At 68.8% G+C, this 55,971-nt stretch carries 52 protein-coding genes and 1 pseudogene (1 of these 53 only partly in view); 19 read left to right on the top strand and 34 right to left on the bottom strand.

From position 1 onward, the window contains the following. Positions 1–27 precede the first annotated feature (27 nt). The 8 genes from AC07XP_RS17985 to AC07XP_RS18020 all read right to left on the bottom strand — a co-directional run bounded on the left by AC07XP_RS17985 (position 28) and on the right by AC07XP_RS18020 (position 9,571). On the bottom strand, positions 28–1,611 hold the full coding sequence (locus AC07XP_RS17985; RefSeq protein WP_495265435.1) for an aromatic/alkene/methane monooxygenase hydroxylase/oxygenase subunit alpha: 1,584 nt from the start codon (positions 1,609–1,611) through the stop codon (positions 28–30). A 37-nt stretch (positions 1,612–1,648) separates the two neighbouring features. After that, the gene (locus AC07XP_RS17990; protein ID WP_174250302.1) at positions 1,649–1,945 is read right to left on the bottom strand and encodes an MmoB/DmpM family protein; all 297 of its coding nucleotides are present in this window, start codon (positions 1,943–1,945) and stop codon (positions 1,649–1,651) included. Positions 1,946–1,977: 32 nt separating this feature from the next. Then, a complete protein-coding gene (locus AC07XP_RS17995; protein ID WP_095746811.1) occupies positions 1,978–2,982 on the bottom strand; it encodes an aromatic/alkene monooxygenase hydroxylase subunit beta in 1,005 nt (334 codons plus the stop codon). A 43-nt stretch (positions 2,983–3,025) separates the two neighbouring features. Continuing rightward, on the bottom strand, positions 3,026–3,295 hold the full coding sequence (locus AC07XP_RS18000; protein ID WP_495262382.1) for a phenol hydroxylase subunit: 270 nt from the start codon (positions 3,293–3,295) through the stop codon (positions 3,026–3,028). A 222-nt stretch (positions 3,296–3,517) separates the two neighbouring features. After that, the gene (locus tag AC07XP_RS18005; RefSeq protein WP_062475161.1) at positions 3,518–5,191 is read right to left on the bottom strand and encodes a sigma-54-dependent Fis family transcriptional regulator; all 1,674 of its coding nucleotides are present in this window, start codon (positions 5,189–5,191) and stop codon (positions 3,518–3,520) included. A gap of 172 nt (positions 5,192–5,363) precedes the next feature. Continuing rightward, complete coding sequence (locus AC07XP_RS18010; RefSeq protein ID WP_495265436.1) at positions 5,364–7,004, bottom strand: 3-(methylthio)propionyl-CoA ligase; 1,641 nt, start codon at positions 7,002–7,004, stop codon at positions 5,364–5,366. 44 nt (positions 7,005–7,048) lie between these two features. Next, positions 7,049–8,263, bottom strand: a complete 1,215-nt coding sequence (locus tag AC07XP_RS18015) for an ABC transporter substrate-binding protein (RefSeq protein ID WP_495265437.1) — start codon at positions 8,261–8,263, stop codon at positions 7,049–7,051. Positions 8,264–8,332: 69 nt separating this feature from the next. Continuing rightward, a complete protein-coding gene (locus AC07XP_RS18020) occupies positions 8,333–9,571 on the bottom strand; it encodes an ABC transporter substrate-binding protein (RefSeq protein ID WP_095746814.1) in 1,239 nt (412 codons plus the stop codon). Positions 9,572–9,812: 241 nt separating this feature from the next. Between AC07XP_RS18020 and AC07XP_RS18025 the strand changes: the two genes are divergently transcribed. The 9 genes from AC07XP_RS18025 to AC07XP_RS18065 all read left to right on the top strand — a co-directional run bounded on the left by AC07XP_RS18025 (position 9,813) and on the right by AC07XP_RS18065 (position 18,412). Beyond that, a complete protein-coding gene (locus AC07XP_RS18025) occupies positions 9,813–11,000 on the top strand; it encodes an acyl-CoA dehydrogenase family protein (protein WP_495265438.1) in 1,188 nt (395 codons plus the stop codon). A gap of 21 nt (positions 11,001–11,021) precedes the next feature. Beyond that, positions 11,022–12,116 (top strand): acyl-CoA dehydrogenase family protein, encoded by a 1,095-nt coding sequence (locus tag AC07XP_RS18030; protein WP_495265439.1) that lies wholly within the window; start codon positions 11,022–11,024, stop codon positions 12,114–12,116. 11 nt (positions 12,117–12,127) lie between these two features. Further along, positions 12,128–13,327: a CaiB/BaiF CoA transferase family protein gene (locus AC07XP_RS18035; RefSeq protein ID WP_495265440.1), complete on the top strand. Its 1,200-nt coding sequence runs from the start codon at positions 12,128–12,130 to the stop codon at positions 13,325–13,327. A 2-nt stretch (positions 13,328–13,329) separates the two neighbouring features. Continuing rightward, a complete protein-coding gene (locus AC07XP_RS18040; protein ID WP_354344798.1) occupies positions 13,330–14,001 on the top strand; it encodes a nitroreductase in 672 nt (223 codons plus the stop codon). Positions 14,002–14,015: 14 nt separating this feature from the next. Beyond that, a complete protein-coding gene (locus AC07XP_RS18045) occupies positions 14,016–14,546 on the top strand; it encodes a hotdog family protein (RefSeq protein ID WP_095948015.1) in 531 nt (176 codons plus the stop codon). Between the two features lie 178 nt (positions 14,547–14,724). Then, complete coding sequence (locus tag AC07XP_RS18050; protein WP_487850204.1) at positions 14,725–15,174, top strand: hotdog family protein; 450 nt, start codon at positions 14,725–14,727, stop codon at positions 15,172–15,174. Between the two features lie 41 nt (positions 15,175–15,215). After that, entirely contained in the window at positions 15,216–16,202 is a 987-nt protein-coding gene (locus AC07XP_RS18055) for a Bug family tripartite tricarboxylate transporter substrate binding protein (protein WP_495265441.1), read from the top strand. Between the two features lie 11 nt (positions 16,203–16,213). Beyond that, on the top strand, positions 16,214–17,197 hold the full coding sequence (locus AC07XP_RS18060; RefSeq protein WP_354344647.1) for a Bug family tripartite tricarboxylate transporter substrate binding protein: 984 nt from the start codon (positions 16,214–16,216) through the stop codon (positions 17,195–17,197). 3 nt (positions 17,198–17,200) lie between these two features. After that, positions 17,201–18,412, top strand: a complete 1,212-nt coding sequence (locus AC07XP_RS18065) for a CaiB/BaiF CoA transferase family protein (protein WP_070062798.1) — start codon at positions 17,201–17,203, stop codon at positions 18,410–18,412. A gap of 3 nt (positions 18,413–18,415) precedes the next feature. On the opposite strand, the gene AC07XP_RS18070 is transcribed toward AC07XP_RS18065, so the two are convergent. The 3 genes from AC07XP_RS18070 to AC07XP_RS18080 are packed head-to-tail and all read right to left on the bottom strand — an operon-like array spanning position 18,416 to position 22,583. Continuing rightward, the gene (locus AC07XP_RS18070; protein ID WP_495265442.1) at positions 18,416–19,402 is read right to left on the bottom strand and encodes a Bug family tripartite tricarboxylate transporter substrate binding protein; all 987 of its coding nucleotides are present in this window, start codon (positions 19,400–19,402) and stop codon (positions 18,416–18,418) included. A gap of 41 nt (positions 19,403–19,443) precedes the next feature. Beyond that, on the bottom strand, positions 19,444–21,567 hold the full coding sequence (locus tag AC07XP_RS18075; protein WP_495265443.1) for an acetate--CoA ligase family protein: 2,124 nt from the start codon (positions 21,565–21,567) through the stop codon (positions 19,444–19,446). Positions 21,568–21,590: 23 nt separating this feature from the next. Further along, positions 21,591–22,583, bottom strand: a complete 993-nt coding sequence (locus tag AC07XP_RS18080; RefSeq protein WP_062475192.1) for a tripartite tricarboxylate transporter substrate binding protein — start codon at positions 22,581–22,583, stop codon at positions 21,591–21,593. A gap of 201 nt (positions 22,584–22,784) precedes the next feature. Between AC07XP_RS18080 and AC07XP_RS18085 the strand changes: the two genes are divergently transcribed. From AC07XP_RS18085 to AC07XP_RS18105, 5 genes are all read left to right on the top strand, one after another. After that, entirely contained in the window at positions 22,785–24,338 is a 1,554-nt protein-coding gene (locus AC07XP_RS18085; RefSeq protein WP_495265444.1) for a long-chain-fatty-acid--CoA ligase, read from the top strand. 87 nt (positions 24,339–24,425) lie between these two features. Continuing rightward, positions 24,426–24,791 carry a hypothetical protein gene (locus tag AC07XP_RS18090; protein ID WP_495265445.1) on the top strand — a complete coding sequence of 122 codons (366 nt, stop codon included), beginning with the start codon at positions 24,426–24,428 and terminating at the stop codon, positions 24,789–24,791. A 19-nt stretch (positions 24,792–24,810) separates the two neighbouring features. Further along, positions 24,811–25,632 carry a helix-turn-helix transcriptional regulator gene (locus AC07XP_RS18095; RefSeq protein WP_495265446.1) on the top strand — a complete coding sequence of 274 codons (822 nt, stop codon included), beginning with the start codon at positions 24,811–24,813 and terminating at the stop codon, positions 25,630–25,632. A gap of 35 nt (positions 25,633–25,667) precedes the next feature. Continuing rightward, the gene (locus AC07XP_RS18100; RefSeq protein ID WP_495265447.1) at positions 25,668–26,648 is read left to right on the top strand and encodes a DMT family transporter; all 981 of its coding nucleotides are present in this window, start codon (positions 25,668–25,670) and stop codon (positions 26,646–26,648) included. 8 nt (positions 26,649–26,656) lie between these two features. After that, a complete protein-coding gene (locus tag AC07XP_RS18105) occupies positions 26,657–27,571 on the top strand; it encodes an alpha/beta hydrolase family protein (RefSeq protein WP_495265448.1) in 915 nt (304 codons plus the stop codon). Positions 27,572–27,593: 22 nt separating this feature from the next. Here AC07XP_RS18105 and AC07XP_RS18110 read toward each other — a convergent pair whose 3' ends face one another. Continuing rightward, on the bottom strand, positions 27,594–27,821 hold the full coding sequence (locus AC07XP_RS18110; protein ID WP_495265449.1) for a hypothetical protein: 228 nt from the start codon (positions 27,819–27,821) through the stop codon (positions 27,594–27,596). A gap of 380 nt (positions 27,822–28,201) precedes the next feature. On the opposite strand from AC07XP_RS18110, the gene AC07XP_RS18115 reads away from it, so the two are divergent. Beyond that, the gene (locus tag AC07XP_RS18115; RefSeq protein ID WP_495265450.1) at positions 28,202–28,525 is read left to right on the top strand and encodes a hypothetical protein; all 324 of its coding nucleotides are present in this window, start codon (positions 28,202–28,204) and stop codon (positions 28,523–28,525) included. Positions 28,526–28,585: 60 nt separating this feature from the next. Here the strand turns inward: AC07XP_RS18115 and AC07XP_RS18120 are convergent, their stop codons facing one another. The 4 genes and pseudogenes from AC07XP_RS18120 to AC07XP_RS18135 all read right to left on the bottom strand — a co-directional run. Next, a complete protein-coding gene (locus AC07XP_RS18120; RefSeq protein ID WP_495265478.1) occupies positions 28,586–29,302 on the bottom strand; it encodes an immunity protein TriTu family protein in 717 nt (238 codons plus the stop codon). Between the two features lie 146 nt (positions 29,303–29,448). Further along, positions 29,449–29,838 (bottom strand): hypothetical protein, encoded by a 390-nt coding sequence (locus tag AC07XP_RS18125; protein ID WP_495265451.1) that lies wholly within the window; start codon positions 29,836–29,838, stop codon positions 29,449–29,451. Continuing rightward, on the bottom strand, positions 29,823–33,641 hold the full coding sequence (locus tag AC07XP_RS18130; protein ID WP_495265479.1) for an RHS repeat-associated core domain-containing protein: 3,819 nt from the start codon (positions 33,639–33,641) through the stop codon (positions 29,823–29,825). The genes AC07XP_RS18125 and AC07XP_RS18130 overlap by 16 nt, the downstream gene beginning before the upstream one ends. Positions 33,642–33,731: 90 nt before the next feature. Then, positions 33,732–34,571: pseudogene (locus tag AC07XP_RS18135) on the bottom strand (DUF6531 domain-containing protein); the annotation flags it as partial. 304 nt (positions 34,572–34,875) lie between these two features. On the opposite strand from AC07XP_RS18135, the gene AC07XP_RS18140 reads away from it, so the two are divergent. Next, entirely contained in the window at positions 34,876–35,325 is a 450-nt protein-coding gene (locus tag AC07XP_RS18140; protein ID WP_495265452.1) for a helix-turn-helix domain-containing protein, read from the top strand. A 21-nt stretch (positions 35,326–35,346) separates the two neighbouring features. After that, complete coding sequence (locus AC07XP_RS18145; protein WP_495265453.1) at positions 35,347–35,739, top strand: VOC family protein; 393 nt, start codon at positions 35,347–35,349, stop codon at positions 35,737–35,739. 37 nt (positions 35,740–35,776) lie between these two features. On the opposite strand, the gene AC07XP_RS18150 is transcribed toward AC07XP_RS18145, so the two are convergent. The 12 genes from AC07XP_RS18150 to AC07XP_RS18205 all read right to left on the bottom strand — a co-directional run bounded on the left by AC07XP_RS18150 (position 35,777) and on the right by AC07XP_RS18205 (position 47,660). Further along, a complete protein-coding gene (locus tag AC07XP_RS18150; protein ID WP_495265454.1) occupies positions 35,777–36,808 on the bottom strand; it encodes a phosphotransferase in 1,032 nt (343 codons plus the stop codon). Next, the gene (locus AC07XP_RS18155) at positions 36,805–37,614 is read right to left on the bottom strand and encodes an enoyl-CoA hydratase-related protein (RefSeq protein WP_495265455.1); all 810 of its coding nucleotides are present in this window, start codon (positions 37,612–37,614) and stop codon (positions 36,805–36,807) included. Before AC07XP_RS18155 ends, AC07XP_RS18150 begins: the two co-directional genes overlap by 4 nt. Before the next feature lie 37 nt (positions 37,615–37,651). After that, positions 37,652–38,869 carry an ABC transporter substrate-binding protein gene (locus AC07XP_RS18160; protein WP_495265456.1) on the bottom strand — a complete coding sequence of 406 codons (1,218 nt, stop codon included), beginning with the start codon at positions 38,867–38,869 and terminating at the stop codon, positions 37,652–37,654. Positions 38,870–38,929: 60 nt separating this feature from the next. Further along, positions 38,930–40,216, bottom strand: coding sequence for an acyl-CoA dehydrogenase family protein (locus AC07XP_RS18165; protein WP_495265457.1), 1,287 nt, complete (start codon positions 40,214–40,216; stop codon positions 38,930–38,932). 3 nt (positions 40,217–40,219) lie between these two features. Then, positions 40,220–40,594, bottom strand: a complete 375-nt coding sequence (locus AC07XP_RS18170; RefSeq protein WP_495265458.1) for a DUF6285 domain-containing protein — start codon at positions 40,592–40,594, stop codon at positions 40,220–40,222. After that, positions 40,594–41,610 carry a phosphotransferase family protein gene (locus AC07XP_RS18175; RefSeq protein WP_495265459.1) on the bottom strand — a complete coding sequence of 339 codons (1,017 nt, stop codon included), beginning with the start codon at positions 41,608–41,610 and terminating at the stop codon, positions 40,594–40,596. Before AC07XP_RS18175 ends, AC07XP_RS18170 begins: the two co-directional genes overlap by 1 nt. Further along, positions 41,600–42,592: a branched-chain amino acid ABC transporter permease gene (locus AC07XP_RS18180; protein WP_495265480.1), complete on the bottom strand. Its 993-nt coding sequence runs from the start codon at positions 42,590–42,592 to the stop codon at positions 41,600–41,602. The genes AC07XP_RS18175 and AC07XP_RS18180 overlap by 11 nt, the downstream gene beginning before the upstream one ends. 40 nt (positions 42,593–42,632) lie before the next feature. Beyond that, positions 42,633–43,505 (bottom strand): branched-chain amino acid ABC transporter permease, encoded by an 873-nt coding sequence (locus tag AC07XP_RS18185; protein ID WP_056577629.1) that lies wholly within the window; start codon positions 43,503–43,505, stop codon positions 42,633–42,635. A 13-nt stretch (positions 43,506–43,518) separates the two neighbouring features. Beyond that, positions 43,519–44,238 carry an ABC transporter ATP-binding protein gene (locus AC07XP_RS18190; protein ID WP_492698702.1) on the bottom strand — a complete coding sequence of 240 codons (720 nt, stop codon included), beginning with the start codon at positions 44,236–44,238 and terminating at the stop codon, positions 43,519–43,521. Further along, positions 44,235–45,053: an ABC transporter ATP-binding protein gene (locus AC07XP_RS18195; protein ID WP_307584363.1), complete on the bottom strand. Its 819-nt coding sequence runs from the start codon at positions 45,051–45,053 to the stop codon at positions 44,235–44,237. Before AC07XP_RS18195 ends, AC07XP_RS18190 begins: the two co-directional genes overlap by 4 nt. Before the next feature lie 152 nt (positions 45,054–45,205). Further along, positions 45,206–46,384: an acetyl-CoA C-acetyltransferase gene (locus AC07XP_RS18200; protein ID WP_095746834.1), complete on the bottom strand. Its 1,179-nt coding sequence runs from the start codon at positions 46,382–46,384 to the stop codon at positions 45,206–45,208. 118 nt (positions 46,385–46,502) lie between these two features. Then, positions 46,503–47,660: an acyl-CoA dehydrogenase family protein gene (locus AC07XP_RS18205; protein ID WP_062478158.1), complete on the bottom strand. Its 1,158-nt coding sequence runs from the start codon at positions 47,658–47,660 to the stop codon at positions 46,503–46,505. Positions 47,661–47,828: 168 nt separating this feature from the next. On the opposite strand from AC07XP_RS18205, the gene AC07XP_RS18210 reads away from it, so the two are divergent. Further along, positions 47,829–48,623 carry an enoyl-CoA hydratase gene (locus tag AC07XP_RS18210; RefSeq protein WP_495265460.1) on the top strand — a complete coding sequence of 265 codons (795 nt, stop codon included), beginning with the start codon at positions 47,829–47,831 and terminating at the stop codon, positions 48,621–48,623. A 21-nt stretch (positions 48,624–48,644) separates the two neighbouring features. Here the strand turns inward: AC07XP_RS18210 and AC07XP_RS18215 are convergent, their stop codons facing one another. From AC07XP_RS18215 to AC07XP_RS18240, 6 genes are all read right to left on the bottom strand, one after another. Further along, positions 48,645–49,427 (bottom strand): SDR family NAD(P)-dependent oxidoreductase, encoded by a 783-nt coding sequence (locus AC07XP_RS18215; protein WP_062478161.1) that lies wholly within the window; start codon positions 49,425–49,427, stop codon positions 48,645–48,647. 65 nt (positions 49,428–49,492) lie between these two features. Continuing rightward, positions 49,493–51,643, bottom strand: a complete 2,151-nt coding sequence (gene fadB / locus AC07XP_RS18220; protein ID WP_495265461.1) for a fatty acid oxidation complex subunit alpha FadB — start codon at positions 51,641–51,643, stop codon at positions 49,493–49,495. Positions 51,644–51,732: 89 nt separating this feature from the next. Beyond that, complete coding sequence (locus tag AC07XP_RS18225; RefSeq protein ID WP_159272837.1) at positions 51,733–52,149, bottom strand: EthD domain-containing protein; 417 nt, start codon at positions 52,147–52,149, stop codon at positions 51,733–51,735. Further along, a complete protein-coding gene (locus AC07XP_RS18230) occupies positions 52,146–52,973 on the bottom strand; it encodes an acyl-CoA thioesterase (protein WP_495265462.1) in 828 nt (275 codons plus the stop codon). Before AC07XP_RS18230 ends, AC07XP_RS18225 begins: the two co-directional genes overlap by 4 nt. After that, positions 52,970–54,382, bottom strand: coding sequence for an enoyl-CoA hydratase-related protein (locus tag AC07XP_RS18235; RefSeq protein WP_495265463.1), 1,413 nt, complete (start codon positions 54,380–54,382; stop codon positions 52,970–52,972). Before AC07XP_RS18235 ends, AC07XP_RS18230 begins: the two co-directional genes overlap by 4 nt. A gap of 29 nt (positions 54,383–54,411) precedes the next feature. Continuing rightward, on the bottom strand, positions 54,412–55,620 hold the full coding sequence (locus AC07XP_RS18240) for an acetyl-CoA C-acetyltransferase (protein WP_495265464.1): 1,209 nt from the start codon (positions 55,618–55,620) through the stop codon (positions 54,412–54,414). Between the two features lie 138 nt (positions 55,621–55,758). Here AC07XP_RS18240 and AC07XP_RS18245 point away from each other — a divergent pair, with 138 nt between their 5' ends. Continuing rightward, on the top strand, positions 55,759–55,971 hold the start of the coding sequence (locus AC07XP_RS18245; protein ID WP_062478179.1) for a winged helix-turn-helix domain-containing protein. It continues 2,526 nt past the right edge of the window; 213 of the gene's 2,739 nt are visible here — the first part of the coding sequence; the start codon lies at positions 55,759–55,761; the stop codon falls past the right edge of the window.

Genomic DNA, 55,971 nt, shown 5'->3' on the forward strand with positions numbered 1-55,971 from the left:
CGATGAGGGGTGGTGGGGCCTGGGTGCTCAGGCCACCTTGGGCTCGGCCGTCGACAGGTCCTGCCCGGTCCAGCGTTCCCAGTTGGCCTTGTCGGGCGAGGTGTTGAACTCGCCGTTGTCGGCGCCGACGTTGATGTGGTAGTAGTCCAGCACGGCCGCCAGCGGGTTGAAGCCTTCCACCGTCGGGTCGGTGCCTTCGGGGAAGCAGTTGCCCTGGTAGATCTGGTGCACCGGCAGCCAGGCCTGCACGTACTTCTCGGGCTCGCCGTCGAACACGTCCTTGCAGCCGTCGGAGCAGAAGTGGTACTTCATGCCGTGGTAGCTGCTCTCGCGGTAGCAGATCTTGGTGGGGTCGTCGGGCTCGGTGAAGGCCATCGGGATCTGGCAGGTCTGGCACAGCATGGGCAGCGTGTTGTTGAACCAGCGCTTGCCCTGCTTCTCCTGCTCGGCCAGCCACTCGAAGCGCGGGCGGTACAGGCTGTCGAAGGTCTCGGGGTACTTCTCGGCCAGCCAGGTCATCTCGTCTTGCTTGGGCACCCAGACGTTGAAGTTGGCAGCGTGGCCGTAGTTGTTGAAGATGGCCCAGGCCTCGTGCGAGATGCGGCTCTTTTCCTTCGACGCGACCTCGTGGTACTTGGGCATGCGGATGCCGTAGCGCGCCAGGTCCTCGAACAGCGCGCCGCCGTTCTTCTCGAAGTACATCTCCCAGGCCTCGGACCAGCTCATGACGCGCTTGGGCAGCATGTAGTCCATCATCATCGCGACCAGCGTGAGCAGGCGGTAGCCGCGCCAGAACCACTTGTCGACCCACTTCTGCACGATGGGCACGTTGTCCGGGTCCTGCTCGAGGATGAACTTCACCACCTCCAGGCCCAGCGTCATGTGGCGCGACTCGTCGCTCTGCGCCGAGAAGCCGAAGGTGACGGTGGCCATGTCGCCGTTGTAGGCGGCGCCGCTCATGAAGGGCATGAACAGCAGGTTGGTCAGCACGTACTCGAAGGAGAACGAGATGGCGGTGATGAACTCGAAGGGCCCCGCGCTCATGGCGTCCTCGAAGTAGCTCTTGGGCACCGACAGGTACCACACGCGGTCGTGCATGTGCTGCGGGTCGTGCAGGCCATGGAAGTACTTGTTGAAGTGGCTGATGGTGTGGAACTGCGTCTGCGCATGGCGCAGCTCGTCGATCGACTGCATCTGGCAGGCCACGCGCGCGCCCACGCCGCGCAGCGAGCGCCCGGCCATGGCATAGCCGCGGTGCGCCGCGTACTCCAGCGGCGAGACGCCGGTGAGGAACAGCTTGAGCGTGTTCAGGTAGCGCGGATCGCTGATGTTGAACTGGCCGTTGTTCTGCTGGAACGCATCGATGATGGCGTAGAGTTTTTTCTCCTTCTCGCCCTGGAACTTCCAGTAGGCGTCCATCGTGAGGCGGAACGGGTCTTCCCACTTATCCCAGTCGTGGATCTTGATGCCCTCGAACTTGTCGAAGGGAAACACGTCGTCCATCGACTGGTAGGTGGTCTCCCAGCCGAGGCCGCGGGTCATCATGGCGTAGCGTTCCTTCAGGCCGAGGCGCGGGGTCGTGGGGGTCTTTGCTGCTGCTTGGGTGGTCATGGCGTGGTCCTTGGTCGTGGTCCGGTGAGGCCTGGGCTCAGGCGCCCCAGTGGAGGGTGAATTCGTCGTCGGTCTCTTCGATGCTTCCGGACAGCGAGATCAGGCTCAGGTGCAGTTCCTGCAGGTCCCAGCGGCGCCCGACCAGGGCTTCGACGCTCTCGCGACGGATCACGAGGCGGCCGGGCGCGTCGATCTTCACCATCGCGGGGTACTCGGTGACGGTGGCCCCGGGGTTGTCGGCCACGATGGCCTCGACGATGGCGCGCGCGGCCTCGCCGGTCTGCAGGGCAATGAAGACGGGCGGGCGGGACACTTCGGCGGTGGCGGTGGTCATGGGTGGTCTCCTTGGTTCGATCGGTTCGGTCGTCAGGCGGCAGCGCCCGTGCGCACCAGCCGGGCCACGCGCGCGTCGAGCGCGGCATGCAGCGTCTTGAGCACCTCGGCGCCCTGCGCACCGAGCGCCAGCGCGGCCAGCGGCGCCAGCGCCTGCACGGCCTGGTCGCGCCAGCTGGCATACCACTGCGCGAGCAGCTCGGCGTTGGCGGGCGACTCGTCGGCGGCGGTCTTCAGCGTGGCGTCGACCCAGCGCACGTTCTCGTCGAACCACTCGTTCATGAACTCGGTCAGCATCGCCAGCGCGTTGCCGGTGGCGGCGCTGTGCGCGTTCACGTAGTGGCGGTAGACCAGCGGGTACAGCAGGCCGTCGAGCACGAGGTTCTGGGCCACGAACACCTCGAACCAGTCCTTGGTGACGAAGAGGTTCTCCATCAGGCGGCGCACGCCCTGCCAGGCCGGGTGCGCGAGCCAGGCTTCCTTTCCGGCGTCCAGCGCGCGACCCGAGTTGGCGTCGATCTGCAGGCCGACGCGCGAGAGGTACTGCGCGATGCCCAGGCGGTCCATGGCCGCGTAGATGAAGGGCTGCGTGATGGCCGTGCCGTAGCCGTAGCCGCAGCAGTAGCTGTGGTTCATGTTGGCGCCCCACTCGTAGTGGCGCAGCGGCACCAGCACCTGCTGCAGCGACTCGCGCACGCCCGCATCGGCCTGGGCCAGCAGCTGGCGCTTCTCGGCGAACTCGAACTGGCGGTCGGCGCCTTCCCCCTGGCGCGCGCGGGTCATGGTGTACACGCCGTAGTAGTAGTGGCGCGGGTCCTTGAAGCTGTACCAGTCGGCCATCACGAGCGCCGTGCGGCGCTTGTCGTACAGCGCGTGCTGCGGGTCCCACAGCGGCCGGTAGTGGAAGTTGGCGGTGGGCTGCATGTCCAGCGTGGCCTCCTGGTAGCGCGAGGCCGGCTTGTCGCCGAGCCGCCGCGCCACATGCGAGAAGGTCTGCCGGATCGGCCGGATGTCCGAGGTCTTGATGTCGACTTGCACGGGGTGTCTCCTTGGTTGTCGCGGGAAAAAAATGCGGGGGTCGTCAGTGGTCGATGCCGGGCGCGCCGAAGCGCCACTTCATGCGCTCGAAGTCCAGCCGCGCACCCTCTTCGGTGCTCAGGTGGCGCACCGTGTGGCGCGCGCAGAACTCGCGGAACTGGTCGAACTGCAGCACCAGCTCCACGGCCAGCTCGGGGTCGCCGATGGCGAACTCGAACTCCACGAAGCGCGTGCCGCGCGTGCCGGTGACGCGCACGAAGCACGGCTGGCCGGTCATCTGTGCGGCGCTGCCGCTGCGGGGGTCGGGCTGCATCGAGGGCATCACTTGTTCAATCCATCAACAGGTGGACGGCACCAGCGCCGCCCGGCCTGATAAGGGCAACGGGCGTGCCAGCGTGGCTAAGTGATTGATTTGCATGGGCCCGCTGCGCCTGCGGGCCCGAAGCACCGGGAAGTCCCGGATGCTGGTTTGATCATTTGCTGCGGTGCAGCTTGATCAAATGGTGAAAACCGGAAAACGCCGGCCGGCGTCCGCTCAGGACGTCGGCAGGCCTTCCTTTTTCAGCCGGTAGGCCAGCTGCGGGCGCGTGATGCCCAGCAACCGCGCGGCCTGCGACAGGTTGCCCTTGGCGCGCTGCATCGCGGTCTGCATGAGGCGCTGCTCGAGCGAGGCGATGTCGATGTTCTGCTCGAGCACGCGCTGGCACAGCGCGTCGAGCTCGCTCGCGTCGGCGCCCGAAGCCGACGCGCCTGTGGCGACCTTGCCGCTGGCGTCGAGCTGGTTGTCGGGCGGCGCGCCCGGCGGCTGCATCCACAGGTGGCAGGCCTCGATGTCGCCGTGGTCGGGCGCCAGCAGCACGGCGCGCTCGATCACGTTCTCGAGCTCTCGGATGTTGCCGGGCCAGGCGTGCTTGTGCACGTCGAGCGCGGCCTTGTCGGTGAGGCCGCGCAGCTTCTTGCCGTACAGCGCGCTGTACTTCTCGACGAAGCGTGCCACCAGCGCCGGGATGTCGGCGGTGCGCTCGCGCAGCGGCGGAATCTGGATCGGGAAGGTGTTGAGCCGGTAGAACAGGTCGGTGCGGAACTTGCCCGCCTGCATGGCCTGCTGCAGGTTGACGTTGGTGGCAGCCACGATGCGCACGTCGACCTTGGTCGGCTGCTCGGCACCCAGGCGCTCGACCTCGCCGGTCTGCAGCACGCGCAGCAGCTTGACCTGCGCGGCCAGCGGCAGGTCGCCCACCTCGTCCAGGAACAGGGTGCCGCCGTGGGCGCGCTCGAAGCGCCCGGCGCGCGCATGGTGGGCGCCGGTGTAGGCGCCCTTTTCCACGCCGAACAGCTCGGCCTCGATCAGGTCGGCCGGGATCGCCGCGCAGTTGACGGCAATGAAGGGCTGCTTGCCGCGCGGCCCGTTGTCGTGCAGCCAGCGAGCGAACACTTCCTTGCCGACGCCGGTCTCGCCGAGCAGCAGCACGGTGATGGCGCTGTCGACCGCGCTGCGCATGAGTTCGAAGGCGGCACGGAAACCCGGCGACACGCCGACCAGCTTCTGGTCGTACTCGCGGCGCGGTTGCAGGCGGCGCAGGTGCTGCAGGCCGAGGTTGAAGTCGATGAGCTTCTCGGCCACGTGGTGCTGGCGGAAGTACTCGAGGTAGTGCTCGTCGTTCCACGCCTCGGCGGCCTGGCCGACGATGCGGCAGCGGCTGTCGCCCATGCTGGTGCATTCGACTTCCTTGAACACCACGAGCCGCCCCATGAAGGCGGTGGTGTAGCCCGAGGCGTAGCCGATCTGCGACCAGCACTGCGGGTCTTCCCCGTAGCCGAAGTCGGCCACGTGGGCTTCGCATTCCCAGGAGTTCTCCCAGAGGAACTCGCCGTAGAAATGCTTGGTGGCCACGTCGAGGTCGACCTGCACCTTCTGCACCGAGACGATGCCCTCGATGGAATGCAGGCGCGGCCCGAGCATGAAGGCGTCTTCGGCCCGCATGCCGGCAAGGCGCTCGCGCACGGCCACCTCGCCGTCGCGCAGGCCGGAAGCAAAACCCATGCGCACCAGCAGGCCGCGCGCGCGCTCGATGCCCAGCGAGTCGAGCAGTTCGCGGCGCAGTTCGGCGAAGGCCCGGGCATGCATGAGCAGCATGCGCTGCTCGTCCAGCCAGATATGGCCCGAGCCGGCGCTGAAGCGCAGGAGAGAAAGAAGTTCTCCCACCATGTCCCCTTTACTTGTCTGGAATCCGTTCCTCCTACATTCTCCTGCAAGGACGGACGACAAGGCTGCTCAATCAACAGGCAACGTGGTGCGAAGCCGCGCCAATGCTCGCTTTGCCTTCCGACTTCCTCAGACAACCCACAGAGTTATGCACAGAAAGCCGGAACAACTGTCATCAAGTTGACTTGGCTGCGACGTAGCCCTTGAACTGCTCGCGCAGCTTGGTCTTCAGCAGCTTGCCGGTGGCTGTATGCGGCAGGCTGTCGACGAAAGCCACTTCGTCGGGCAGCCACCACTTGGCCACGCGCTGCGAAAGAAAAGTGAGCAGTTCCTCGCCCGTGACCTCTGCGCCTGCACGCTTCACGACGATCAGCAGGGGCCGCTCCTGCCACTTCGGATGCGCGATGCCGATCACCGCGGCCTCGGCCACGGCCGGGTGCGCGCTGGCGGCGTTCTCCAGGTCGATCGACGAGATCCACTCGCCGCCCGACTTGATGACGTCCTTGGCGCGGTCGACCAGCTGCACATAACCGTCGGCGTCGATGTTGGCCACGTCGCCGGTCGGGAAGAAGCCCTCGGCATCGAGCACGTCGCCGCCTTCGCTGCGGAAGTAACCGCTCGCAATCCACGGGCCGCGCACATGCAGGTGGCCGAAGGCCACGCCGTCGTGCGGCAGGCGCTGGCCGTTCTCGTCGACGATCTTGAGCTCCACGCCCCACACGCCGCGGCCCTGGCGCATCTTGACCGTGGTCTGCTCCTCTTTCGGGAGCGCGAGGTGCTTGGGCAGCAGGTTGCCGATCACGCCGATGGGGCTGGTCTCGGTCATGCCCCAGCCTTGCACGAAGTCGGCGCCGAAGTCGCGCTCGAAGCGTTCGATCATGGCGCGCGGTGTGGCGGCGCCGCCCACGCCGATGCGCTTGAGGCCGATGGCGCGGGTGTCGATCTCGGGGTGGGCGTCGAAGTACTGGAACAGCATCAGCCACACAGTGGGCACCGCCTGCGAGAAGCTCACCTTCTCGTCGCGCATGAGCTCGTACAGGCTCTGGCCATCGAGGTGCGGGCCGGGCATGACGAGCTTGGCGCCCACCATCGGCGCCGAGTACGGCATGCCCCAGGCGTTGGCGTGGAACATGGGCACGGCCAGCAGCAGCGTCATCTGCGAGCACACGCCGAAGGTGTCGGGCGCGCATTCCATCAGCGAATGCAGCACGGTGGAGCGATGGCTGTACAGCACGCCCTTGGGATTGCCCGTGGTGCCCGAGGTGTAGCACAGCGACGAGGCGGTGCGCTCGTCGAACTCGGGCCAGGTGTAGTCCTCGCTCTGCGCGCCGATGAGCTCGTCGTAGCACAGCAGGTTGGGCACGTCGATGGCCGGCATGTGGGCGCGGTCGGTCATGGCGACGAAGGCGCGCACGCTCTTGAGCTTGGGCGCGAGCTTCTCGACCAGCGGCGCGAAGCTGGTGTCGAAGAACAGCACCTTGTCTTCGGCGTGGTTGACGATGTAGTCGATCTGCTCCGGAAAAAGCCGCGGGTTCACCGTGTGCAGCACCGCGCCCGAGCCCGACACGCCGTAGTACAGCGCCAGGTGCCGGTAGGTGTTCCACGCCAGCGTGCCCACGCGGTCGCCGGGCGCCACGCCCAGCGCCTTCATCGCGTTGGCCACCTGCTTGGAACGCCGCTGCACCTCGCGGTAGTTGGTGCGGTGCACCGGGCCTTCGACGGTGCGACCGACGATCTCGACGTGGGGGTGGAAGGTGGCCGCGTGATCGATCAGCGACGAGATCAGCAGCGGGCGGTCCTGCATCAGTCCGAGCATGGTGTGTGTCTCCTGTGGTTCTTTTGAGCGTGCGTCTGCGAAGGCTACTTCACGGCAATCGAATCGCCCATGGGCTCGAACTCCTTGCCGTTGAACTGCACCAGCTGCAGCGTGTTGAACGGGAAGTAGTCGGTGACCGAGGTGTTCAGCGCAATGCCCGGCAGCAGCATGCCGGTGCGCATGTTCTTGAGCGTGGTGGCCTGCTTGAGCACGTTCTCGCGCGTGAGGTTGTCGCCCGAGGCCTTGAGCACGGTCTCCATGGCCTGCGCCACGCCGTAGCCGTACACGCCGGCGGCGTTGTTCACGTCTTCGTTCGGCGCGTACTTCTTCATGAAGGCCAGGAACTCCTGCGTGGCCGGGTCGTTGGCCCAGCGCGGCTGCGCGGCGTCCTTGAAGAAGGCCATGGCCATGATGCCCTTCGACTTTTCGAGGCCCGCGGGCTCCAGCGTCATCTTCACGTAGGCGGACACGTAGGTGAGGTACTGCTGCTTGGGCTTCCAGCCGATGTCCCACGCTTTGCGAATGGCCTGCGCGGCGAAGCGCGCGGTGGCGAAGTTGACGAACACGTCGGCGCCCGACGACTGCAGCTTGATGATCTGCGAATCGACCGTCGGGTCGGCCACCTCGAACGAGGCCTCGGCCACCACCATCGAGGCCTTGTCGCCCAGACCCTTCTTCAGGCCCTTGAGCAGGTCCTTGCCGAAGTCGTCGTTCTGGTAGAGCACGGCGATCTTCGCGTTGGGCATCGTCTTGAGGATGTTCTTCGCGTAGAGGCTGCCCTCGCCCTCGTAGCTGGGCATGTAGGGCGTGGTCCAGGGGTAGGCCTTGGGGTCGTTGAAGCGGTCGGCGCCCACGCCCAGGAACAGGTGCGGCACCTTCTTGGCGTTCATGTAGCGCTGGATCGCGGCATTCGATGCCGAGCCCAGGTTGCCGTACACGGCGAGCACTTCGTCCTGCTCGACCAGCTTGCGCACCACCTCGGTGGTGCGCGGCGGCGTGTACTGGTCGTCGTAGCTGATGAGCGTGACCTTGCGGCCGTTGATCCCGCCCTTGTCGTTCACCATCTTGAAGTAGGCCTCGTTGACCTTGCCGACGATGCCGTACGACGACACCGGGCCGCTGTAGGGCATGGCCATGCCGAGCTTGATCTCGGTGTCGGAGGCGCCGGTGTCGTACTTCTTCTGCGCGAGGGCCGCGCCGGCGGTGAACAGGAGGGCCGCGCCGCCCAGGGCGGCGGCCAGTCGAACGATGGAGGTCATGGAAGCTTCAGTGGAAAACAAAAAGGGGAAATGAATGGCGGACCGACAGCGCGGCCCGTGTGGCATTGATCAATCGCCGAGCACCTTGCCGAACGGCTCGTAGCGCGTGCCGTTGAAACGCACCAGCTGCATGCGCTCGATCGGGTAGAAGTCCGTCGGCGAGGTCTTCACCTCGATGCCCGGGTAGAGCATCGGCGGGCTGTACTGCAGGTTGGCCGCCACCTTCATGATGTTGGCGCGCGTGAGGTCGTCGCCCGCCTTGCGCAGCACCTGCTCCAGCGTCTGCGCCGACGAGTAGCCCAGCACGTTGAGCGAATCGCTCAGGTCGCCCGAGGGGTAGTACTTGCTGAACCAGGTCTTGTAGTCCTCGTACTCCTTGGCGCCCTTCCACATGTCGTCGGCCGGGTCGCGCAGGTAGGTGGCCGAGATCACGCCCACCGCGTTCTCGGGGCCCGCCGGCTTGATCACCGCCGACACCGACACCGACACGCTCGACAAATACTGCGTGGGCTTCCAGCCGATGTCGGCCGCCTTGCGGATCGCCTGCGCCGCGAACTTGGGCGTGGTGATGCTGAAGAAGGTGTCGGCGCCCGAGGCCTTCAGGTTGACCATCTGGCTGTCGATGGTCGGGTCGGTCACCTCGTAGGTCGACTGCGCCACGATCATCGTCTTGGCCTTGTCGCCCAGCGCCTCCAGGAAGCCCTTCAGGAAGTCCTTGCCGAAGTCGTCGTTCTGCATGAGCACGGCGATCTTCGCGTTGGGCTTGGTCGAGAGGATGTGCTGCGCGTAGATCTTGCCTTCGGTCTGGTACGTGGGCTGCCAGCCCATGGTCCAGGGGAAGGCCTTCGGGTCGCCGAAGCGCGTGGCGCCCGTGGCCACGAACAGCTGCGGCACCTTCTTGGCGTTCATGTAGCGCTGGATGGCCAGGTTGTGCGCCGTGCCCAGCGGGCCGAAGAGCACCAGCACCTCGTCTTGCTCCACCAGCTTGCGCGCCTGCTCCACCGTCTTGGAGGGGTTGTAGGCATCGTCCAGCGAGATGAACGTGACCTTGCGGCCGTTGATGCCGCCCTCGGCATTGAGCTTGGCGAAGTAGCCCGCCGCCGCCTTGCCGATGGTGCCGTAGGCCGACACCGGGCCCGAGTACGGGACGATGTGGCCGATCTTGATCTCGGTGTCGCTCGCGCCCGGGTCATAGCGCTTCTGGGCCTGCGCCGTGAAAGCGGTGGCGAGGCCGAGCGTGGCGGCTAGGCCTGCGCCCAGCAGGCGGCGGCGCGTGCCGGGGCGGGCGGAAATGAGGGAACGTGTCATGGTGTTGTCTCCGTCGTTCTCGTGAAAAAGAAGCTGCGGCCGCGGGCCTCTTGCCGGCCTTGCATGGGTCTCTTGCGGACCTCGTGCGGCATTCGGGCTGGATGGTAGGCAGCGCCTCCTGCGCGTCACATCGTCGGAACGGACGATTGAGAGCGGCCGAGGGTTGCCCCTAGCATGGGCCTCGACACGGAGACAACACTCACCGCCGCGCAACGCGGCGCGCACCGAAGGCAAGCACCGCATGGACCTCACGCTCAATCCCCGCTACGAAGCCTTTCGCGACGAGCTGCGCGCATTCCTCGCCACGCACGGCCACCGCTCGGCCTTCGCGCGCACCGCCGAACGCCCCGACGCCGACGCCCTTGCCTGGCAGCGCCTGCTGCTGGACCACGGCTACGCGGGCCGCACCGTGCCGCGTGAGTACGGGGGCCACGGCGCGGTAGCCGACGTGATGGCGTCGCACCTCATCACCGAGGAGTTCGCGCGCGCCGGCGTGGCGCCGCCGCTGGGCAACCAGGGCATCTCGATGCTGGTGCCCACCCTGCTCGAGCTGGGCACCGAGGCGCAGCGGCGCGAATGGATCGGCCCCACCTTGCGCGGCGAGGTGGTCTGGTGCCAGGGCTACTCCGAGCCCGGCGCGGGCTCCGACCTGGCCTCGCTGCAGACGCGCGCCACCGAAGACGGCGGCGACTTCGTCATCAACGGCCAGAAGATCTGGACCTCGACCGCGCACGTGGCCGACATGATCTTCTGCCTCGTGCGCACCGAGCCCGGCGCCGCGAAGCACGCCGGCATCAGCTACCTGCTGTTCTCCATGAAGACGCCCGGCATCGAGGTGCGCCCGCTCAAGACCATGACGGGCCATGCCGAGTTCAACGAGGTCTTCTTCACCGACGTGCGCGTGCCGCAGCACCAGATCGTGGGCCAGCGCGGCGACGGCTGGAAGGTGGCCAACGCCACGCTCAAGCACGAGCGCGGCTCGCTCGGCAACCCCAACCTCACGACCCAGCGCTACCAGGAGCTCGCGACGCTGATGCAGGCCGAGACGGTGGGCGGCACGCGCCTCATCGACCAACCCGTGCTGCGCGACCGCCTGATGCGGCTGCAGGGCCAGGTGCTGGCGCAGAAGTGCCACGGCCTGCGGCTGCTCACGGCCGCGGCCAAGGGCGAAGACCCGGGCCTGGCCGCGCTGGTCGTGAAGCTGCAGGGCTGCGAGCTGCGCCACCAGCTGGCCGCGCTCGCCATCGACGCGCTGGGCGAACTGGGGCTGTTGATGCCGGGCAGCGCGCACCTGCGCGCGCAGGCGCTCTGGCAGGAGCGCTACATGTTCGACCTGGGTCTGATCATCGGCGGCGGCACCGCGCAGATCCAGAAAAACATCATCGCGGAACGCGGGCTCGACATGCCGCGCGAGCCGCGTCTTGCCTGATCGGTTGAAAGAAAGCACGCCATGGAATTCGCCCTCTCCACCGACCAGAAGCTGCTGCAGGACAGCCTGCGCCGCGCGCTCGAACGCGCCTGTCCGCTCGACCGCGTGCGCCGCGTCGCAGCCGACGACCTGCCGCTGGACCGCGAGGTCTGGCGCACGCTGTGCGAGGTCGGCGTGCCGGCCCTGCTCGTGCCCGAGGCCTTCGGCGGGCTCGGCCTGTCGCTGCTCGACGCCGCGCTGGCCGCCGAAGAGCTGGGTCGCCATGTCGCGCCCACGCCGTTTCTGGGCACCGCCGTGCTCGCACCGCTCGCGCTGCGCGAAGCCGGCAGCGCGGCGCAACAGGATGAATGGCTGCCGCGCCTGGCCGCAGGCGAGTGCATCGCCGGCGTGGCCATCGCCGAGGCCGTGGCCGGCGCACGCGATGGCGCCGGCGTGACGGCGGTGGCCGACGGCACGCTCGACGGCAGCGCGCTCTTCGTGCTCGACGCGGGCGCGGCCGATGTGTTCATCGTGGCCGACCGCGCGGGTGGCCTGCACCTCGTGCGCGCCGATGCACAGGGCCTCACGCGCGGCGCGCTGCGCAGCATCGACGCCACGCGCCCGCTCGGCGAGCTGCACTTCGCGCAGGTGAAGGCCGAGCGACTGCCCAACAGCAGCTCCGCCACGCTCGCGCGCCTGCGCAGTGCGGGCTGGGCCCTGCTCGCCGCCGACACGCTCGGCGCGGGCGAAGCCATGATCGGCCAGGCCGTGGCCTACGCCAAGGAGCGCCGCCAGTTCGGCCGCGTGATCGGTTCCTTCCAGGCCGTGAAGCACCTGTGCGCCGAAATGGCCGCCGCGCTGGAGCCCGGCCGCGCACTCGTCTGGTATGCGGCCCACGCCTTCGACGCACTGCCCGACGAAGCCGCGCTGCTCGCCGCGCACGCCAAGTCGCACCTGAGCGAGACCGGCACCTTCGTCGCCCGCACCGCCACCGAGGTGCATGGCGGCATGGGCATCACCGACCTGCTGGGCCTGCACTACTGGTTCAAGCGCATCGGCTTCAACCGCCAGTTGCTCGGCGGGCCGGAGCGCGTGCGCCACCTCGCCGCCGAAATGCAGGGCCTCGTCGCCGCATGACCTCCCATCCCATGACCACACCATCCACCGCCCCCCGCATGCTCGAAGGCCTGCGCATCGTCGACCTCACCACGGTGATCTTCGGCCCCTACTGCACGCAGATCCTTGCGGACCTCGGCGCCGAGGTGGTCAAGGTCGAGCCGCCCGAGGGCGACAGCATCCGCATCATCGGCACGCCGCCCGTCACGCCGCTGATGAGCCCCGTGCACCTGCGGCTGAACCGCGGCAAGCGCTCGGTCGACTGGGACCTGAAGCGCGAGGACGGCCGCGCCGCGATGCGCCGCCTCATCGAGACCAGCGACATCTTCATCCACAACGTGCGCAGCGACGCCATCGCGCGCGCCGGCCTGTCGTACGACGACGTGCGCGCCATCCGCCCCGACATCGTCTACGTGCACTGCACCGGCTTCGACCAGCGCGGGCCGTATGCCGCGCTGCAGGCCTACGACGACATCATCCAGGCCGCCTCGGGCATTGCCTCGTTGCCGCCCAAGGTCGACGGCAACCCGCAGCCGCGCTACGTGCCGATGACCATGGCCGACAAGGTCTCGGGCCTGCATGCGGCGTATGCCGTGCTCGCCGCCGTGGTGCACCGGCTGCGCACCGGCGAGGGCCAGCAGGTGGAGGTGCCGATGTTCGAATCACTCGCCAGCTTCAACCTCGTGGAGCACCTGTGCGACAAGACCTTCGTGCCGCCCACCGGCCCCGCGCTGTACCCGCGCCAGATCGACCCCATGCGCCAGCCCATGCGCACGCGCGACGGCTACATCGCCATTGCGCCCTACCTGGACGACCGCTGGCTGCGCTTCTTCGAGGCCACCGGCCACCCCGAGGTGCTCGAGGCGCCCGAGCTGGCCGACAAGGCGCTGCGGCGCAAGCACATGAGCCGCATGTACGAGGCCGCCGCCGCGATCCTGCCCGAGCGCACCACGGCCGAGTGGCTCGACATCTTGAAGAAGGCCAACGTGCCCGCGATGCGCGTGAACGACATCGCCGACCTGCCCGACGACCCGCAGCTGCAGGCCGCCGGCCTTTTCCGACAGCGCACGCACCCGACCGAAGGCGCGTATCTTGAAGTGCGCCCGCCGGTGCGCTTCTCGGGCTATGCCTACGCCGACCTGTCGCACGCCGCGACGCCCGGCCAGCACAGCACCGAAGTGGCCCGCGAACTGGGCGTGACCCTCATGAACGAACGAAAGAACGCCGCATGACCATGACTGTCTACGACGCCGTCGCAAGCCGCCGCTCGGTGCGCGAATTTCTCGACCGCCCCGTGCCCGCCGACACGATCCGCCGCGTGCTGCAGGCCGCGCTGCGCGCGCCCTCGGGCGGCAACCTGCAACCGTGGCACCTGCATGTGGTGGGCGGCGAGCGCCTGGACGAACTCAAGGCCCTCATGCGCACCCGCGTGCAGGAAACGCCCGGCGGCGAAGGCAGCGAGTACGACATCTACCCGCGCGAACTGGTGGCCCCGTACCGCGACCGCCGCTTTGCCGTCGGCGAGGCGATGTACGCGCGCCTGGGCATTCCGCGCGAGGACAAGGCTGCGCGCCTGAAATGGTTTGCGCGCAACTTCCAGTTCTTCGGCGCGCCGCTCGCACTCTTCTGCACCGTCGACCGCCGCATGGGCCCGCCGCAGTGGTCCGACCTGGGGATGATGTTGCAGAACGTGATGCTGTTGCTGCGCGCCGAGGGCCTGGACAGCTGCCCGCAGGAATGCTGGGCCATCTACCCGCAGACCATCGGCCGCTTCATCGACCTGCCGCCCGAACGCATGCTCTTCACCGGCATGGCCATCGGCTACGCCGACCGCGACAAGCCCATCGACGCCCTTGAGACCGAGCGCGCGCCGCTGGACGACGTGGCCGAGTTCATCGGCATCTAGGAAGGCAATCACCGATGGACGATTGGGAAAGCGCCTGGGCGCCGATGGTGGCGCGCGTGGGTGAAGACTTCGCGAACGGCGTGATCCGCTGGGGCGTCGACGTGATCGAGGCCGGCGCGGTGCGCCGCTATGTCGAGGTGCTGGAGTTCGACTGCCCGCTGCACCACGGGCCCGACGCCGTCGCGCCATCGACCAGCCTCGCCAGCCTCACGCTGCCGCCCATGTGGGCCCCGGGCCAGCCGCCCGTGTTCACCAGCGACGCACGCAACGCCGAACCCGAGCGCAGCCCGCTCAAGGGCACGCGCCCCGAAGGCATGCCGCCCACCACCGCCTACATGGCGACCGACTACGAGGTCGACTACCTGCAACCCGCCCGCCTAGGCGACCGGCTGGGAAGGCGCGGCAACCGGCTCGTGCGCTGCGAACCCAAGGCCACGAAGGTCGGGCGCGGTGCGTTCACGACGTGGGAGTACGACATCGTGAATCAGCGCGAAGAGGTGGTGGCCCGCTGCCGCTTCGGCATGTACCACTACCTGCCGCACTAGCGAACAGACGCCCGATGCCATGCGGCCTCCCGCACCGGCGCGCTGCTTCCTGTGCACAGGGCACTGGGTGCTTCCCGCAGCGAAATCAAGGAGGAGGCCGCAGGCCGGGGGACATTCGCGGAGGGAAGTACCCGGTGGCCTGTGCACGCGCCCTGAACAAAGAAAGCAGAGCAACAAGATGAACTGGCAAGAACAACGCCACTGGAACGAAGTCAACGAGGGCGACCCTTTGAACCCCGTGCCCTTCCCCCTCACCGTCTACCGCCTCGTGATGGCCGCCGGCGCCAACCGCGACTTCAACGCCATCCATCACAACACCGAGCACGCCCAATCGACCGGCGCGCCAGAGATGTACGCCAACGTCATGCTGCTGCAGGGCATGTGGGAGCGCGCGATTCGCGAGTACATCGGCACGGCCGGCGTGCTGCATGCCATCCGCGGCTTTCGCATGAAGTCGTTCAACACCGCGGGCGACACCGTCACCGTGCGCGGCCAGGTCGAGCGCAAGTGGATCGACGACAGCGCCGATGCCGCGCACCGCCACCGCCTCGACCTGCGCCTGTGGAGCGAGAACCGCCACGGCGTGTCCGTCGGCCCCGGCATTGCCGTCGTGAGCCTGCCGCCCTGACATCGCACCCAGACAGAAAAACCATCGGAGACAAGACAGACATGCACAGCAGCAGATTCACCCGCCGCCACGCCCTCGCGCTGGCCGCCGCCCTGGCCACGAGCAGCGCCTTCGCGCAGCAGCCAACGACCACGTGGCCCGACAAACCCATCCGCATGATCGTGCCCTACGCCGCGGGCGGCGGCACCGACGTGTTCGCGCGCATCGTCGCCGAGGGCCTGGGCAAGCGGCTCGGCCAGAGCGTCATCGTCGACAACCGCCCCGGCGGCAACGGGCAGATCGGCATCACCGCCGTGCAGCGCGCACCGGCCGACGGCTACACCGTGCTGTTCTCGCTCACCTCCATCATCCAGAACCCGCTGCTGTACCCCAACGCCGGCTTCGATCCGTTCAAGGACTTCGTGCCCGTGTCGGAAGCGGGCCGCCTGCCCATCGTCTTCACCGTGAGCAACAAGCTCGGCGTCGACACCCTCGACGGCTTCGTCAAGCTCGCGCGCGCCGCGCCCGGCAAGTACTCGTACGGCTCCTACGGCAACGGATCGAGCGCCCACCTGTACGCCGAAGTGTTGCAGGACGCCGCAGGCATCCAGCTGCTGCACGTGCCCTACAAGGGCGAAGCGCCGGCCATCACCGACCTGCTCGGCGGCACCGTCGACGCCGTGTTCGTCTCGGCCAAGGGCGTGGGCCCGCACGTCGCGGCCGGCAAGGCGAAGTCGATCGCCGTGGTCGGCACCGCACGCGCCCCGCTCGCGGCCGGCGTTCCGACCTTCAAGGAACAGGGCTTCGCCGGCATGGAGTCGGTCGGCTGGTTCGGCATCTACCTGCCCGCAGGCACGCCGCAGCCCATCGCGCAGCGCCTGTCGACCGAAGTGGCCCAGGTGGTGCAAAGCCCCGAGCAGGCCGCGCGCATCGAAGGCCTGGGCGTGATCCCGGTCGGCAGCACGCCCGCGCAGCTCACCGCCACCATGCGCGCCGACCATGCGCGGTGGAAGCAGGTGATCCAGGCCAAGAACATCAAGCTCGATTGAGACCGCACGCCATGACACGTCTTTCTTCTTCCACGCTCGGCTTCGCACTGGCTGCCTTGCTCTCGCTGCCCGCCGCCGCGCAACAGCCACCCGCCGACTACCCCTCGCAACCCGTCACGCTCGTCGTGCCCTTCCCCGCTGGCGGCATCACCGACAACATCGCGCGGCTGGTCGCGCAGGAACTTGGCACCGCCTGGGGCAAGCCCGTCGTCGTCGACAACCGCGTGGGCGCCAGCGGCACCATCGGCGCCGCCGCCGTCGCGCGTGCCCCGAAAGACGGCCACACCGCCCTCTTCACCATCACCACGCATGTGCAGATGCCCGCGCTGCAGCGCAAGCTCTCGTACGACGCGGTGAAAGACTTCGCGGCCGTGTCGCAGATCGGCATCTCGACCTCGGCCCTGGTCGTGACGCCCGACGTGCCTGCCAAGACGCTGGCCGAACTCGTCACGCTGCTCAAGGCCGAGCCCGGCAAGTACTCCTACGGCTCCACCGGCGTGGCGACCACCTCGCACATCTACGGCGAGCTGTTCAAGAAGGAGGCTGGCGTCGACATGCCGCACGTGCCCTACAAGGGCGCCGCCCCCATGGTGACCGACCTGCTCGGCGGCCACATCCGCGTGGCCGTGCTCGACACCGGCACCGCCCTGCCCTATCTGCAAAGCGGCAAGCTGCGCGCGCTGGCGGCACTGGGCACGCAGCGCTCGGCCACGCTGCCGCAGGTGCCGACCTTCCAGCAGGCGGGCTACGCAGGTTTCGAGCCCTATGCGTGGATTGCGCTGTTCCTGCCGGCCGGCACGCCGCAGCCGCGCGTGGACAAGATGTCGAAGGCCGTTGCCGCCATCATCGCCAAGCCCGAGGTGCAAAAGAAGATGCGCGACATGAACATCGAACCCGTGGGCAGCACGGCCGCCGAGTTCGCCGTGGTGCTGCGCCAGGACGCCGACACGTGGAAGCGCGTGATCGACAAGACCGGCATCCGCCTGGAGGACTGACCGATGACGCCCCCTCCCCTTTTTCGCGGCGCCCTCGAAGGCGTCAAGGTGCTCGACCTCTCGTCCGTCGTGCTCGGCCCGCTGGCCAGCCAGATGCTCGCCGACATGGGCGCCGACGTCATCAAGGTCGAGGCGCCGCAAGGCGACCTGGCCCGCTCGGTCGGGCCTGCGCGCCACAAGGGCATGTCGTCGCTGTACCTGTCGTGCAACCGGAACAAGCGCAGCCTCGTGCTCGACCTGAAGCAACCCGCCGCGCGCGAGGTGCTCGACACGCTGGTGCGCGGCAGCGACGTGCTCGTGCATTCGGTGCGCACCGATGCAGCGGCGCGCATCGGCATCGATGCGGCGCGGCTGCTGGAACTCAACCCGCGCCTCGTGAGCGCGCACGTCAAGGGATTCTCGGACGAGGGCCCCTATGCGGGCCTGCCGGCCTTCGACGACATCATCCAGGCCGCCTCGGGCCTGGCGCAGCTGCAATCGATCTACACCGGCGAGCCGCGCTACATGCCCGCGCTCGTGGCCGACAAGACCACGGCGCTGTACGCGGCGTACGCCATCGTCACCGCGCTGTTCCACCGCGAGCGCAGCGGCCAGGGGCAGGCGGTCGACGTTCCGATGTTCGAGACCATGACCGCCTTCAACATGGTGGAGCACCTGTGGGGCCACACCTTCCAGCCGCCCATCGACGACATGGTGTACGGCTCGATCCGCTCGGGCGTGCGCAAGCCCTTTCGCACGGCCGACGGCTACATCGCGCTGGTGCCCTACACCGACGCGCAGTGGCTGCGCTTCTTCGAGGTCGTGGGCCGCCCCGAGCTGCGCGAGGACGAACGCTTTGCCACGCTGGCCGCGCGCGTGCGCAACCACACCGTGGTGTTCGGCGAACTCGAACGCGCCACCGGCGCGCGCACCACGGCCGAATGGGTCGCGGCCTTCCGCCAGGCCGACATTCCGGCGATGCCGATCCAGACACTGCAGCAGCTGCCCGACGATCCGCAGTTGAAGGCCAGTGGCCTGTGGCACGACGCCGAGCACCCGACCGAAGGCACGCTGCGCTTTCCCGGCGTGCCGTTCACGCTCTCGGCCACGCCTGGCGGCGTGCAGCGGCTTGCGCCGTCGCTGGGGGAGCACACGGACGAGGTGCTGGGGGAGTTCGGGTTCGAACGCGCGGCGGTCGATGCGCTGGTGACCGCCGGCGTGGTGGCGCGGGCCTGAGGTCTATTCGAGCTTCAGGTTCATGTCCTTGATCAGCCGCGACCACAGCAGGTTCTCGCGCCGCACCGCGGCCATCAACTCACCCGGCCCTTCACCCGAAGGCTCCAGCCCCAGGCCGATCATGCGTTCCTGAAGATCAGGCTGCGCCACGGCCTGGCGCACCGCGCCGGCGAGCTTGTCGATGGCCGGCTGCGGCGTGCCGGTGGGCGCGAAGAAGCCCCAGAAGCCGCCGTGCTCGTAGCCCTTGAAGCCCTGCTCGGTGAAGGTGAGAATCTGCGGCGCGAGCGGCATGCGGCGGGTGCCGAAGACGCCCAGCAATTTCGCGCGGCCCGACTTCGCGTGCGGCAGCGCCTCGCCCATGGTGACGAAGCCGCCCTGCACCTGGCCGCCGAGGATGTCGATCATCAGCGGCGCGCCGCCCTTGTAGGGCACGTGCGTCATCTGCAGGCCCTCGTCGCGCATGAGCTTCTCGCCGTAGAGGTGGCCCGACGAGCCCTGCCCCGCCGAGCCGAAGCTCAGCTTGCCGGGCTGCGCCTTGGCCATGGCGACGAACTCGCGCATGCTCTTCGCGGGCACGCCCTCGCCCACCGCGAACACGAGCAGGCCGTAGTTCGACAGCGACACGGGCGCGAAGTCCTTGAACACGTCGTAGCCGGGCTTGGCCATCAGCAGCGGCGCGAGCACGAAGGAGTTGACGGCGAACAGCAGCGTGTGGCCGTCGGCCGGCGCCTTGGCCACGAAGGACGCGGCAATGGCACCGTTGGCGCCCGGCTTGGGGTCGATCAGCACCGGCTGGCCCAGCGGCTTGGCGATGCGCTCGCCGATGGTGCGCGCGATGCCGTCGACCAGCCCGCCGGCGGCCGACGACACGATCACCTTGATCGGCTGGGTCGGGTAGGCGTCGGCCGCCTGCGCCTTCGGCAGGGCACCGAGCGCGGGGGCGAGCAGTCCGCTCGCGCCCCATTGCGCGAATCGACGTCGTTGCAGCATGGAAGATGTCTCCTGTTGGTTTTCTTGACGATGAAAGTCGGTCAGCCCGCCGCGCCCCACACGGCCAGCGCATCGAGCGCCTCGACCGTGCGGCCGTCCACCCGCAGCGGGTTGACTTCGAGCGAGACCAGTTCGGGGCCGAGCGCGAGCGCCGCGTTGCCGATGGCGGCCACGGCTTCGGCGATGGCGTCGCGGTCGGCCGCGGGTGCGCCGCGCCAGCCGTCGAGCAGGCGCGCACCGCGCAGCTCGGCCAGCATGTCCTTCACCTCGGCGGGCGTCACGGGCAGCAGGCGCAGGCTGGTGTCGCGCAGCGCCTCGACCCAGATGCCGCCGAGCCCCACGGCGAGCGCCGGGCCCCACTGCGGATCGCGCACGGTGCCGACGAACAGTTCGAGCCCGCCCTGACGCATCGGCGCGACGAGGATGCCGTCGATCTCGGCCTCGGGCCGCGCGGCACGCACGCGCGCGTCCATCGCCTGCCAGGCCGCGCGCACCGCGTCGGCACCCTGCAGGTTCAGCGCCACGCCGCCGACCTCGGTCTTGTGCGCGATCTGCGCCGAAGCGATCTTCAGCACGACCGGGCCGCTGAGTTCGTCGGCAAAACGCGCGGCCTCGTCGGCGCTGCGCGACAGCCGCACGGGCACCACCGGCACGCCACGCTGCGAGAGCCACTCGAGCGTCTCGCGCTCCGAACGCAAGGGCTGCGCGGGCGGCTTGGCCGACACGGCAGCAGCGACACCTTGCGCGCCTTGACGCCGGCGCAGCGTTTCGGACCAGCGACGCACCGCCCCCGCCGCGCTCATCGCATGGTGGATGCCGCAGGCGATGTGACGGATGCCGGTCTCGGCGATGAGCTCGCGCGACCGCTCGCTCACCTGCATCACGTAGTGGCTGCAGACGATGGCGGGCACCGGGCTGGCGGCCAGGCCGCGTGCGACCTGCGCGAGCACGGCGCGGTTCAGCGGCGTGTCGTTGGCCGGTGCGTTGGGCACGTCGGCCACGACGATGGCGGCGCCCAGCGCGGGGTCGCGCACCAGCGCTTCGAGCGCGTTGCCGAACAGCTCGGGCTGCAGCATGGCGGCGCCGGTCACGTCCAGCGGGTTCTGCGGCGTGCCGTAGCCCGGCAGCACCTCGCGCAGCGCAGCTTCGGTGGTGGGCGCGAGCGGCGTGAGCACCAGGCCTTCTTCCTCGGCGCGCTCGGCAAAGATCTCGCACATGCCGCCCGACATCGACACGGCCGCCAGCCCGCCGGCCGCGAAGGGCCCGGTCATGCTGGCGAAGGCGGCGGTGAACACCAGGTCTTCGATGGAGCGCACGCGCATCAGGCCCAGGCGCTGGCACATGGCGTCGAACACGCGGTCGTCGCCCACCAGCGAACCGGTGTGGGCCTGCGCGGCCTGCGCCGTGATCTCGCTGCTGCCCATCTTCAGCACGACGATGGGCTTGGCCACGGCCAGCGCGCGCTCGGCCGCGGCGGCAAAGCGCTGCGGGTCGCGCACGGTCTCGGCGAACACGGCGATGGAACGCGTGTGCTCGTCGTCCACCAGGTAGTCGATGACCTCGGCGATGTCGATGTCCGACTCGTTGCCGGTCGAGACCATGCGGCTCAGGCCGATGCCGTGCACCTGCGCCATGAACGACAGCTGCCCCGCCAGCGCGCCGCTTTGCGACACGATGCCCAGCGTGCCCGCCGGCAGCGGCTCGCGCAGCGAGGCGGTCCACACGGCCGAGCGGTCGACGAAGTTGACGAAGCCCAGGCAGTTCGGCCCCAGGATGCGCAGACCGCGCGATCGCGCCTTGGCCGTGAGCTGGCGCTGGCGCTCGCGGCCTTCCTCGCCGGCCTCGGCGAAGCCCGAGCTCAGCAGCACGGCGTTGCCGATGCCCGCGCGCTGCAGGTCGGCCAGCGCGTCGTCGAGCGCGTCTGCCGGCACCATGAGCAATGCGGTGTCGACCGGCTCGCCGATGGCCTCGGCCGAGGTGGCCGCCGCCATGCCGTGAAAGCTCCCGCCGCGCCGGTTGACCGGGTACAGCTGGCCCGCGTAGCCCAGCGTGCGCAGGCTGGCGAGCGCCGCGTTGGACCACACCGAGCGCTCGGTGGCGCCGACGAAGGCGATGGCCTTGGGGTGGAGGAAGCAGTGAAGAGAAGAAGAGGAAGAAGAAGTCATGGCAGCAGGAAGAAAGGTCGGGTTCAGTCGTCGAGCTTGATGCGCAGGTCGCTCACGAAGCGCTTCTCGTCGGCGTAGGTCTTGTGCGCCCAGGCCGTGTAGGCAGGGCTGTCCATGTAGAACCGGACGTAGTCGTTGAGGTCGAGCGTGCGCAGGAACTCGGGGTCGTCCACCGCCTTGCGAAAGGCCTCCTGCAGCGCCTGCACCACCTTCGGGTCCATGCCGCGCGGGCCGGCGATGCCCCACGAGCCGTTGGCCACCACGTCGTAGCCCAGCTCCTTCACGGTCGGCACGTTCAGCCGCGTGGGCGAGCGCGCTTCGTTGAAGGTGGCCAGCAGGCGCACGCGCCCGCCCGCCACGGCGGCGCCGAAGCCGGCCTCGGAGACCGCGTCCACATGGCCGCCCATGAGCGCGTTGTACAGCTCGGCCGCGCCCTTGAAGGGAATGAAGTTGAACTTCACGCCGGCCAGCGCGGCCAGCCGCTCCATCGACACGTGCGAGGTGCCGCCGCGCCCGGTGGTGCCGTACGACACCTCGCCCGGCTTGGCCTTGGCCGCGGCCAGCAACGCGTTCAGGTCTTTCCACGGCGCGTCCTGGCGCACCGTGATGCCCAGCGTGGCAGCCGTCACGTTGGCCACGTAGGTGAAGTCGGTGGCCGGGTCGTAGCTCACCTTCTGCAGGTGCGGCAGCCGGTACAGCGAACTCAGCATGAGCGACAGCGTGTAGCCGTCGGGCGCGGCCTTGCGCGCCATGGTGGTCGGCGCCAGCGTGGCGGCCACGCCGGGCTGGTTGAGGATCACGATCTGCTGCTTCAGCTCGCGCGAGGCCGCCAGGGCCAGCGCGCGCGCCTGCACGTCGGTGGCACCGCCCGCGGGGTACGGCACCAGCAGCGTGATCGGCTGCTTGCCGAACAGGCCCTGGGCGCGCGCCAGGAAGGGCAGCGCGGTGCCCGCGGCGGCGAGCGCGGCGCCGTGGATCAGGCGGCGGCGCGCCGGGTCGGTCGGGAAGGAATGCATGGCTTGTCTCCGGTCGGTCGAACAGTCGAATCGTTCGTTCTTCGGCGATGGTCGCGCGCAGCCCTGTGCCGGTCACCGTCGCTTCGGACGACTTTGGCCGCCAGGGCGCTTTCGATCCCGTCGCTTCCGACGATGCCGGCGCGGCGCGTCCCTTCCATACTCGGCGCACAACAACGAACCGACCGACGGAGACCGCAGTCCATGGACCTCACCCAGCCCCTGCACAAGGCCCTGCAGGAACGCCCCGGCGCCACCGCCCTCGTGTGCGGCGAGCGCCGCAGCACCTTCGCCCAGTTCGTCGACCGCGTGGCGCGGCTCGCGGCCGTGCTGCAGTCGCTGGGCCTGCAACCCGGCGACCGCGTGGGTCTGCTGGCGCTGAACTCCGACCGCTACGTGGAGTACCTCTACGCCACCTGGTGGGCGGGCGGCGTGATCAACCCCGTCAACATCCGCTGGAGCGCGCGCGAGGTCGCGTACTCGCTGGACGACTGCGACACGCGCATCCTGCTGTCCGACGCGCACTTCGGCGCCGTGGCGCAGCAGCAGCGCGAGTTCTCGCGCTCGCTGAAGACGCTGGTGCATTTCGGCGACGGCCCCGCGCCCGACGGCATGGCCGACGCCGAAGCCCTCATGGCGCAGGCGCAGCCCGTGCCCGACGCGCGGCGCGGCGGCGCCGACCTGGCCGCCGTGATGTACACCGGCGGCACCACCGGCCTGCCCAAGGGCGTGATGCTCACGCACGGCAACCTCTACACCGGCCAGCTCTCGGCCAACATGGCCGCCACGCGCCCCGCCGAGGCCGTGGGCCTGAACATGGCGCCCATGTTCCACGTGGGCGGCACCGGCCTCACGCTGCAGCTGATGATGCGGCTGTGCACGCAGGTCATCATTCCGGCCTTCGACGAAGTGAAGGTGCTCGAGGCCATCCAGAACGAGCGCGCCAGCGAGACCTTCATGGTGCCCACCATGCTCAAGCGGCTCATCGAGCACCCGCGCTTCGGCGAGTTCGACACCACGCCGCTGCAGCTGGTGCTGTACGGCGCCGCGCCCATCGACGACGCGCTGCTGCTGCAAGCCATCGACAAGCTGCCGCGCGCGGGCTTCTGCCAGCTCTACGGCATGACCGAGCTGTCGCCCGTGGTCACCGTGCTGCCCACGTGGTGCCACCAGCCCGACCAGCCGGCCGCGCGCCGCCGCTCGGCCGGGCGGCCCGTGCCCATCGCCGAAGTGCGCATCGTCGATGCCGAGGGCCAGCCCGTGCCGAACGGCACCGTCGGCGAGATCGCCGCGCGCGGGCCGATGGTGATGGCCGGCTACTGGAACAAGCCCGAGCAGACCGCCGAGGTGCTGCGGGGCGGCTGGATGCACACCGGCGACGGCGGCGTGATGGACGCCGACGGTTTCGTCTACGTGGTCGACCGGCTCAAGGACATGATCGTGAGCGGCGGCGAGAACATCTACTCGGCCGAGGTCGAGAACGCCATCACCCAGCTGCCGCAGGTCTCGATGTGCGCCGTGGTCGGCGTGCCCGACGACCAGTGGGGCGAGCGCGTGCATGCCGTGGTCGTGCTGCGCGCCGGCGAAGCCCTGAGCGCCGAGGCGCTGGTGGCGCACTGCAAGACGCTGATCGCCAGCTACAAGTGCCCGCGCAGCGTGGAATTTCGCGAAGAGATTCCGCTGTCGCCGGCGGGGAAGATGCTCAAGTACAAGCTGCGCGAGCCGCACTGGGAAGGGCGCGCGCGCAAGGTGGGGTGACGCGCCGGCGGGTGTGTCTGGGTGTGTACGGGTGTGTTTCACCTGCTTGGGGTATGGTGGCGGGCCGCCACCTGCACCCACTGCGACATGCACCGCCGCCTCCTCGCTCTCGTCCTGCCCTGCTTTCTGCTCCTTGGCCTGTCGCCCGCCTTTGCGAACGGCAGCCTGCAGTGCGACGGCCGGCCGTATGCGGTCGAGATCCAGTTCAGCCTCTCGACCGGCCAGCTGACCGAGCTGATCGTGGCGAACACCGCCTCCGGTGCCGACGAGACCGAGCGCTTCAGCCTGCAGCAGCGCTTCGTCGACCATCGCCGCCAGTTCATGCGCGCGCGCGGCACCGGCCTGGACCGTCCGCAGGTGACCGTGGCGCTGCGCGTGGCCGGCGCGACCGGCACGCTCAGCTACCGTGGCGCGCAGTACGAGCTGCGCTGCAACTGGACCGCGCTGGGCTGACCCACCCTTCACGCTTCGCATGCCGCAAGACCGCACCCTTCTCTATGCCGGACGCGGGTTCGAGGTGGCGCATGTGCGCCTGCACGCGCCGCAGGGGCCGGCGTGGAGCGACCTGTACACCGTGGCCTCGCCGCGCGTCGTCTTCCCCATCGGTCGCACGCGGCTCGACGTGCGCTCGGGCGACCACACCTGGTTGACCGACGCGCTCACCGCCATCCGCTTCGGCGACGCCACCGCCTACCGGCTGCGCCCCGAGACCGCGACCGTGCGGCACAGCCTCGTGGTCAGCGGCCATGCGTCGGTGAGCCCGGCCCACGGTGAAAGCGCCGCGGGCGTGAGCGTCTGCCTGCTGACCCCGCAGGCGCTGTACCGCATGCACGCGGCACGGCGCCAGTTGCCGGACACCGACAGCGCACAGGCCGCGACCCTCGTGGCCGCGCTCGTCGCCGAGCTGGGCAGCGCGCCGCACCAGGCGCCCTGGCATGGCGCCGTCGCGCGCGTACGGCAGCTGCTGCTGTCCGAAGGCAGCGGCCCGGGCGCGCGGCCTGCTCTCTCGCTGGACGAACTGGCCGAGGCCGTGTCGCGCTCGCCCTTTCACCTGGCGCGGCGCTTTCGCCAACAGACCGGCCTGAGCCTGCACCAGTACCGCCAGCACCTGCGGCTGGCCTCGGCGATGGAGCGGCTGGCCGACGGCGAGCGCGACCTCGCCGGCCTGGCGCACGACCTGGGCTACTGCAGCCAGAGCCACCTGGGCGCCGTGTTCCGGCGCGGCGTCGGCGTCACGCTCGGCGAGGCCCGCCGCGTGCTCGGGCCGGCCGGCGCAGCAGGCGCACGAATCTGATAGCTTTCGCGCCGGCCGGGCCACAGACTGGCCCGATGACGACATCGCCTCGCACCCTCTGGACCGGCGCGCTCGCCGCGCTGGCCGCCGCGCTCATCGGCAGCGCCTGGCAGCTGCTGTCGCGCCACGGCGTGACCGCCACCGCGCTCGGGCCGATGGACCTCGCGCTGCTGCGCTACGGCATTCCCGCGCTGCTGCTCAGCCCGCTGTGGCTGCGCGGCAGGCTCGTGCCGCCGGGTGCGTCGCGCGGCGCACTCGTGCTGCTCGTCGTTGGCAGCGGCCTGCCCTTCGGCCTGCTGGTGCTGGCCGGTGCGCAGTGGGCGCCCGCCAGCCACATGGGCATCTTCATGGCCGGCAGCCTGCCGCTGTTCACCGCGCTGGGCGCGTGGGTCTACCGGGGCGAGCGCGTGCACGGCCTGCGCCTGCTCGGGCTGGCCGGCATCGCCGTCGGCATGGCCGTGTTCGCGGCGGGCAGCTTCGGCGAGGGCTTGCGCCAGCAGCACTGGCGCGGCGACCTGCTCTTTCTGCTGGCGGCCCTGTTGTGGACCGTCTACTCCCTGGCCTTCGGCCGCTGCGGCATGAGCGCGTGGCAGGGCGCGGCCTTCGTCAACGGGGCGTCGACCCTGCTGCTGTTGCCGCTGCTGTGGCTCGCCGGCCCGCCGCGACTGTTCGCCGCGCCGTGGACCGACATCGCGATGCAGGCCGCAGGGCAAGGCGTGGTCGCCGGCCTGCTGGGGCTGGTCGTCTACGGCGTGGCGATCACGCGGCTGGGCGCCGCACGCGCCGCGCTGTCGTCCGCGCTCGTGCCTGTGCTGACCACGCTCGGCGCGGCCTGGTGGATGAACGAGCCCGTCACGCGCCCCGCGCTGCTGGCGCTGTCGTTCGTGGTGCCCGGCGTCGTGCTCGCGAGCGGCGCGCTGCGGTGGCCGGTGCCAGCGCCACGCGACAGCCAACGACAGGCCCCGGGGCAGAATGCGGCGGCGTCCTTGCCCACTTCCGAAAGCACTCGCCCATGAAGAAAAAGATGAATCGCCTTCGCACCGCCGCACTCGTGGCCGCCTCGTTCGCGTCGCTCTTCGCCTTCTGCGGCGCGGGCTGGGCGCAGCGACCGGAGCCGCAGCAACAGCCGCAAGCACAGCAGCAGCAGCAGCAGCCGCTGCAACGCAGCGTCGTGCGCGTGCCCACGCCCTTCGTCGAGAACGGCGCGCCCGTCACGCTCGAGATGGTCATCTACAAGCCCGACGGCGCCGGCCCGTTCCCCACCGTCGTGTTCAACCACGGCTCCACCGGCATCGGCAACGACCCGGCCTTGTTCAAGCAGACCTGGGCGCCCGAGCGAACCGCCCGCTGGTTCACGCAGCGCGGCTGGCTCATCGCCTATCCGCAGCGGCGCGGACGCGGCCAGTCGGACGGCCTGTACGACGAAGGCTTCACCGCCAAGCGCGAGCACTACAGCTGCGAGCCCGCCATCGCCCTGGCCGGCTTCGACCGCGCCGTGGCCGACCTCGACGCCGCCGTCGCGTGGCTGCAGCGCGACCCCGACGTCGACACCCGCCGCATGGAAATCGCAGGCCACTCGCGCGGCGGCATCCTCGCCGTCGCCTACGCGGGCCTGCACCCCGACATGTTCCAGGGCGTCATCAACTTCGTCGGCGGCTGGATGGGCGACAAGTGCCCCGGCAACGCCGCCGACGCCATCAACCCCGCCACCTTCCGCCGCGGCGCGGCCTTTGCCAAGCCCACGCTGTGGCTCTACGGCGAGAACGACCCGTTCTACGCGATGTCGCACAGCCGCAAGAACTTCGAAGCCTTTCGCGAGGCGGGCGGCAAGGGGCGCTTCGAGAGCTTCACGCTGGAGGGCGGCGCGAGCGGGCACGGACTGCTCGGGCAGCAGGGGCTGTGGGGGAAAGAGGTGGAGGCGTATCTGGCGGCGCCTTGAGGTGGTGCGGCACCGTCGTGCGCTAACGACGCAGATCGGCGGCTGCGGCGTTCAGTTGCGCGATGAAGTCGGGCAGCGGAATGCGAGAGCCCAGGCTTCCGTCTTTCGCGGGGAACGCAACGCAGAGCTGGTCCCGGCCTTCCTCGCGATCGAGCAGCAGCAAGAACTGGTCATCGAAACTCAGCTCCGCGACGAGGTGCTCATGCGCCGTGTCGCTCAGGATGGTGGTTTCCCATTTCTCGTTTTTCATGTCTGCTTTTCGGATGAAAGGTGACGATGCCGTGCACTGCGGGTTGAGGCCCAGCAGGGCCAGATGATAGGTCTGCAGGTCTGCAAATCCACCCTCGCACGAGCAGCACTGGCCATGGCTATACTGCGCCGGTCACGTCCACACAGGGCGTGATCGGGATTGGCGTCCCGATGAAATCACTGCGACGTAAAAGCCGCAGCCACCCCGCAGGGTCTGCGGCTTTGTCGTTCGTGCTTCCTGTTTAGGCGGCTCGATGGGCGGGCGCGAGCCCGGCCGGTTTCACGCAAGTGGTTTCCCGGTACGCCAACCCGTCGAGCTGCCGCCCTCAATTGGCGTTGGGTGCGTCGGTTTCAGCAAACCGAAACCCTTGGAGGCCATTCATGGCTGCATCTGCATCTCCCCGCGTGTGCGCGCACGCGTCTTTGCTTTCTCCATCTTCTGAAGAAACCGCCAGTGCCGAATCGCTCGCGCTGCAGGCGTGTGATGACGTCGACAGTCTTCATGCGGTGCAACGGGCCTACGCGTGTATCGAGAAGCTCATCGTTCCGCAGCGTGTGGGGGATACGGAAGAGGTCTTTCCGACGCGCACGGAGTTGGGGGCGTTGGTGCGGTTGGTGAATGAGGAACTGCAGCGGCGGATCGAAGCTGCCGATGCCACGACTCAATCACTGCGTGCAGCTCTTGGTGAAGGCGGCGTGCAATGAACGCCTCGCGTTCCACCTCGACCGCGCGCGCGAATGTCAGTGCTGCGGTATGCCAGAAGATCAACTCAATCGCGAAACGGCGGCGGCGATTTCTGCCTCGCTCTTTGACAGGAACTGCTCGAACTCACGCATCCAGTCGTCTAGCGCTGGCTGAACACTCTCAGTCCACTGAATCTTCGCAAGAGGCCCTATCACCAACACCGTACCGTCTTCTTTGCACACGTCAGATTCAATCGCCATCTGCTTGTCGTCGCCCCGGATATCCACCGTGATCGCGAGCTCTTCGCCATCAACACGCCGCCGGAAGGCCAGGTACGCCCTGAGCAAGAACGCTTCATTGCTGGTACGTCTCACATCGCGAATCACGGATGAATCGCGCATCGCAATCTTCCCCGCGAGCGCGGAAAGTGTGGTTTGAAGACGAAGCCACAGGGCCTCAATGAGGGCTCCACGGGCGTGCAACCCCTCGCGGCTCACGATGACTCCCAACGACGCGAAGAACGGGGAGAACTTCTTCGACATCTCATCGTCCCGTTGCAGGGTCCCGCGATCAGCGTAGAGCGACCGTTCGGTTTTTAGGTCGATAGATTCAATCTCGTAGTCACCACTTTCCCAGACCGTGATCCGACCTAGCGCTGTTGGTGCATCGACATCCAGGCGTGCCGAGCGATTCGCCGACGGCTCGCTTTCGGTCAGTCGCACATCGATGTCCTTTGGCCCCCGGGCTCGGTCTGCCTGAACCGTTTGCGCCCAGTCCACGAATCCTCTCAGCATCATTTCTCCAATATGAGCACTCGGACTCGTTCCTCGGAGAAGACCTCTGTCCGGTGCCGATTCATCACTGTTCTTTGCCACTGCCCGCTTCGGCGCTCAGGGAACCGTCACCCTCAACTGAAGTGGAATGGAGCCTGACTCCAATACTTCTACTGCTTCACCCTGAGCAAGATGTTGCTGCCAGATTTGACGACCAGATAGGGATGCTCATACGTGACCATGGGGTCTTCTTTGATTTCTCTCGATGTCCCTAGATTCGCCATCGCGATCAAGTCACACACGGCGCCACCACTGGCACAGGAATAGAACCAGCCGTCAAGTTGCCCTATACCTGAACCCCTCGGCGCATAGAGAGCATAGATATCCGCACTTCGCCCAGTTGGAAGTTTGACGCTGTAGCGCCTCTCTACATGCGAGGAATAGATCTTGTCGATCCAAGTGCCTGCCTCCTTGAGGCTGCCAACACGTACGGGCGCATCCTGAGCTGCGGCACAGAAGGACATCAGCACAAGCGAGATCACCGCTAGTTTGGCAAACATACAACTCCACATTGTGTTGGATAGGTTGATGGTGGTACCGGTGAGCCGCCAAGTGACTTTGCGGGCCGGTTTCCCTGCTTGTCAGACCAAGTTCCATCTGCATCCTGACGATACCAATGGTAGTCACCGCGACCTTGAGAAATACTGGTCGGTCGAATGAAGAGTTGTGCGCCGTGGTACCCAGCGGGGCAGGACTGATCTGCTCGCGGAGCGACGCCTCCATCCCGACGCACTGCATCAAGCGTATCGCCGCAGTTGGGGTTGAAACCTGAGATGCCTGCACCAGATGGCTCGCCAGGATCAGTGCCACCGACCCCTCGCAGCGGACCACCCGATCTCATGCCGGGTCTGTTGAGCGCATAGGCATAGCAGTTGTTCTGCCACCGCCAAGCCTCGCTGTCGTTGTACCTGGGATCGAACATCGGCGCAGAGCGGTTGCTGCTCGGGCCCCACTGGCCATCGCCCCAGCGATCAAGCCCAAACGGATCAACAAATCTCAGTGAATTTGCGTCGACGTAGCCAAACCGATTCCATCCGCCATCTAGGCCAATCGGATCTGGCTGGCTGTATCGCCCAGTCCTACTGTCATAGCTTCGGAAGTAGTTGTAGAACAACCCCGACTCCTCATCTGCATACTGCCCCGGATACCGCAGGTTGAACTTCACCTCCGACACGCCCGTGGTGCCCGGATTCGGCGTCACATCCAAGTCCGCGAACCGATTCCTCGCCGTCGTCGGCTTGTCTTCCCCGAACGCGCTGTAGCCCCACTGCCAGACCGCTTGCCCGCTCACATCGGTGAGCTTGCGCGGCGTGTTCAGGTGGTCGCTGTGCACGGCGTAGGTGATGCCGTTGATCACCGCTGCGATCGGCATCGGGCCGTTGGCCGTCGGCAGGTAGATGTACTGCGCCTGCCCGCCGCTATTGGTGCCGCCGCTGCCCACCTCGGCGATCAGCGTGCCTTGCTCGTCGTAGACATACGTGTAGCCCTGCTGCTCGGCCTGGTTCGTCGCGGGGCTCCACAGCCGGGTGAAGAACGCGATCAGGCTTTGCATGAAGCCCGGGTCGGCCTCGTCGCCCTGGCTCGGTGGGTACAGCGGCTCGGTCTTGAACACGCGTTGGCCCAGCGCGTTGTGTGCGTAGCGCGTGGTCGGACTGATGTCGGTGGCGCCCGTGGTGGCGGCGGCCAGCCGGCCCTCGGCGTCGTAGGCGTAGCTGCGCAGGCCGTCGGTCACGAGGTCGCCGTTGGCGTTGTAGCCGTAGGTGACGCTGGTGTTGCTCGCGCCGTTGATGGTTTGCGCAAAGCCCGTCAGACGGTTGCTTGCGGCGCCCACGGTGTAGGTGCGCTGGGTACTCTGGCCGCCGAGCACGCGCGTGCTGCTCGCGCGGTTGCCGTTGGCGTCGTAGCCGAAGCTGGCGGTGTTGCCCGTGGCGTCGAAGCCGGTGATGCGACCGACCGGGCTGTAGCCGACGCTCCAGGTGACGTTGCTGTTCGCGACGGTGGCGTGCGTCGGGTCGGCATCGCCGGGGCGGTACAGGTTCTGCGTGAGGCTGGTGATGCGGCCCGCGGCGTCGTACACGTAGCTGCTGAATTCGGTGCCGGTGAGCCGGCCCGCGGTGTCGTACACGCGGCTGGCGGCAACGGACGCGGGTGGTACGGCGGCAAAGGCCCATTGCCACGCGGTGGGCTGGCCGAGCGGGTTCCATGCGATACCGGTGACGAGCGGGCTGCCGTTCCAGTTCAGGCCGGCGAGGCGGCCGGTGGCGTCGTACAGGTGGGTGAGCGTGGCGCCGTTGGGGTAGCCGATGCTGGCCAGCGTGCCGTTGGCGTTGTAGCCGTAGCTCACCTGCTGCACGCCACCGTTTGCGAGCGTCTGCTTCTTGAGCGTGACGCGTCCGAAGGCGTCACGTGTGTACTCGGTGGTGCCGCTGCGGTCGATGACTTCCGAGAGGTAGCCCTTGCTGGTGGCCGTGAGGTCGTAGCGCAGCGTGGTCGTCTTGCCATCGGCGAAGACGAGGCTGGTCGGCCGGCCGAGCAGGTCGCGCGCGATGGTGGTGGCCTGCCCCATGGCGTCGGTGATCTGGCTGGGCAGGCCGAGGCTGTCGTACTGGGTGCTGGCACCGCCCGTGTCGGCGCTGGTCTCGGCCGTGGCGTTGCCCTGTGCGTCACGGGTGTAGGCGGTGGCCACGCCCTTGAAGTCCTTGGCCTCGGTGACGGCGTCGAGGGCGTTGTACTTCAGCGTGGCCGTGGCATTGGCCGCGTCGGTCACCGCCTTGACGCGGCGCAGGCTGTCGAGGCCGTACTGGGTGCTCTGGTTGAGGCCGTTGGTGGTGCGGGTCAGCTCGCCGTTGGCGTCGTAGCCGAAGGTGTGGGCCTGATTGGCGCCGTCAGTGGAAGCCGAGAGGCGGTTGATGTTGTTGACGGTGCGCGCCACGCTCCAGGCCACGTTGCCCGCGCTGTCCTTGATCTGCTCGGCGGTGCGGTTGCCCATGCCGTCGAGCGTGTAGCTGCCGCTCTCTCCGCGGTTGCTGCTCCAGCCCGTGAGGCGGTGAGCGGCGTCGTAGGTGTAGGTGAGCACGAGGCCGCTGGGCAGCGTCACCGATTCGACGGTGCCGAAGGGCTTGTAGGTCAGCGTGGTGGTCTGTGCACCGGCAAGGCCCGCGCCGACGGTCTGGGTCAACAGGCGGTCGCGCAGGTCATACGTGTAGGTGGTGACGAGGCCATTGGGGGCGGTGGTGCTGGCTACGCGGTTGGCGTTGTCGTAGGTGGAGGTGGTGACGTGGCCCAGCGCGTTGGTCGATGTGAGGGCGTTGCCCCGGGTGTCATAGGTGTAGCTCGTGACCGCACCGTTGGGTTCCGTGGCTGTGGCCACCAACTGCTGGGCGTTGTAGGTCCACTGCCAGAGCTGAGCCTTGTTCGTGGCGGTGTCAGTGACGGTTTTGGAAAGCGTGTTGCCGACGGTGTCGTAGGTGTAGGCGGTGGTGCGGCCGGGTTCGGTGACCAGTGCGGGGAGCGAGAAGGTGGGATGCCACTGGGTCGTGGTGGTGCGGGCATCGGGGGTGCCGGATGCTTGAACGGCGGTGGTCGGCAGGCGGCGGGCAACGTCCCAGGAGATGGTGGTGATGGCCCCCTTGAAGTCGGTCTCTCTAGTGATGAGCCCATTGGCATCTTGGACGCGGCTGGAGGCATCGGACTCGCCGAGGCCCGAAGGAAGGGAGCCGCTGGTGACGGCGAGCTTACCCTTGGTGGTGCTGTAGTTGTAGGTACGGGTGGTGCCCAGCGGATCGAGGATCGAAGCGGAGCCCGCGCTTGGATAGCTGACTTGGTAGCGGTCAACCGTTCCGGCCAGTGCCGAATCGATGGCGCGGCCTTGGCTGTCGTAGGCGAAGGTGGCGAAGCGTGCGCCTGTCTCGTCGAGGATGCCGGTGAGGGCATGAGGGAACGCGGTGTTCTCGTACAGGAAGCTGCGGACCTTGGCGTCCGGGTAGGTGACGACCGACAGCCGGCCTGCGGTGTCATAGGCGTAGGCGATGACGCGCAGGTCGGACGTCGTGACGCTCACGAGCTGACCTGCGGGGTTGTAGCCCAGAGTCAATGCGCGACCGAAGCCGTTGCTGATGGTGGCGAGTTGGCCCGCGCTGTTGTAGGTGTAGACGGTAGCCCAACCGTTGCGCGGGGCGAGGGTCTGCAGCTTGCCATCGGCGGTGAAGCTCAGGATGGCGTCGTCGTCGGCACGGTGGTACGACCAAGAGCCATTGGCGTTCTGGTTGAGCGTATCGGCGCTATTGGTCGCGCTCCAGATCATGGCGCCGGAGGCCTTGAAGAAGGTGCGAAGAAAACCTTCCCCACTGGTGATGGAGACTGCGTTCGGACTGACGGTAGGGGTCGCCGCCAGCGCCGTGGTGTGGTTGTGCGTCCAGGCTTTGCCGAGCGTTCCTGCCGCGCGATCTGCGTCGCTTCCCCAGGTGCTGCGGTAGGTCCGAACAAGGGAGAGAGGTGAAGAGCCACCGTCCGTAAAGTCATTTTCCGAGCGGAACTTCTCAGCGGTGGCCGGACGAATAGGGTTGACGGTCTGCATTCCGGCAACGGCTTCAGGCTTCTTACAGGAGGGTGCAGCCGGAGCAGAGACCTCGGCAACGGCCTTCACGCAGGCGGTTTGACTAGGGTCTTCCTGAAAAAGCGGCCCGCACTTACACCCTCCGCTCACCGCAGTGCTGTTCGCAGGACAGGATGACTCATAAGGAGAAATAAAAGCGTCATTCGTGTAGGTATCGCGACCATTCTTGTATTGGATACGGCAAATGCCCCACTGATGGACAGGCGTAGAAACAACAGACACCGACAGGACAACAATCGGCGCGCCCCACGTAGCAGCGAGAGCCGAACAAGCCGCATCCGGCGTCGCAGCGACAGGGCCGTTATCAACCCTGTAAATCAAGGTCTTAGGCACCAACGCGTGCGCAGAGCCCGCGAGCAGTAAGAGCACCGCTGCAATCAGGCGGAGAAGATGGACTCTAAGGTCGTGATGCTGACGAACAAGCCCATGTAGTTGACCTCTATGAAGGTCTCGACGTGAGCCACTTGAAGAAACCGAACCTGCCGCAGGTACATCACAACCCCGAGCAAGCAACGGTCTGAAGAGGCGTAGCTGGAAAGTCTGTTCTGCGTAACTCATCCCACTGCGCAGGATGCTCTGCGCATCCGCTCGAAGTTTTCTCATTGCATCTCCCCTCATGCTTTTTCGTTTGCGTGACTGAACATCTGCGGGCTGTTCTTGCCAGGCCGCAGCGATCAGTTTTTGCACAGCCGATCACCCCCTCAGGTGAAGCACGCCGCTACTCAATGCGACCCGTACAAGTTGTTTCAAGATAGCCGAAAGGCCGCAAGCAAACAACGATGGACTGACGCCATGCGACTCAGCGCCGAACTCCTGAAACTAAAAGTACGCCGAAGCCTTCAGCACCTGTTGTCCGCAAGCGACTGAAATCACAAACTACGCGGCTTCGCATTTGTGTCCCCAAATTGAGCACAATCCCCCCATGCCAAACATCGCCTCCATCCTCAAAGCCGAAATCTCCCGTGTCGCTCGCAAGGAAGTGCGAGCGGAAATCGAAACCCTCAAGAAGGCCTCCGTCGCGCACCGCGCATCGATTGCCGACTTGCGCCGTCAGGTGAGCGCGCTCGAAAAAGAATTGCGCAAGGTCGCCAAGGGTTCCGCGCGCCAGGCGCCGGCCGCCGCCGGTGCTGCAGGTGACGACGCCGACGCGGGCGGCCCCAAGCGCCGCTTCAGTGCCAACCGGCTGGCCGCGCACCGCGCCAAGCTCGGGCTGTCCGCGGCGATCTACGGGCAGTTGGTCGGCGTGTCAGGCCAGACGATTTATCACTGGGAACAAGGCAAGGCACGCCCGCGTGCGGCGCAGCTGGAGCGACTGGCCGCGGTGCGGGAACTCGGGGCGCGCGAGATTGCTGAGCGGCTGGAAGCGCGGTAAGCAAGTCACCCGCCGCACACCATGAAACTCGGCTACACCATCGTCTACGTTCCCGACGTCGCCCAGTCGCTGAAGTTCTTCGAGCAAGCCTTCGGCCTGCCCACGCGCTTCCTGCACGAATCAGGCACTTATGGCGAACTCGAAACTGGCGAGACCACGCTGGCGTTCGCCGCGCACGCGCTCGGCGATTCCAACTTTCCGGGCGGGCATGTCGCCGCTTCGGAATCCGTGCAACCGCTGGGCATGGAACTGGGCCTCGTGACGCCCGACGTGCCCGCCGCGCACAGCCGCGCGCTCGCGGCCGGCGCCACGCAGCTGTCGGCACCGGTGACCAAGCCCTGGGGGCAGGTGGTCTCGTACGTGCGCTGCCCCGACGGCACGCTGGTCGAGCTGTGCTCGCCCATCGGCGGCTGACGGGCGCCCTGCCCTGCACCAGCCGGTTCGCTACCGGCTAGTCGATCAACGCCATCGCCCGCCGCGCAAACCCCGCGGCCTGCGCGCCCACCTGCACCGCATCTGCCGCCGCCGCGCTGCCGCTCTTCGCACGCGCCGCGATGCCTTCGAGGATCACGGCGAAGCGGAACAGCGAGAACGCCAGGTGGAAGTTCGTCACCGGCTCGGCGCAGCCGCCGGCCTGCTGGTAGTGGGCGACGTACTCGGCCTGCGTGGGAATGCCTTCGGCCGCGAGGTCGATGCCCTGCATGCCTTCGAACTCGTCGGCGCCGGTGTGCCAGGCCATGCAGTTGTAGGCCACGTCGGCCAGCGGGTGGCCCAGGGTGGACAGCTCCCAGTCGAGCACGGCGATCACGCGCGGCTCGGTGGGGTGGAACATGAGGTTGCCGAAACGGAAATCACCGTGCGCGATGGTGGTCTGGTCGCCCGGCGGCAAATTGGCGGGCAGCCAGGCGATGAGGCGCTCGATGTTGGCGTCTTCGCGCGTGCGCGAGGCCTCCCACTGGCGGGTCCAGCGGGCGATCTGGCGCTGGAAGAAGTTGCCGGGGCGGCCGTAGTCGGTGAGGCCGACGGCGGCAAGGTCGACCGCGTGCAGGCGCGCCAGGGCCTCGGCCATGGCGAAGTAGTACGCGCGGCGCTCGGCGGGCGCGATGCCGGGCAGCGCGTAGTTCGACAGCACGCGGCCTTCAAGCTTGTCCATGACGTAGAAGGGCGTGCCCACCACGGCGCGGTCGTCGCAGTACAGCACGGTGCGCGGCACGGGCACGTCGGTGGCGGCCAGGGCGCGCAGCACGCGGTACTCGCGGTCGACCGCGTGGGCCGAGGGCAGCAGCTCGCCGGGCGGCTGCTTGCGCAGCACCAGCGCGCGGTTGTCGAAGTCGACGAAGAAGGTGGGGTTCGACTGCCCGCCGCCGATGCGCGCCAGGCGCATCGGGCCTTCGAGCTCGGGCAGCGCCTGCCGCAGATGGCGCTGCAGGCGGTCGGCGTCGAACTCGATGCCTGCGGTGGTGGCGTCTGCAACGGCGCTCATGGCCGACGAAACACGGGCTCGCGTTTCTCCAGGAAGGCCTTCACGCCTTCGGCGAAGTCGGGCCGGTCGATCAGCTCGCGCTGGCGCTCGGCCTCGTGGCGCATCTGGCCGACGAGCGACTGGCTCGCGGCCGATTCGTACACGGCGCGGATCTCGTGCGCCGCGTGTGCAGGCAGGCGCGCGAGCCGCTGCGCGACGGCCACGGCCTGGGCGCGCAGTTCGGCGTCGTCCACGCAGGCCCACACGAGGCCCCATTGCGCGGCCTGTTCGCCCGACAGGCGCTCGCCGAGCAGCGACATGCCAATGGCTCTTGCGCGGCCCACGAGCCGCTCGAGGAACCAGGTGGTGCCCAGGTCGGGCACGATGCCCAGGCGCGGCATGAAGGGCAGGTAGAAGTAGGCCGATCGCGCCACCAGCACGACATCGGCAGCCAGCGCCACGCCCACGCCGGCGCCCGCGGCGGGGCCGTTGATGGCGTTCACCACGGGGAAGGGCATGCTGCGCAGGTCTTCGATGAGGCGGTTCGACATCGCCTCCATCGCGTCGGCCGTGCGCTGGCCCAGGCTGCCGGGCGCAGTTGCGTCCATGCTGCCCAGGTCGGCGCCCACGCAGAACGATTTGCCGACGCCGGTGAGCACCACGGCGCGCACCTCGCCTTCGTCGCGCAGTTGTGCGAGCCGTTGGCGCAGGGCCTCCTGCAGCGGCACGGTGAGCGGGTTGAGCCGCTTGGGAATGTTGAAGCTGAGGATGGCGACGTCGCCGTCGCGTTCGTACAGAAGGGGGTCCTGGTCGTCAGGCTGGCTCATGGGTGGGCTCCGAAGGGCGTGAGTAGAAACAGGGGGTTCACTTCATGTTCAGCGCGGGCCCGACCGGGTCGAGGTCCACGCCGTTGAAGCGAACGGGCTGCATCGATGCATAGGCGTGCAGGTCGGCGGCCGAATTGGCCATGGCCACGCCGGGCAGCAGCATCGAGATGCGCGGGCTCTTGAGGGTGCTGGCGGCCACGCGCACGCTCTCGCGCGTGGGGTTGGCGCCGGCCTCGCGCAGCACGTGCGCCATGAGCTGCGCCACGATGTAGCCCGACACGCCGCTGCCGTTGCTCGGGTCGACGCCGCTGGCGTGGGTCTTGAGCAGCTCGAGGTACTCGAGCACCTCGGGGTCGCGGCTCCAGCGCGGGCTCATGGGCTCCTTGTAGACGGCGAGCGCGACCACGCCCTTGGCCTTGTCGGCGCCCGCGGGCTCGAAGGCCATCTTCACGGAGGCGGCGGCAAAGTTGAGATAGCGGTCGGGCGTCCAGCCGACGTCGGCGACCTTGCGGATGGCCTGCGCGGCGGTGCGCGCGGTGGCGGCCATCACGAGCACGTCGGCACCCGACGACTTGAGCTGCACCACCTGCGAGTCGACGGTGGGGTCGGTCACCTCGAAGGTGGCCTGCGCCACGATCCTGGCCTTGCCCTGCTTCGACAGGCCTTCCTGCAGGCCCTTGAGCACTTCGCGCCCGAGGTCGTCGTTCTGCATGAGCACGGCGATCTTCGCGTCGGGCCGGTTCTCGATGATGTGGCGCGCGAACACGCGGCCCTCGCCCTGGTAGCTGCCGAGAAAGGGCACGGTCCACGGGTACTTGGCGGCGTCGTCGAACTGCGAGGCGCCCGACTGCACGAACAGCTGCGGCACCTTCTTGGCGTTCATGTAGCGCTGGATGGCCATGTTGGGCGCGGTGCCCAGGTTGCCGAAGATGGCGAGCACCTGGTCTTCCTCGACCAGGCGGCGCGCCACCTCGACGGTCTTGGGCGGCGAGTACTGGTCGTCGTAGATCAACAGGCGCACCTTGCGCCCGTGGATGCCGCCCTGCTCGTTGAGTTTCTTGAAGTAGGCCTCGGCCACCTTGCCGACCACCGAGTAGCCCGACACGGGCCCCGACAGCGGCATGGGCATGCCCAGCACGATCTCGGCGTCGCTCACGCCGGCTTCGGGCTTCTTCTGGGCCAGGGCCGGCAGGCTGATGCAGAGCGTGGCAAGGCCAGCGGCCAAGGTGGTGCGGCGGGAAAGCAAATGAACCATGTCGCGTGTCTCCTTCTGTGTTGCTGAGTGGCTTGCGTCGTCAGTCGTCGGGAAAGCGGTTCAGGCGGAGGTGGCCCGGTTCGGCCCCATGTAGCCGAAGAGGTGGCCGGCCACCTTGCGCATCTGGATCTCTTCCGATCCCTCGGTGATGCGGTAGCGGCGGTGGTGGCGGTAGATGTGTTCGAAGGGCTTGTGGCGCGAGTAGCCGATGCCGCCGTGCACCTGCATCGCGCGGTCGGCGGCCTCGCACACGAGGCGGTTGGCCCAGTAGTTGCACATCGAGACCTTGTCGGACAGCTGCTTCTCGACCTGCGGCTTGGGCATCTGGTCCATCTGCCACGCGGTCTTGCGGATCAAGAGGCGCAGCATCTCGACCTGCGTGGCCAGCTCGACCAGCGGAAACTGGACGCCCTGGTTGCGCGCCAGTTCTTCGCCGAAGGGCTTGCGCTCGCGCGCGTACTTGACGCTCTCGCGCACGCAGTAGTCGGCGGCGCCCAGGCTCGACGCGGCCTGGCGGATGCGGTTCTCGTGCACGAAGTGCTGGGCAATGGCCAGGCCGCCGTCGAGCGGGCCGAGCACGGCGTCTTCGGGCACCCACACGTTCGTGAAGCTCACGCGCGGGTGGTCGGTGGGCATGTTGAAGGTCCAGAGGTACTCCTCGATCTTCACGCCCTCGGCCTGCGCGGGCACCAGCAATGCGCTGATGCCGCGCGCGTCGCCGTCGCGCCCGCTGGTGCGCGCGAACAGCACGCAGTGCGTGGCGGTGTGCATGCCGGTGGTCCACATCTTTTCGCCGTCGATGCGAAAGCCGGCGCGGCCGTGGCGTGCCTCGGGCACGGCGCGGGTTGCCATGTGGGTGGCGTCGGAGCCGTGCTGCGGCTCGGTGAGGCCGAAGGTGAGGCGCACGCGCTCGTCGAGCATGCCCTGGATGAGTTCGTCGCACTGCGCGGGCGTGCCGAAGTCACGGATGGCCAGCACGAAGGGGTTGTTGGCGACGATCGAGTGTTCGTTCTGCAGGTCGTTGTGCAGGCCCAGGCCGCGCGCCGCAAAGTGCTCGCGGATCACGGCCATCCAGAGGTTGCTGCCGTCGCGCCCGCCGAATTCGGCGGGCAGCGCAAAGCGCAGGTGGCCCGCGCGGTCGGCGCGGTGGCGCGCCTCGGCCAGCAGCGCCTCCCACTCGGGACGCGGCAGGCCGCCATTCTCGAAGTCGGTGCGGGCCCATTCGCGGCGGTGGTCGAAGAAGCGCTCGTTGTCGTCCTGCGCCTGCAGCGGCGCGATCTCGCGGTCGATGAAGGCGTCGAGTTCGGCAAGGTAGTCGACGAGGTCGCGGGGCAGGTCGAAGTCCATGGCTCAGTCTTTCTTCTTTGTGCCGCCGGCGTAGCCGGGCTGGTCGATGGCGAGCTTGTCGCGCGTGGTCTGGCGCAGGTGGTCGATCAGGCCGGGGGTGGCGGCGTCGAGTTCGCCTGAGGCGATGCGGGTGCAGAGCAGGCGGTTGGCTTCGGCCAGGTCGGCGGGTGCGCCGGGGCCCAGCAGCGTGTGCAGCCGCGTCAGTTCGCTGGCCTGCGCGACGGGGCCGAGTTGCACTTCGCGCCGCGCGATGTCGAGCGTGTTCGCGGCCACGCGCGCGTGGAACGCGACCTGCCCTTCGGTGGCCGGCACCACCTGCTCGCGCAGGAAGGCGGCGACGGCTTCGAGCAGCTCGGCGATGTCGGGGCGGTCCTGCATCAGGCGGCCTCTTCCTCGGGGGCGAGCAGCGCCAGCAGGTCCGACTCGGCCTCCGACGCGCGGCGGCCGATGGCGGCCTTCTCCACATCGCGCTCGCGGCCGCTGAGCCAGGCATGCACCATGGCCTCGCAGACGATGCCCCACTTGAGCGTGCCCAGCACCTCCCACCAACGCACGCGATCGGCATCGACCTGCCCGCCTTCGGCGGTGTAGCCCTCGAAGAGCTGCTCGCGCGTGCCGAAGCCGCCCACGGGCAGCGCGCCGTGGCCGAAGCGCCAGGAGCGCACGCACATCCAGCCGAGGTCTTCCATCGGATCGCCGACGTGCGCCAGCTCCCAGTCGAGCACGGCGCGCAGGCCCTCCTCGCCGACCATCAGGTTGCCGTTGCGGAAGTCGCCGTGCACGAGCACCGGCGCGGGCACGTCGGCCGGCGCGTTCGCGCGCAGCCAGCGGAACGCGAGTTCGAACACGGGGCGCGCGGTGCCGTGGCTGCGGTGCAGGCCGATCTGGAAGTCGAGCTCCGCGCGCGCGGCGGCCGTGCGCAGCAGCGGCAGGTGCTGCGCGGGCAGGCGGTGGATGCGCGCCATGGCGGCGCCACACTGGCGCGCCAGCACGCGGCGCGCGCCGGCCAGGCGTTCGTCGCGCACGATGCGGCGGCCCAAGGTCTCGCCTTCGATGCGGTCCATGACGAAGCCTTCGCCGAGCCCGTCGGCCGGCTGCAGCACATGGCGCACGCCGGGCACGGGCACACCGCCTGCACGTGCGGCCTCGATGAGCTGCGCTTCCGCCGCCAGGCCCGCGGTGCCCAGGGCGCGCGCGCCGCTGGCATCGGCCGCGCGGCGCAGCACCAGCGGCTGGGCATGGCCCGCGCCGCCCGTCGTCACATCGAAAGCCCAGGTCTCCTGGCTGGCGCCGCCCGAGAGCCGGCGCAGGGCCTGCACTGCATGGCCATCGGGCACGAGCCGCCCGGCCAGCCGCTGCAGTGCGTTCGCGATCAGCGTCGCGTCATCGTGCACGGGCGAAGCGTGCCTGGAGCTTGCGCAGCAACCCGACCACGCCGCCGGGCATCGCGAACATGAAGGCGATCAGCACCACGCCGTACACCGCCCAGGGCGCGGCCTTGGAGACCTTCTCGGCCAGCGAGGGCACGAACATGATGAAGATGGCGCCGAAGATCGCGCCGTACAGCGTGCCCACGCCGCCCACCACGATGCCCACCAGCAGCGAGATCGACAGGAAGAGCGTGAACGAGTCGGGCGCCACGAACTGCACCGCAATGGCCGACAGCGCACCGCCCACGCCGGTGTACGCGGCCGACACGCCGAAAGTCATGGCCTTGTAGTGGCTGTTGTCCACACCCATCGCCTCGGAGGCCATGGCGTGGTCGCGGATGGCGCGCATGGCCCGGCCGCTGCCGCTTTGCAGCAGGTTGTGGGCAATGAAGAACATCACGACCGCGACGAACAGAGAGAACAGGTAGAGCCACTGGTCTTCGTTGAGCGGCAGGCCGAAGGGCGCGGCGGGCTTCATGAGCACGATGCCCTGCACGCCGCCGGTCCAGGCCTCGAGGTGCTTGTACTTGAGCAGCTGCGGCATCGCCACGCCGAGCGCGAAGGTGGCCAGCGCCAGGTACAGCCCTTCGAGCTTGAGCGCGGGCCGCCCGAACAGGTAGCCGACGATCAGGCACACCACGGCCGCCGCCGGCACCGTGAGCCAGTACGGCACGCCCGCATGCTCCATGAGGATGCCGGTGGTGTAGGCCCCAATGGCATAGAAGGCGCCGTGGCCCAGCGAGATCTGCCCGTTGTAGCCCGTGAGGATGTTCAGGCCCAGCAGCGCAATGGCATACGAGATCACCATGGTCGCCTGGAACAGCTGGTAGCCGCGCGCCACGAAGGTGATGCCGATGGCCAGCACGATCAGCAGGCCGACCCACAGGAGCGGAGAGCGCGAGGGCTTGGCGGTGCGTGCGTTGGCCGGTGCACCGAGCGGTGCCATGGCGGTCGGCAGGGAGGAGGCTTGAGGGGAGTTCATGCGATCAGACCCGGGTGACCAACTTGCGGCCCATGAGGCCGGAAGGCTTGACGATGAGCACGCCGACGATCAGCACCAGCGCCACCGACAGCTTGAGTTCGGTGCCCACCACGTAGGTGCCGATGAGGTTCTCGAGCACGCCGACGATGAAGCCGCCGAGCACCGCGCCCACGGGGCTGTCGATGCCGCCGATGAGCGCGCCGGCAAAGGCGTAGAGCAGCACGCCGGTCATCATGTGCGGGTCGAGGAAGACCACGGGCGCGACCATCATCCCGGCCACCGCGCCGATGGCGCCGGCCAGGCCCCAGCCCAGCATCAGCATGCGCCCGACGTTGATGCCCACCAGCCGCGACGAGGCCGCGTTCTGCGCCGCGGCGCGCATCGCCAGGCCCAGCGGCGTGAAGCGGAAGAACGCGAACAGCAGCAGCACCACCAGCAGCGTGACGCCGATGGCGCCCATCTCGTGCGCCGACATCATGGCGCTGCCGAACCACGCGTCCGACGGGAACGGGCTCGGGAACTGCTTGATGGTGTAGCCGAAGAGCCAGCCCGCCAGGCTGTGGAAGATCACCAGCAGGCCGATGAACACCACCACCACCGACAGCGCGGGCTTGTCGTGCATGGGCCGGATGACGGTGAACTCCACCACGGCCGCGAGCACGAAGGACAGCGCCACGGTCGCGACGAAGGCGGCCCAGTACGGCAGGCCGGCCTGCATGAGGCTCCAGGCGATGAAGGTCGAGAACATCGCCATCTCGCCCTGGGCGAAATTGATGTGGTGCGTGGCCTGGTAGATCATCACCAGCGCCAGCGCAACGCTGGCGTAGATGCCGCCGGTGGCCAGGCCCGCCAGCAGTTGGTGCAGGAATGCGTTCATCGGTGTGAGGCCCCTATTCGCCCAGATAGGCTTTACGGACTGCGTCGTTGCGGCGGATCTCGGCGGCCGTGCCCGAGAGCACGATGCGGCCGGTTTCCAGGAGGTAGGCCGAGTCGGCCAGGTCGAGCGCGAGCTTGGCGTTCTGTTCCACCAGCAGGATCGACACGCGCTCTTCCTTGTTGATGCGCCGCATGATCGAGAAGATGTCCTTCACGATGAGCGGCGCGAGCCCGAAGGAAGGCTCGTCGAGCAGCAGCAGGCGCGGCTTGCCCATGAGCGCGCGGCCGATGGCGAGCATCTGCTGCTCGCCGCCCGACAGCGTGCCGGCCTGCTGCGCGCGGCGCTCGCGCAGGCGCGGGAAGTAGTCGAACACGCGCTCCATGTCGGCGTCGATGCCGTCGCGGCTCGCACGCGCGTAGGCGCCCAGTCGCAGGTTCTCCTCGGTCGTGAGGCCCAGGAAGGTGCCGCGCCCGTCGGGCACGTGGCCCACGCCGGCCTTGGCGATCTGTTCGGTCGAGCGGCCGTCGATGCGCTGGCCGGCCAGCATGATGCGGCCCTCGGTGCTCACCATCATCTGGCACAGCGCGCGCAGCGTGGTGGTCTTGCCGGCGCCGTTGGCGCCCAGCAGCGCCACGACCTGGCCGGAGGGAATGTCGAGGTCGATGCCTTGCAGCACGCGCGTCGGGCCGTAGGCCGCGTGCAAGCCGCGCACTTCGAGAATGTTGGTCGTCATGCCATGGCCTCCGCTTCTGCCTCTTCGCCCAGGTAGGCGCGGATCACCTCGGGATGCGCGCGCACCTCGGCCGGCGTGCCCTCGGCGATCTTCTTGCCGAAGTTCAGCGCCACCACCTTGTCCGACACGCCCATCACGAGGCTCATGTGGTGTTCGACCAGCAGCACCGTCACGTTCAGGCGGTCGCGGATGTCGCGGATCAGCGTGCCCAGGCTTTCGAGTTCTTCGTGGTTCAGCCCGCAGGCCGGCTCGTCGAGCAGCAGCAGCTGCGGCTCGGCCGCCAGTGCGCGTGCCAGCTCGACACGCTTCTGTGTGCCGAACGGCAGGTCGGCCACTTCACGTTCGGCCACGGCATCGAGGTCGAGAAAGTGGATCAGCTGGTCGGCCCGCGCCCGCGCCTGCGACTCGATGGCCGCCACGCCGGGCAGCCGGAAGGCGTTGCGCAGGAAGCCCGCGTGGTGCTTGCTGTGGCAACCCACCAGCACGTTGTCGCGCACGGTCATCGTGCGAAACAGCGCCAGGTTCTGGAAGGTGCGCCCGATGCCCAGGCCCGCCATGCGGTGGCGCGGCAGGCGCGTGAGCGGATGGCCGTCGAACTCGATGCGGCCGGCGCTGCACTCGTACAGGCGCGAGAGACAGTTGAACAGCGTGCTCTTGCCCGCCCCGTTCGGCCCGATGAGGCCGCAGATCTGGCCCCGCCGCACGTCGAACGAGACGCCGTCGAGCGCCACGATGCCGCCGAAGCGCACCGACACCGCATCGATGCGCAACAGGGGGGTGTTCTCTTTGTCTCCGCGATCGGTGTCATGAATCATGCGTCGATCTCTTTTTATGGAGCCGCGGTCGATGGCCGCAGCGTTCTCTTATCCAGAAACACCGCGGAACCGGCTTTGCCGGGCCGCAGGTGTTGCCCCCTGCAAGGGGGTTGGAGGCCACACGAAGTGGGCAAGCCTGGGGGTGTGCCTGTCTACAGCCGCTCGATGATGGTCACATTCGCCATGCCGCCGCCTTCGCACATGGTCTGCAGGCCGTAGCGCTTGCCGCGCTGGCCCAGGGCGTTTACCAGCGTGGTCATCAGCTTGGTGCCCGAGGCGCCCAGCGGGTGGCCCAGCGCAATGGCGCCGCCGTTCACGTTGATGCGGGCCGGGTCGGCGCCCAGCGCCTTCAGCCAGGCGATGGGCACGGGCGCGAAGGCTTCGTTGACTTCGTACAGGTCGATGTCCTCGATCTTCATGCCGGCCTTTTGCAGCGCGCGCTGCGTGGCGGGCAGCGGGGCCTCGAGCATGATGACCGGGTCGTGGCCCAGCACGCTCATGTGGTGGATGCGCGCCAGCGGCTTCACGCCCAGCGTCTTCAGGCCGCGCTCGTTCACGACCATGAGGCCGCTGGCGCCGTCGCAGATCTGGCTGGCGGTGGCCGCCGTGCAGCGCCCGCCTTCGGCGATGAGCTTGACGCCGGCGATGCTCTCCAGCGTGGCGTCGTAGCGGATGCCTTCGTCGGTGGTGTGCAGCTCGCCGGTCTCGGTGCCGTCGGCCATGCGCACGGCCACGGGCACGATCTCGCGTTCGAAGTGGCCGGCCTTCGTGGCGGCGATGGCGCGGTGGTGGCTTTCGAGCGCGTAGCGGTCGAGCGCGTCTTTCTCGATGCCGTAGTTGCGCGCGATCATCTCGGCACCGGTGAACTGGCTGAACTGAATGCCGGGGTAGCGCTTTTCCATGCCGGGGCTCACGTAGAAGCCCAGGTTGTTCTTCAGCGGCAGCGTGGTGGGCAGGCCCATGGGCACGCGGCTCATGCTCTCGACGCCGGCGGCGATGACGATGTCCATGGTGCCCGACATCACGGCCTGTGCCGCGAAGTGCAGCGCCTGCTGCGACGAGCCGCACTGGCGGTCGACCGAGGTGGCGGGCACCGACTCGGGCAGGCGCGAAGCCAGCACCGCGTTGCGCGCCACGTTGGAGGCCTGCTCGCCGGCCTGGCCGACGCAGCCCATGATGACGTCTTCGATCAGCGCGGGGTCGGCGTCGGTGCGCTCCACGAGGGCGTTGAGCACCTGTGCGGCCAGGTCGGCCGGGTGCCATCCGGCAAGGCGGCCGTTGCGGCGGCCGCCGGCGGTGCGCGCGGCGGCGACGATATAGGCTTCGGGCATGTGAAATCTCCGGTGATGGGTTCGGTTCGACAGTCCAGCGCATTGTTGGCGCCGCGCCGCCGCACAGCGTCGTCGGAACCGACGATTTTGGGCGGCGGCGCCTTGCGCCCCTACGCTCTCAGGCCTTGGCGAGGCGCTTGGCCATGCTCCAGCGGTGCACCTCCGAGGGGCCGTCATAGATCCGGAAAGCCCGCATGTCGCGGAAGATGCGCGCGGCCACGGTCTCGTCCGAGACGCCGCTCGCGCCCAGGATCTGCACCGAGCGGTCGACCACGCGCCACTCGGCCTCCGAGCACAGCACCTTGGCCACGCTCGACTCGTGGCGGCCCTTGCCGCCCTGATCGAGCACCCACGCGCAATGCCAGATGGTCAGGCGCGAGACGTGCAGGTCCATCTCGTTGTCGGCCAGCATGAAGCCCACGCCCTCGTGCTCCACCAGCGCATGGCCGAAGGCCTGGCGGCGGCGGGCGTAGTCGGCGGCGAGCTCGTGCACGCGGCGCGCGGCGCCGAGCCAGCGCATGCAGTGCGTGAGGCGCGCGGGCGCCAGCCGCACCTGCGCGTAGCGAAAGCCCTCGCCGATGGCGCCCAGCACGTCGGTGGCCGGCACGCGCAGGCCGTCGAAGCGCACCACGCCGTGGCCGCCGGTGAAGCAGCTGTCGAGTGCGTCGATCTGCCGTTCGATCACGATTTCGGGCTGGTCCATGTCTGCCAGGAACATGGTCGACGAGCCGTCTTCCATGCGCGCCATGATGATCGCGAAGCCCGCGCCGGTGGCGCCGGTGATGAACCACTTGCGCCCGGTGATCACGTAATGGTCGCCGTCGCGCACGGCCACGGTCTGCATCATCGACGGGTCGGAGCCGGCGCCGGGTGGCGGCTCGGTCATGCAGAAGCACGAGCGCACATGGCCGTCGATGAGCGGCTGCAGCCAGCGCGCCTTCTGCGCCGGCGTGGCCACCACCTCCATCAGGTGCACGTTGCCTTCGTCGGGCGCGTGGATGTTGAGCGCCACCGGGCCGAGCGGCGAGTAGCCCGCCTCCTCGAACACGATGGCCTTGTCGACGTGCGACAGGCCCAGCCCGCCGTGTTCCTTGGACGCATGCGGCGTGAGCAGGCCAGCGCGGCGCGCGCGCGCCACCAGCTCGTCGCGCAGCGCCTCGGCGGGACCGTGCGAATCCTGCCGGGGGTCGGATTCGAGCGGAATCACCTCCTCGGCGATGAAGCGGCGCGTTCGTTCCTGCAGGTCGAGCTGGGCCGGGGTGAGGCTGAAGTCCATGGGGACGCTCCTTCTTTCTCTGTGAAATTCAAGGATGGACGGATTGAAGACAATGCGGCGCATGGTGCCGACGCGGGCGCGGGTTTCGAGTCGTGAGCGGGACAAGCCCGCCGGATTCGTCCGTTCCGACGATGCCGCGGCCCGGCCTGCGCCCAACACTGACACGCCATGAACACACCTGCAACCGACAACGACGCCGACAACATCCTCCTGCTCACCCGTCCGCAGGACGGCTGCGCCTGCCTCACGCTGAACCGCCCGCAGGCCATGAACGCCCTGTCGCTCGCGCTGCGGCGCGCGCTGGTGCGCACGCTCGACACGCTCGCGCAGGACGACAGCGTGCGCGTGCTCATCCTCACCGGCGCGGGCCGCGCCTTCTGCGCCGGCCTGGACCTGCGCGAGATCGACCCCGGCGCCATCACCGGCGACGCCGGCACCGACGTGGCCACCGCGCTCGCGAACTTTCCGCGCCCGGTGATCGGCGCCGTGAACGGCGCGGCCATCACCGGTGGCCTCGAGGTGGCGCTGGCCTGCGACCTGCTGATTGCGTCTAGCGAGGCGCGCTTCGCCGACACCCACGCGCGCATCGGCGTGATCCCGGGCTGGGGGCTGTCGCAGCGGCTGTCACGGCTCATCGGCATTGCGCGTGCGAAAGAGATGGCCTTCAGCGGCAACTTCGTCGGTGCCGAGCAGGCCGAGCGCTGGGGGCTGGTCAACCGCGTGACGACGCCCGAACAGCTGATGCCCGAGGCGCTGGCCCTGGCCGCCGACATCGCGAGCGCGCTGCCCGAGATGCTGCCGGTCTACAAGCGCCTGATCGACGACGGCCATGCGCGCAGCTTCGCCGAAGGCATGGCGCTGGAGCAGGCCGCCACGCGCGAGTGGGCTGCGTCGCTCACGCCCGAGGTGCTGCGCGCGCGGCGCGAGGCGGTGCAGGCGCGCGGGCGGGCGCAGAAGGGCTGACGACGGCCCTTCGCCCCGGCCTCAGCGCGGCGCCATCCGGATCGCGCCGTCCAGCCGCACGCTCTCGCCGTTGAAGTAGCCGTTGGTGATCATCAGTTCGGCCAGCGTCGCGTACTCGGCCGGGTTGCCCAGGCGCTTGGGGAACGGCACCGAGGCGGCCAGCGCGGCCTTCACGTTGTCGGGTGCGCCCTGCAGCAGCGGCGTGTTGAAGATGCCCGGCAGGATGGTGTTCACGCGGATGCCCTCGCCCATGAGGTCGCGTGCGATGGGCAGCGTCATGCCGACCACGCCGGCCTTCGAGGCGGTGTAGGCGGCCTGGCCCATCTGGCCGTCTTGTGCCGCGACCGAGGCGGTGTTGACGATGGCGCCGCGCTCGCCATCTTCCAGCGCATCGAGCGTGAGCATGCCGGCTGCCGACTTGGCGATGCAGCGGAAGGTACCCACGAGGTTGATCTGGATGATGCGGTCGAAGTTGGCGAGCGGAAAGTGCTTGATCTCGCCCGAGGCCTTGTCGCGGCTCGCGGTCTTCACCGCGTTGCCGGTGCCGGCGCAGTTGACCAGCACGCGCTCCTGGCCGTGCGCGGCACGCGCCTTGGCGAAGGCCGCGTCGACCTGCTCTTCCGACGTGACATCGACCTTGCAGAACACGCCGCCCAGCTCCTTGGCCAGGGCCTCGCCCTGCTCCACGTTGAGGTCGAACAGCGCGACCTTCACGCCGTGGCTGGCCAGGCGGCGCGCGGTGGCGGCCCCCAGGCCCGAGGCGCCGCCCGTGACGACGGCGGCAATGCTGGAATCGAGTTGCATCTCTTGTTGTCCTTGGATAGTGAGAGAGAAAGGAAGAAAGAAAGAAAACCGAAAACGCCTGCCGTTCAGACCGGGTAGTAGCGCAGCTTGCGCGCCGCCATCTCGCGCATGCGCGCCGTGGGCACATACGGCGCGCCGAGCGCCGCATGTTTGTCGCACAGCGCGACCACGCGGTCCAGCCCCAGCCAGTCGGCGTACTTGAGCGCCCCGCCCGCATAGGCCGGAAAGCCCACGCCGAGCAGCAGCGCCATGTCGAGCTCGGCCGGCGTGGCGACCACGCCGTCTTCGAGTGCGTGCGCGGCCTCGACCACCATCGGCAGCATCATGCGTTCGACGATCTCCGCATCCGCGAAATCACGCCGCCCTTGCGGCTGCAGCGTGGCGACCAGCGCATGCGCCTCGGGCGCGGCCGACTTGCGTGGGCGGCCCATGGGGTCGCTCTCGTAGCGGTAGAAGCCCGCGCCGTTCTTCTGGCCGTAGCGCTTGTTCGCCACCATGAGCTTCACGGCGTTGCGTTCGAGGGCCGGCATGCGCTGCGGATAGCCCGCGGCGATCACGTCGCCCACGTGCGCGCCCACGTCCATGCCCACCACGTCCTGCAGGTAGGCCGGGCCCATGGGCCAGCCGAAGGCTTCCATCGCGCGATCGATCGCCTCGAAGTCGGCGCCATCGGCCACCAGCTGCACGAAGGCGTTGATGTACGGCGTGAGGATGCGGTTGACCAGGAAGCCCGGGCAGTCCTTCACCACGATGGGCGTCTTGCCCATGGCCACGGCATAGCCCACGGCGGTGGACACGGCGGCGTCGCGCGTCTTCGCGCCCTGGATCACTTCCACCAGCTGCATCACCGGCACGGGGTTGAAGAAGTGCATGCCGACAAAGTCCTCGGGCCGCGCGAGCGGCTGAGCGATGTCGTCGATGCGCAGGCTCGAGGTGTTCGAGGCGATCACGGTGCCGGGCTTCACGCTGTGCTCCAGCGCGGCCAGCACCTTGCGCTTGACCTCGAGGCTCTCGACCACGGCCTCGACCACGCAGTCCACCGTGTCGAAGCCGGCCTCGTCGAGCTGCGGCACGATCGACGCTTGAATGGCATCGGCCTTGGCCTGCGCGAGCCGGCCGTTCTTCACCTGCTTGGCGAGCTGCTTGCCGGCCTCGGCCATGCCCAGGTCGAGCGGCGGCTGCGCGATGTCCTTCATGCGCACCGGCGTGCCGCGCAGCGCGCTGGTGTAGGCGATACCGCCGCCCATGATGCCGGCGCCGAGCACGGCCGCCTGCTTCACCGGACGGCCTTCGCGCGCGTGGCGCTTGTAGAGCTTCTTGAGCGCCTGGTCGTTGAGAAAAGCCTGCACCAGCGAGGCGGCGGCCTGCGTCTTCGCGACGCGGCCGAAGGCGGCTGACTCGAGGTCGAGCGCGCCCGCGCGGTCGCGGCCGGCGGCCTCGGCCATCATCTCGAGCGCGATGACGGCCGCGGGCTGGTGCTTGCCACTGCGCGCCACCACCTGCGTGCGCGCGGCCTCGACCAGCGCGCCGGCCTCCTGCTTCGACAGCGCCAGCGGCGCGCGCTTGCGTTGCTGCGCCGCCTGCCAGTCGATCTCGCCGCGCACCGCACGCTGCAGCAGCGCGAGCGCACGGTCGCGCAGGGCCTCGGGCGCGGCGACCTCGTCGGTCACGCCCGCGGCCAGCGCGGCCGGCGCCTTGGCCGGCTTGCCGCTCGCCACCCAGTCGATGGCCGTGGCCAGCCCCGCCAGGCGCGACAGCCGTACCGTGCCTCCGAAGCCGGGGAACAGCCCGAGCTTCACCTCGGGCACGCCGACCTGCGCCGTGTCGGCCATCACGCGCAGCGGCGCGAGCATCGCCAGCTCCAGCCCGCCGCCGAGCGCGAAGCCGTTGATGGCGACCACGCTGGGCACGGCCAGGTCTTCGAAGGCGTTGAACAGCTCGTTGCTGGCACGCACGCCGCGCGCAATGTCGGCCTCGGCCTGCTGGAAGGTGGCGCCGAACTCGGTGATGTCGGCGCCGACGATGAACACGTCTTTCGCGCTCGTCACCAGCACGCCGCGCACATCCGGCGAGGCCGCGATGCGTTCGGTGGCCTGGCGGAACTCGTCGACGGTGCGCGCGTCGAGCTTGTTGATGGCCTCGCCGCGCCGGTCGAAGCGCAGCTCCACCAGACCGTCCTGCAACGGCAGGACTTCGATACTTTCGCCTTGGAACAAAGGGGGTCTCCTCGCGGCCGGCGACGCGCCAGCCTGTGGGAAAAAGTTTAGGGACGCGCCCTGCGCGCAGGCATCGTCCGAAGCGACGATTACAGGCGGCCGCGCGCCTGCAGGTAGTCGCGCACCGCCTCGGCGGCGGGGTCACCGACCACGGCGAACTCGTCGGTGAAGAAGATCGGCGAGGCGGCCAGGTCGATGAAGCGGCGCTCGTCCGCGAGCAGCTCGGCGCTCGCGCGGCGGGCGTCCTCGCGCCGTGCGCCGGTGCGCGCTTCGAGGCTGTCCCACCACAGCTCGGCCACGCCGTCGAAGGGCGCGGGGCTGCCGCGCGGCACGGCCAGCGGCTGCACCAGCGCATCGTCGAGCGTGTGCGACTGCACGTAGCGGCGCAGGCCCAGCACCTCGGCACGTTCAGCGACGAGCGGTGCGTGCACATGGCGCCAGTGGTGCTGGAACTGCGCGCGGTCCAGGTGCGGCAGCCGCCGCAGGCAGAAGACGAGCTTGATCATCGGCGCACCCGGATCAGGCCTTCCTGCGCGACCGAGGCCACGAGCCGGCCGGCGCGGTCGAACAGCGCACCGCGACAGAAGCCGCGCGCATGCTCGGCCGAGGGCGAGTCGGCGTCGTACAGCAGCCAGTCGTCGCAGCGGAAATCGCGGTGGAACCACATCGCGTGGTCCAGGCTCACGCCCTGCACGCCGGGTTGCTGAAACGCCAGGCCGTGCGGCTGCATCGCCACGCCCATGAAACTGTAGTCGGAGGCATAGGCCAGCATCGCCTGGTGCAGCAACGGGTCGTCGGGCAACACGTCGGCCGTGCGCAGCCAGAGCTGGCTCTGCGGCGGACGAGGGCCAGCCGTGACCGGGTCGCGCGGATCGACGTAGCGGAACTCGATCGGCCCCTCGACGCGCACGCGCGGGCCGGCGCGCGGCGTGAGGTCTTCGGGCGGCGGCGCCTCGGGCATGGCGCACTGGTGCGACACGCCCTCCTCGCGCCGGTGGAACGAGGCCGACATGTGGAAGATCGGCTCGCCGTGCTGGATGGCGACCACGCGCCGCGTGGTGAAGCTCGCGCCGTCGCGGATGCGGTCCACGTCGTAGACGATGGGCGCGGCCTTGTCGCCTGCGCGCAAGAAGTAGCCGTGCAGCGAATGCGCCGCATGCCCGTCGACCGTGCGGGCCGCCGCCATCAGCGCCTGCCCGAGCACCTGGCCGCCGAAGACGGCGGGCGCGCCGATGTCGGTGCTGGTGCCGCGAAACAGGTTCTTCTCCAGTTGTTCGAGCTGCAGCTGGGCGACCAGCGACTGCAGCGCTTGCGCGCGGCCTGAGCTCACGCGGCCTGCTCCGCGGGATAGAAGGGCGTGTTCGATTGCGCGCGTTGGCGCAACGCAGCCGTGGGCTTGAAGCGCTCGCCGTGGCGCTCGGCCAACGCATCGCAGCGTGCGACGAAGGCCGAGAGGCCGACGGTCTCGATGTACGAGAGCGTGCCGCCGGTCCAGTCGGGGTAGCCCAGCGCGAGCACGGCGCCGAGGTCGGCTTCGACCGGCTGCTTCAGCACGCCTTCTTCGAGGCAGCGCGCGGCTTCGAGCGAGAGCAGCGACAGCAGGCGCTCGCCAACGGCGCGTGCGTCGGGCTGCGATGCGGCGGCTTGCCCCGTCGTTGCATCGCCAGCCAGCGGACTCTCGCGCAACCCAGCCTGCCGCGCAGCGTTCGCGATCAGCGCAGGCGACACGCCCTCGCTCAACAACGCCGCACCCTCACTGCGGTACAGCTGCCGCAGCCGCTCGACATACGCAACGTTGACCGCACTCAAGTCGCCCTTGCGCCGCAGCGCCGCGCCCCGGTTCACGAACAGCGTGCGCATCAGGTTGCGCGCCACCGGGCCGGCGAGCAAGGGGCCGAAGCACTGCGCCTCGACCGCCAGGCCCGCGTCCATCGGCAGCTGCGTGCCTTCGTACACGGCCGACAGGATGGCCAGCGGCGCGGGCAGCTGGTCGTGCGTGTCGCGCCGCACCTGCGCCAGCGTCGCGCCGAAGCTCGCGCCCGCATGCGGCGCCAGTGCACCCGCGCCGCCCGGCACCTGGAAGCCCTTCACGTCCCACGGCTGCTGGCCGGCGTCGGGGTGGTCGAGCACCCAGCGACGGGCCACGGCCACGAGCTGGTCGGCCGGCGCGAGCGCATCGACCATGCCCAGCGCCAGCGCCTCGGCCGGCGCCACATGCCGGCCCGACAGCAGCAGCGGCAGCGCACGCGCAATGCCGATCAGGCGCGGCAGCCGTTGCGTGCCGCCGCCCACGGGCAGCAGGCCGACCGTGACCTCGGGCAGACCGACCACCGCGCGCGGTTCGTCGAGCAGCACGCGGTGATGGCAGGCCAGCGCGAGTTCGAAACCGCCGCCCAGCGCCACGCCGTTGATGGCCACCGCCACCGGCTTGCCGCAGCGCTCCAGCTCGCGCAGCGCGCGCCCGCCGGGTGCGATCGCCTCGATGGCCTCGGCCGCGCCGCCGCCCGTGGCATGAAAGCCCACGAGGTCCTTCAGGTCGGCCCCGGCCATGAAGCCGCTGCCCTTGCCCGAGGTGATGACCGCGCCGCGCACGTCGGCGCGCTGCGCGATCTGCGCCACGGCCTCGCGCAGGTCGGCCGTGAAGCCGGGCGTGAACACGTTCATCGGCCGCTCGGGCACGTCGAGGGTGAGGAGCGCGACGCCGTCGGCATCGACCTCGAATCGGATGTGGGAAGGCATAGGAAAAAAGGAAAGAGAAGACGTGCTGCTCAGACGCGTTCGATCACCAGCGCGGTCGATTGCCCCGCCGCGGCGCACAGCGTGACCAGGCCCAGGCGCGCGTCGCGCCGTTCCAGCTCGTCGAGCAGCGTGCCCGTGAGGATCGCGCCGGTCGCGCCCAGCGGGTGGCCCAGCGCGATGGCACCGCCGTTCACGTTGATGCGCGCGGGGTCGATGTCGAAGTGGCGCGCATAGCGCATCGGCACCACCGAGAAGGCCTCGTTCACTTCGAACAGGTCGATGTCGCCGATGCCCAGGCCGCAGCGCGCCAGCAGGCGCTCGGTGGCGGGCATCGGGCCGCCCAGGCTCAGCAGCGGCTCGTCGGCGCACGAGGCGCTGCCGACGATGCGCGCGCGCGGCTTCAAGCCGTTGCGCGTGCCGTAGTCGCGGTTGCCCAGCAGCACCGCGCAGGCGCCGTCGACGATGCCGCTCGAGTTGCCGCCCGTGTGGATCGCGTCGATGTGCGACAGCTGCGGGTAGCGCTGCAGCAGGATCGCTTCGTAGCCCTGCGCGGCCACGCCAGCGAAGGCGGGCTTGAGCTTGGCCAGGTCGGCCATCGTGGTGCCGGGGCGGCTGGCCTCGTCTTTCGCGAGCACGGTGCGGCCGAGCCGGTCGCGCACGGGCACGAGCGAGCGGTCGAAGCGGCCCTCGGCCTGCGCCACGGCGGCGCGGCGCTGGCTTTCCATGGCGTAGGCATCGACCGCCTCGCGGTCCACGCCGTCGAGCATGGCCATGAGGTCGGCCGCCACGCCGTTGGGGATGTAGGGGTAGCGCTGGCCCACGGCGGGGTCGGTGTAGACCGCGCCGCCGTCGCTGCCGATGGTCACGCGCGACATCGACTCCACGCCGCCGCCGATCACCGCGTCGGCCTGGCCCGAGGCCACGAGGCCGAAGCCCATCTTCAGCGTGTCGAGTGCCGAGGTGCAGAAGCGGTTGAGCTGGAAGCCCACCACGCTGTCGCCGTAGCCCGCCGACAGCAGCGCGACGCGCGCGATGTCGGCGCCCTGCTCGCCCACGGGCATCACCACGCCCAGGCCCACGTCCTCGATCTGCGCGGGGTCGAGTGCATGGCGTTCGCGCAGCGCCTGCAGCACCTGCGTGGCCAGCTGCACCGGCGTGATGGGGTGCAGCGCACCGTCGGCGCGGCCCTTGCCGCGCGGTGTGCGCACGTGGTCGTAGATGAAAACGTCGTCGGTCATGGGCAGGGCGCCGCCCGGGTGCGCAAGGCCACCGGATGCAGGGGAATTCAGTTTGTCTGCGGCCAGTTTAGGAAGCAGAATCGGTTGCCGGAATCGTCGGAAGCGACGGAATTTCCAGGCACTCACTCCCCCTTCGCGATGCCTGCTCCAGCCCCCGTTCCCCCCTCTTCGCTCCGGATTCTCGAGACCAAGCTGAACCCGCCGGCCTTCGTGGCCACGCAGGTGCCGCGCACCGCCATCAGCGAAGAGATCGCCGCCGCCACCGTCAAGCTCGTGCTGGTGCGCGCGCCCGCGGGCTTCGGCAAGACCACCGCCATGGCGCAGATCCGCGAGCGCATGGATGCGCAGGGC

Source organism: Variovorax sp. GW531-E2 (assembly GCF_059423125.1).

Bases quoted from the DNA above. Each gene is read 5' to 3' on its own strand.
- AC07XP_RS18015 (WP_495265437.1), bottom strand. From the start codon at position 8,263: ATGACCTCCATCGTTCGACTGGCCGCCGCCCTGGGCGGCGCGGCCCTC.
- AC07XP_RS18160 (WP_495265456.1), bottom strand. From the start codon at position 38,869: ATGGTTCATTTGCTTTCCCGCCGCACCACCTTGGCCGCTGGCCTTGCC.
- AC07XP_RS18150 (WP_495265454.1), bottom strand. From the start codon at position 36,808: ATGAGCGCCGTTGCAGACGCCACCACCGCAGGCATCGAGTTCGACGCC.
- AC07XP_RS18145 (WP_495265453.1), top strand. From the start codon at position 35,347: ATGAAACTCGGCTACACCATCGTCTACGTTCCCGACGTCGCCCAGTCG.
- AC07XP_RS18170 (WP_495265458.1), bottom strand. From the start codon at position 40,594: ATGCAGGACCGCCCCGACATCGCCGAGCTGCTCGAAGCCGTCGCCGCC.
- AC07XP_RS18180 (WP_495265480.1), bottom strand. From the start codon at position 42,592: ATGGCACCGCTCGGTGCACCGGCCAACGCACGCACCGCCAAGCCCTCG.
- AC07XP_RS18115 (WP_495265450.1), top strand. From the start codon at position 28,202: ATGGCTGCATCTGCATCTCCCCGCGTGTGCGCGCACGCGTCTTTGCTT.
- AC07XP_RS18095 (WP_495265446.1), top strand. From the start codon at position 24,811: ATGCCGCAAGACCGCACCCTTCTCTATGCCGGACGCGGGTTCGAGGTG.
- AC07XP_RS18025 (WP_495265438.1), top strand. From the start codon at position 9,813: ATGGACCTCACGCTCAATCCCCGCTACGAAGCCTTTCGCGACGAGCTG.
- AC07XP_RS18065 (WP_070062798.1), top strand. From the start codon at position 17,201: ATGACGCCCCCTCCCCTTTTTCGCGGCGCCCTCGAAGGCGTCAAGGTG.
- AC07XP_RS18215 (WP_062478161.1), bottom strand. From the start codon at position 49,427: ATGCAACTCGATTCCAGCATTGCCGCCGTCGTCACGGGCGGCGCCTCG.
- AC07XP_RS18235 (WP_495265463.1), bottom strand. From the start codon at position 54,382: ATGCCTTCCCACATCCGATTCGAGGTCGATGCCGACGGCGTCGCGCTC.
- AC07XP_RS18130 (WP_495265479.1), bottom strand. From the start codon at position 33,641: ATGATCTGGAGCGCGACCAATAGCGCCGATACGCTCAACCAGAACGCC.
- AC07XP_RS18035 (WP_495265440.1), top strand. From the start codon at position 12,128: ATGACCACACCATCCACCGCCCCCCGCATGCTCGAAGGCCTGCGCATC.
- AC07XP_RS18010 (WP_495265436.1), bottom strand. From the start codon at position 7,004: ATGCTCGGACTGATGCAGGACCGCCCGCTGCTGATCTCGTCGCTGATC.
- AC07XP_RS17990 (WP_174250302.1), bottom strand. From the start codon at position 1,945: ATGACCACCGCCACCGCCGAAGTGTCCCGCCCGCCCGTCTTCATTGCC.
- AC07XP_RS18045 (WP_095948015.1), top strand. From the start codon at position 14,016: ATGGACGATTGGGAAAGCGCCTGGGCGCCGATGGTGGCGCGCGTGGGT.
- AC07XP_RS18050 (WP_487850204.1), top strand. From the start codon at position 14,725: ATGAACTGGCAAGAACAACGCCACTGGAACGAAGTCAACGAGGGCGAC.
- AC07XP_RS18005 (WP_062475161.1), bottom strand. From the start codon at position 5,191: ATGGTGGGAGAACTTCTTTCTCTCCTGCGCTTCAGCGCCGGCTCGGGC.
- AC07XP_RS18195 (WP_307584363.1), bottom strand. From the start codon at position 45,053: ATGATTCATGACACCGATCGCGGAGACAAAGAGAACACCCCCCTGTTG.
- AC07XP_RS18105 (WP_495265448.1), top strand. From the start codon at position 26,657: ATGAATCGCCTTCGCACCGCCGCACTCGTGGCCGCCTCGTTCGCGTCG.
- AC07XP_RS18070 (WP_495265442.1), bottom strand. From the start codon at position 19,402: ATGCTGCAACGACGTCGATTCGCGCAATGGGGCGCGAGCGGACTGCTC.
- AC07XP_RS18100 (WP_495265447.1), top strand. From the start codon at position 25,668: ATGACGACATCGCCTCGCACCCTCTGGACCGGCGCGCTCGCCGCGCTG.
- AC07XP_RS18080 (WP_062475192.1), bottom strand. From the start codon at position 22,583: ATGCATTCCTTCCCGACCGACCCGGCGCGCCGCCGCCTGATCCACGGC.
- AC07XP_RS18140 (WP_495265452.1), top strand. From the start codon at position 34,876: ATGCCAAACATCGCCTCCATCCTCAAAGCCGAAATCTCCCGTGTCGCT.
- AC07XP_RS18090 (WP_495265445.1), top strand. From the start codon at position 24,426: ATGCACCGCCGCCTCCTCGCTCTCGTCCTGCCCTGCTTTCTGCTCCTT.
- AC07XP_RS18210 (WP_495265460.1), top strand. From the start codon at position 47,829: ATGAACACACCTGCAACCGACAACGACGCCGACAACATCCTCCTGCTC.
- AC07XP_RS18240 (WP_495265464.1), bottom strand. From the start codon at position 55,620: ATGACCGACGACGTTTTCATCTACGACCACGTGCGCACACCGCGCGGC.
- AC07XP_RS18075 (WP_495265443.1), bottom strand. From the start codon at position 21,567: ATGACTTCTTCTTCCTCTTCTTCTCTTCACTGCTTCCTCCACCCCAAG.
- AC07XP_RS18020 (WP_095746814.1), bottom strand. From the start codon at position 9,571: ATGACACGTTCCCTCATTTCCGCCCGCCCCGGCACGCGCCGCCGCCTG.
- AC07XP_RS18030 (WP_495265439.1), top strand. From the start codon at position 11,022: ATGGAATTCGCCCTCTCCACCGACCAGAAGCTGCTGCAGGACAGCCTG.
- AC07XP_RS18040 (WP_354344798.1), top strand. From the start codon at position 13,330: ATGACTGTCTACGACGCCGTCGCAAGCCGCCGCTCGGTGCGCGAATTT.
- AC07XP_RS17985 (WP_495265435.1), bottom strand. From the start codon at position 1,611: ATGACCACCCAAGCAGCAGCAAAGACCCCCACGACCCCGCGCCTCGGC.
- AC07XP_RS18125 (WP_495265451.1), bottom strand. From the start codon at position 29,838: ATGTTTGCCAAACTAGCGGTGATCTCGCTTGTGCTGATGTCCTTCTGT.
- AC07XP_RS18225 (WP_159272837.1), bottom strand. From the start codon at position 52,149: ATGATCAAGCTCGTCTTCTGCCTGCGGCGGCTGCCGCACCTGGACCGC.
- AC07XP_RS18085 (WP_495265444.1), top strand. From the start codon at position 22,785: ATGGACCTCACCCAGCCCCTGCACAAGGCCCTGCAGGAACGCCCCGGC.
- AC07XP_RS18000 (WP_495262382.1), bottom strand. From the start codon at position 3,295: ATGCAGCCCGACCCCCGCAGCGGCAGCGCCGCACAGATGACCGGCCAG.
- AC07XP_RS18185 (WP_056577629.1), bottom strand. From the start codon at position 43,505: ATGAACGCATTCCTGCACCAACTGCTGGCGGGCCTGGCCACCGGCGGC.
- AC07XP_RS18110 (WP_495265449.1), bottom strand. From the start codon at position 27,821: ATGAAAAACGAGAAATGGGAAACCACCATCCTGAGCGACACGGCGCAT.
- AC07XP_RS18205 (WP_062478158.1), bottom strand. From the start codon at position 47,660: ATGGACTTCAGCCTCACCCCGGCCCAGCTCGACCTGCAGGAACGAACG.
- AC07XP_RS18055 (WP_495265441.1), top strand. From the start codon at position 15,216: ATGCACAGCAGCAGATTCACCCGCCGCCACGCCCTCGCGCTGGCCGCC.
- AC07XP_RS18120 (WP_495265478.1), bottom strand. From the start codon at position 29,302: ATGATGCTGAGAGGATTCGTGGACTGGGCGCAAACGGTTCAGGCAGAC.
- AC07XP_RS18165 (WP_495265457.1), bottom strand. From the start codon at position 40,216: ATGGACTTCGACCTGCCCCGCGACCTCGTCGACTACCTTGCCGAACTC.
- AC07XP_RS18155 (WP_495265455.1), bottom strand. From the start codon at position 37,614: ATGAGCCAGCCTGACGACCAGGACCCCCTTCTGTACGAACGCGACGGC.
- AC07XP_RS18060 (WP_354344647.1), top strand. From the start codon at position 16,214: ATGACACGTCTTTCTTCTTCCACGCTCGGCTTCGCACTGGCTGCCTTG.
- AC07XP_RS18200 (WP_095746834.1), bottom strand. From the start codon at position 46,384: ATGCCCGAAGCCTATATCGTCGCCGCCGCGCGCACCGCCGGCGGCCGC.
- AC07XP_RS18190 (WP_492698702.1), bottom strand. From the start codon at position 44,238: ATGACGACCAACATTCTCGAAGTGCGCGGCTTGCACGCGGCCTACGGC.